Here is a 52,513-nt window from a genome sequence, read left to right as displayed (position 1 = left end):
CACGTAGATATCGTTAAACTGTTTCATGACCTGCCTCCTGAGTTATGGCACTGGGTTGATAAAGGTTTCGCACCCATCAACTTAACCCACGTTTGTCAGGTGGGCAGGTCATCCATCATGTCTACAAAAAGCAATCCCTTGCATGTCGTTCAAAACTTCAAGGGGTCGGATCAATCAGAGAAGCGCCTTCACGGATCGACACCTTCACATGGTGCTCAGACGATGGCGCGTCAAACCCCGGCCACCGCTGATCACTCAGGCCAAGCTGCCGCAACGCCATCCTGGACGCGATGGATCAAGGCCCAGCCAGAGACACGCTGACCGAGGCAGACGAAGCACTGGTGCCTGCGCTGTTGCTGGCGCTGACCATGCAGTTGTATGAAGCACCTCGGGTCAGCCCCGTGACTGTGACAGGGCTGCTGACAGACTCGCCGAACCAAAGAACAACAGGGCTGGTGGCCGACGTGCCGAAGGGCCCCTCACCGGCTTGGGTGCAGGTGGCTTTGTAGCTGGTGATGGGAGCACCACCGTCAGATGCGGGTGGCGTGAAGGCCATGCGGACACTGGCGCTTTCACGGTCTGGCGTAGCTGCGCCTATGGTCGGCGCACCAGGAACAGTCACGGCTGCAGGACCGGAACCACCACAGGCGGACAAACCAAACACCACACAACTTGCGCAAATGACTTGAGCGCCACGAAGAAAATTTTGAAAGATCATGAAAACCCTGACTTTTATCCCACACACACTATCAAAAAGTACCCATGGAATTCTAAATAGGATTTAATTTTATTGAAGTTCTAAATTGTTACGAAATCGGTCACAGCACGTCTTTGGCCCTTGACCCACACAGCCACGTGCCTACCCCCCGCGCTGGACAGGCCTTACTACAACACGGCGCACCGGCCCGTCCGGTCAAGGAACAACCCTTGCTGTGGATGAAAAATCTGCGGCTGCACAAATGAAGGTGCCAAGCGGCTAAAAGACGAGCCTTCATGGTCCGATACCTTCACGTGGTGCACACACGATGGCGCGTCAGACCCCAGCCAAATCGCGCAGCGCTTGCGGGTTGGGCAGGCCTAACACCCTGCCGCCGCCGCTGATGAGCTGGCGTTCGCGCAAATGGCGCAGCACCCGCGAAAACGTTTCTGGGGCGATGCCCAGATGTGCGGCGATAGTGCGTTTGCGCTCGGTCAGTTTCACGGCCAAGCCACCAAAAAGCTCGTCGGGTTGGGCATGTCGCAAGAGCCATTCAGCGCATCGCGCATCAGCGTCTTTGGCCACTCGACTGACCGCCAGCTCGCTTTGTTGGCGCTGCGAACGCGCCATGTCCATGAGCAGGTTCTGTGAGGCCTCAGGCAAAGAGTGAACATTGGCCACGAAATCAGGCACGCTCACGTACTGCACATGCACCTCGGTCTCGGCCACCGCATCAACCGCGTGCGGCAAGCCCAGCAGGCCCGATGCGGCCTCCAGCCAGCAGGGCCCTTGCACCACACCCAGCTGGTGCGCCATGTGGCCATCCGCCAGCACCCCCAGCACCACGCGCCCCTGCATGACGTGCACGATGCGGTCTACGGCGTCACCTCGGTGCAGCAACACAGTGCCTGCCAACACGGGGGCTGCGGGCTCGGAGAGAGGGGGCAAAGAGGTATCCAACATGGTGGAGCCGAATGTGCCAGAGCAGGCAGCACCTGGCTTTGACGCACATCAAATCAGCCGTTCAACGAACCAAATGCCGCCTGCGCCAGCCGCGACCACCAAACACAGCTGGCGAATTTTGGTGGGTTGCCAGACCTGCAAATACCGCATCACCAACCAAGCCAAGCTGCCCAAGACACCCGCCACCGCCGCTTGCGCCAATTCAATGCCGAAATTAAAACCCAGCAAACTCCAAAAACGGTGTGCGGTGTCAAGACCAATGGCTTGCAAACTCGAGGCCAAGCCCAAACCATGCACCAAGGCGCTGGCCCACACCAACACCAAACGCAAGGTCATGCCCATCACACGACCGTGTTGCAGCAACCAGATTTCTGCCGCAGCCATGCCCATGACCGTCAAAGCGATGCCAGGCTCAACCCAAGCCGTGCCAAAGGGCAACTGCCCCATCAAACCCCAAGCCAAAGTCAAAGCATGTCCAAAGGTGAAAGCACTCAAAATGGCCAAGATTTGCCGCCAATTGCCACCGCCAAGCAACACCACTGCCAAAAACAGCAAATGGTCCCACCCCATCAGGATGTGCAGGACACCCAATACGGTGTAGTCCCAAGTCACTTCCCCTGGGTTTGGAAACAAGGTCCGTTCGGGCCGCTCGGGCGTCAAGACCATCAACTGCTTATGTGCCCCTTGCGTGACAGCAATACTCAATTGCCGCTCGGCCTCGGACTGGCCAAACAAACCCGCACGAAAAGCCATGTTGTGCACAGGGGTCACATCAATGGACTCCACAGGCTGGGCCAATTTGAAGCGCACCAACACCACCAAATGGTTCACTCCGTGCGCTACCAAGTCATCGGTTGGGGTAGGCGCCAAGGTGATGCCATCGATGGGTCTGGGACCCTGGGCGTCACGCAAACGCAACTCAGCCCGCAACTGCAGATGAAGACGGGCTTCATGTGCTGTCAACTCTTGGTTAGACAAAGCCCCATCACCATCGTCGTCAATGCCACTGAAAGCCGATACTGGCAAAGAAACCACCAGATACGCGCCGTCGCCCTGCAAATTGAGTGTGCCTTTTTGCGCGACCATCAAATGGGCTTGTGCGCTGGAACAAAAAATCCCAAACGCTACAGCCAGCCAGCGTGCACTTCGCCACACCAAGCTCATGAGTGGTCCAGACGGTGGCACGCCAGCGGCCCAGTCCGCATCATGGGGACGAGTTGGCCCAAGCTGCAGGCGTGCCTTTCACGCAACGCTGGATGAAGGGGTAGCTTTTGGTGATGTAGTAATGGTAGATGCCCGCTGGAAACTCGGGCGTCACACCCGTGCGGCCGTTGCACTCGTCCAGATCACCCAAACCCGCCACATACTCCCAATCTTGCTGAAAGTGTCCCATGGCGAACAAACTGGTCGAGGGACGGCCGGTGTCTGGCGTGACCTTGGTGCGAAAGCTGCCTTTCATCTCTTTGAGTACAGAGCTGGCGCTGTTGGCTGTGCTGTAACCCACGTTGGCATAGATCGGGAAACCATCGGCCGCCCAACCGACCAATGTCATGCTGTTGGCGCTGGCGGCATTGAGTTTGGGGATCAAATGGGTGGGCATGCCGTGGTAGTGGTACTGGCCATTGGGCTGGACGTGGGCATTGTTTTCATCGGTGCCAAAGTCAAACTTCCAAGGGCTCACGGCCGGGTCGCCCATGGCCTCCATGCGCCAAGCGCCATTACCCCCGGCGTAGTTGCAGCCCGATGTGACGGAGCTGGCCGTGTTGGTGCAGGTGCCTGCGGTGGCGGGGTCCATCTTCACGCTGTTGATTGCAAAACCGGGTAATTTGACCGCGGTGCTGCTGGTCTTGGCCACGGGGGTCAAAGTCACGCTGCCCGTCACCGCCAGTGCCGACACCCGGGTGGCAAAGTTGCCACCGGTCACCACATGGTTGGGCACCCCGTTGCCGGCCAAATTGCGCATCGCGCTGTCACAAGTCCAGCTGTAATTGAACGCCAAGTTGTCGTTGACAAGCGTGGCGAGGCCACCCGGCACCGCATTGTTGTACGACAAAGTCTGCGTGCCACTGTTCAAGACACTGCACAACACGCCTGCCGTGCCGGTGGCCACGGTTCCCGCGTTGGGCGTCACGCTCACGGCAGCTGAAGACAGCCCCACACCCGCGCTGTTGGTGGCGCTGAGGCTGCAGCTGTAAGTCATGCCATTGGTCAAACCCGTCACCACCACAGGGCTGGCCGTGGCCGTGGCGCTGACGCGAAGGCTGCCCGCAACGCAAGTCGCGCTGTAGCCAGTGATGCTGGCGCCGCCATTCGAAGAAGGTGCACTGAACGATAGACTCGCACTGGCATTGCCCGGCGTGACCGTTCCCACGATGGGCATCCCCGGCAACGTCGCAGTGGTCGTGCTGTCGCTGCTGCCACCGCCCCCACCACAGGCCAGCAAACTGGAAGAAATCAACAACCAAAGGCCGTACTGGACAAAATATTGCTGACGAAATTGATCAGTCATATAGTTGCTTTAAAACTATTAATACAAATTTTTTTGCATTTAAGGACCCAAATTATGATGGGTATTCAAAAGAATTTTCCACAAAGAAATGTAAAGCTTGACCGTTCTCCAGCGGCACCGCTCACAGCACAAGGATGCCCCGAAAATCGTTCACATTGGTATGCGTGGGCCCAGTGATGACCATGTCGCCCAGCGGCTCAAAAAAACCATAAGCGTCGTTGCGCTGCAGATGATCGGCCACTTTGTGTCCCAGCGCGGCAGCACGCGCCAGCGTGTCGGGGGCCACTTGCGCCCCGGCGTTGTCTTCAATACCATCGATGCCATCGGTGTCGGCGGCCAGTGCCCACACGCCGCTCTGGCCTTGCAGGGCCTCTGCCAAGCCCATGCAAAACTCCCCCGCTCGCCCACCGCGCCCTTGGGGTGTGCCTGCAGGCTGCTGTTTGATGGTCACCGTGGTTTCACCGCCGCTCAAAATCACGCAGGGCTTGGTGAAAGGCCCCAGGCCCTTGGCCGCCGCACGCGCCAGCGCCGCATGCACCTTGGCCACCTCGCGCGACTCACCTTCGATCTCGTCGCTCAGGATGTAGGCGTTCAGCCCCATCTCACGCGCTGCAGCGGCTGCGGCCTCGAGCGACTGCTGGGGCGTGGCAATCATGTGCACGCTGTGGCCCGCAAACACGGGAGAGCCAGGTTTGGGTGTTTCCCATGCGCCCGACTGCAAGGCCTGCAGCAGCGAATCGGGCACGTTGATGGCGTGCCGTTTGAGAATGGCCAACGCATCGGCGCAGGTGCTGGCATCGGGCACGGTGGGGCCACTGGCAATGATGGACGGGTCGTCCCCCGGCACATCGCTGATGGTGAGCGTGACCACCCGCGCCGGGCTGCATGCCGCCGCCAGTCGCCCGCCCTTGATGCGCGAGAGGTGTTTGCGCAGGCAGTTCATCTCGGCAATATTCGCCCCGCTGGCGAGCAGTTGGCGGTTGATGTCTTGTTTGAGCTGCAAATCGATGCCGTCAGCAGGAAAGGTCAGCAGCGACGAACCGCCCCCCGAGATCAGGCACAGCACCAGGTCGTCGGCTGTCAGGCCTTTGGTGAGTTCCAGAATGCGCTCGGCCGCTTTCAGTCCTGCCGCATCGGGCACAGGGTGGGCTGCCTCGACCACCTCAATGCGCTCGGGCAAACCCGCCGGACGAGGCGGCGTGTGGCCATAGCGCGTGACCACCAGGCCCGACAGCGGGGCCTCTGCTGGCCACAAAGCCTCCACGGCTTGTGCCATCGCGCCACCCGCCTTGCCAGCGCCCAACACGAGGGTGCGACCCTTGGCAGGATCTGGCGGGTTGGGCAAATGGGCGGCGGTATTGTGCAGGGGCAATGCGCGCTGCACGGCCACGTCGTAGAGGTGGCGCAGCACGGTTTGTGGATCGGTCATGTTCAGACAGTCTCGGGCATAAGAACAGGCTCAAAGGATAAAGGCATTTCAGCTCACCACCCGACCAAGACAAAAGGGTGCACCAACCCCAAGGCCAATGCACCCTTTTGTGGATTGCCCGGGAACGTCAATCGGCGTAGACCCCTGCCGACTTGATGATCGGTGCCCACTTGGACACCTCAGACAAAACGAAGGCTTTGTGTCCAGCTGGATCGTTGCGCGCGTCGTTGATGACGGTGGCGCCCCCTGCATCTTGCTTGCGGATGAAGTCGGGGTCTTTGACGGCCACTTTCAGGGCGTCATTGAGCTTTTTCAGCACCGCAGCAGGTGTGCCCTTGGGGGCGTACAGGCCTTGCCAAATGGTGACGCTGAAATCCTTGAGCCCAGCTTCTTGCATTGTGGGGTTGTCCTTGAGCACGGGTGAGCTCAAACGCGTGGGCGTGGTCACGGCAAATGATTTGACTTTTTTACCTTCAATCTGCGGGATCGTGGTGGTGGTCTGGTCACACATCAAATCCACCTGGCCGCCGATCAGGTCGGTCATGGCGGGGGCCGTGCCTTTGTAGGGCACCGAGGTCATGTCCACCTTGAGGGTGGACTGGAACAACATGCCGCACAGGTGCGATGCCGAGCCTGGTCCGGCATTGGCAATGTTGATCTTTCCCTTGTTGGCATTGATCCAGCTCACCAACTCGGTCATATTGTTGGCCGGCAAACTGGGGCGGCCAATCAGGTTCATCGGGTTCTCGCTGACCAGGCCGATGTACTCAAAGTCTTTTTCCACGTTGTAGGGCAAGTTGCGGAAAAAAGTGGGCAAGGTGGCTTGCGCAATGTGCGTGAACAAGAGGGTGTAACCATCGGCACCGGCCTTGGCCACCTTGTTGGCACCAATAGACCCGGATGCGCCTGCCGAGTTGTCGATCACGATGCTGTGCCCGCCCATGGCCTTGCTCATGGCTTGCGCCAAGTCGCGCGCGGCTTTGTCGGTTGGGCCGCCAGGGGCGTAGGGCAAGACGAAGGTGATGGTCTTGTTGGCTACAGGGTAGTCCTGTGCAAAAGCGTTCACAGACGCCAGCAATGCGCAGGCGATGGCAACGGGAAGAAACTTGGAGCGCATGTTCAAACCTTTCAAGGCGAGGGGGTCAGGAAATCATTGAATTGGAAAATGGACCAACTGCATCCAATGGGCATCATCGCCTCAAGCCAAGGCCTTGCATACCGCCTGAGTGACATCGACGGTTAGGGCTTTCCCGCCCAAGTCGCCGGTGTGCAAGGCCGGGTTGGCCGTCACGCTTTCGATCACGGCCATCAAGCGCTGGGCCGCAGCAGGTTCGCCAATGTGCTCCAGCAGCATGACCACCGACCAAAAAGTGCCCACCGGGTTGGCCAAGCCCTTGCCCATGATGTCAAAGGCCGAGCCGTGGATGGGCTCGAACATGCTGGGGTAACGGCGCTCGGGGTCGATGTTGCCGGTGGGTGCAATGCCCAAGCTGCCCGCCAGCGCGGCCGCCAAATCGCTCAAGATGTCGGCATGCAAGTTGGTGGCAACGAGGGTGTCCAGGCTCGCTGGGCGGTTGACCATGCGGGCCGTGGCCGCATCGACCAATTCCTTGTCCCATTTCACATCGGGGAACTCTTTGGAAATCTGCAGCGCGATCTCGTCCCACATCACCATGGCGTGGCGCTGGGCATTGCTCTTGGTCACCACCGTGAGCAGCTTGCGCGGCCGCGACTGCGCCAGTTTGAAGGCGTAGCGCAAAATGCGCTCAACGCCTGCGCGGGTCATGATGGACACGTCGGTGGCCGCCTCGATCGGGTGACCCTGGTGCACACGGCCACCTACGCCCGAGTATTCGCCTTCGGAGTTTTCACGCACGATGACCCAGTCCAGGTCTTGGGGCGTGCAGCGCTTGAGTGGCGCATCGATGCCGGGCAGGATGCGGGTGGGGCGCACGTTGGCATACTGGTCAAAGCCCTGGCAAATTTTCAGGCGCAGGCCCCACAACGTGATGTGGTCGGGGATGTGCGGGTCACCCGCTGAGCCAAACAAAATCGCATCCTTGTTGCGCAGCGCGTCCAGGCCATCGGCCGGCATCATCACGCCGTGCTTGCGGTAGTAGTCGCCGTCCCAGCCAAAGTTTTCAAATTCAAAGGCAAAAGTGCCACAAGCCTTGGCCAGAACCTCCATCACTTGCTGGCCTGCGGGAATGACTTCTTTGCCAATGCCGTCTCCGGGGATGGTGGCGATGCGGTAGGTTTTCATGGAGGGTCGCGTTCTGAGGTGAAAAGGGATAGTGACATTGTGCGGCGCTCGCATCTCAATAAAAACCCTAAAATTTAAACCATTGTTAACCTGAGATCAACAATGGAACCACGCCTGCAAGCCGCCGATCTGGGCTTTTTTTCTGCACTGGCCATGGCGGGCAGCCTGAGCGCCGCCGCGCGTGAGCTGAGCATCACCACGGCCGCAGTGAGCAAGCGCCTGTCGCAAATGGAGTCGCGCTTGGGCGTGCCCCTGGTCAACCGCACCACGCGCCGCATGAGCCTGACGGTGGAAGGCGAAACCATGCTGCGCCACGCCCGCAGCATCCTGGCTGAAATGGCCGATCTGGAAGAACAGCTCGGCGCCAGCCGCTCCACGCCCAGCGGCTTGCTTCGAGTGAACGCCACCCTGGGCTTTGGCCGCAGCCACATCGGCCCGCTGATCAGCCGCTTTGCACAGCAGTACCCGCAGGTCGATGTGCAATTGCAACTCTCGGTCGACCCGCCCTCGCTGAGTGACGATGCCTTTGATGTGTGCATCCGCTTTGGCCCACCGCCCGACGCCCGGGTGATCGCCCGCAAGATCGCGAGCAACCAGCGCCTGCTGTGCGCATCACCCGCCTACATCGCACGCCACGGCGAACCCAAAACCACGGCCGACTTGGCGCGGCACAATTTCATCAGCATCCGCCAAGGCGGCGAGGCCTATGGCGTGATCAAGCTCACGCGTGGGCGCGCCGGCAAAACCGAAACCCTCAAGACTCGCGGTAACCTGACCACCAACGACGGCGGCATCGCCGTGCAATGGGCGCTGGACGGGCACGGCATCCTGATGCGCGCCGAATGGGACATCCGCCCCCACTTGGCCCAAGGCCAGCTGGTGCAATTGCTGCTGCAGTTCCGCACCCCCGACGCCGATATTTATGCCGTCTACCCAGCCCAGCACAAATCGACTGCGCGGGTCCGGGCCTTTGTGGAATTTGTGGCTGAGGCGTTCAAAGGAACCGAAGCCCCCGGAATCTGATGGCTCCTTCGAGGGCGCTCGCCCCTTATGGGCGCTTCATGAGCGCATCGGCCATCGCTGCAAAAGCGGGCAAGGTGAATGGATCGTTGGCATTGCCTGAGGCGATGGGATGCGAGCCAAAACGTGCAATCACCATTTCCGCTTTGGGATCGATGTAAAGCGACTGCACAGGGATACCACGTGCCATGTAAGCGCCGTGGCTGTTGTGCGAAATCCACCACATGTTGCGGTACGACCAACCCTTTAACCAAGGGTAGCCCGCTTGTGCGAACTGCTCGGGGCTGGCACCCTTGGCGATATCGGCCACCACCGCTTGTGGCACCACTTGTTGCGAACCCACTCGGCCGTTGTTGCGCATCATTTCGCCAACCTCGGACATGAGCTTCCGGCTCTACTGACTGAAGCCATCGCAAGCCAAACCCTCAATGCCGCAAGTCACTGCGGCTTTTGGCCTGATTGACTTTTTCTCAGCCGCAAACTGCAAGAATTTTTCTACTGATATATTCTGTAAATGAATTTTAAAAAAGATTGAAATGACACTCCTCAAGCTCTTTGTCACAAGCCTTCTGACCTGTTTTTTGATGGGGCTGGCCCAAGCCCAGCCCACGGTAGGTTCAAGGTTTGAAAAAGTATTGCCACTGGGGTCGGGTGCAAGCGTTCCCTTGCCCGAAGGTCAATGGCAGGCCACGGCGGTAACACAAACGGTAACTCCCAATCAAGTCAACAAATTTAACGTGACAGTTTTAAAAAATTTAGACCTGCGTTCGCCCTATGCCGCACTGGTGATCAGAGCCTCATACACACCTGCGCGATGGCCTAACACAATTTGTGATCGTCCAAAAGAAATTGAGAATTCATTTTTAGTCAACCGACATGGCACGATCAACAGTCAACTCCTTAACAAATGCTCACGCTTTACAAGCGTTGACGATGGCCTTGAACTCTGGATCGGTAGACAGAAAAATCAAAACAGTTGGTATTGGCCTTCCGATGTGATGTCGGGTTTAGGCTCTATTCAAACAATCAAAACAAGAAACTTCATACAAGCCGAATTTACTATTAACCAATTTGAAGGCTTCTCGCTGCGCTATAACGTATTCATGCTTCCACCTGCAGGTATTTCCAGTGTCAAATTCAGCAGCGATTACAAAGCAGGGCGCATTTCTTCCGAGCATCAATTGCTCGAGGGCTGGGCCAATATTTTGATGGAGTCTTTGCAACAGTCCTTCTTCAATAAAAAACCACAGCCGATTTTGGCTCTGAACTACAAAACGGATGTATCCAGCGCCACTGTAGCTTCAGTAAACCCACCAACTTTGCCACCCATAGAGAATGTCGAAAGCTTGGAAGCTGAAAAATTACGCGATGCACGAACTCAGGAAATCCTGCGTGAACTCGCAAACCCTCGAATCACTTCAGCATCCGCACCCAAGCCACCGTCTGCGCCATCCGCTGCCATTTCCCCGTCCTTGCCACCGCCCAGCAGCCCAAGCGCCCAAGAGCGAGAAACCAGAGAGCTCAAAGCCCAACTTGACCAAATGCGGGAGATGTTGAGCAAGCTGCAAGCTGCCAATGCGGCATCTGCAGCAGCGGCCACCAACAAACCGTCGGAAACACCCTTGGCTGCTGCGCCAAAACCCATGGCGAAGCCTGTTTTTGCCAACCGCAAAGCGCTCATCATTGGCAACGACTTGTACACCGATGTGCCTAAACTCCAAAACGCAGCAGCAGATGCCGAGGCCATGTCCAAAGCGCTGGAGGGCGTGGGTTTCAAAGTGTCCAAACACTTGAACCTGAATGAGAAAGCTTTTAAACAAGCCTTGCGCGACTTCCGTCTGAATATCCAAGGCGGCGATGAAGTGCTGTTCTTCTTTGCCGGACACGGCGTACAACTGGGATCGGCCAACTATTTGCTCCCCACCGACATCAAGGGTGACCATGAAGAACAAGTCAAGGACGAAGCCATTCAGTTGCAAAAAGTTCTGGACGATCTGCAAGAAAAGAAAACCAAGTTTGCCTTGGCGGTGATTGATGCCTGCCGAGACAACCCTTTCAAAGGCCAAAGCCGCGCCATTGGTGGCCGTGGCCTGGCACCCACGTCAGCCGCCACGGGTCAGATGATCATGTTCTCTGCAGGTTCAGGCCAGCAGGCTTTGGACAAACTCGGAACCAACGACAAAAACAAAAATGGTTTGTTCACGCGCATCTTCCTGAAAGAAATGATCAAGCCCGGGGTCTCTGTTGACCGTGTGCTGCGCAATGTGCGCAACGAAGTCGTGACCCTGGCCAAGGGTGTCGGGCATGAACAGACGCCGGCCCTGTACGACCAAGCCGTGGGCGAATTTTTCTTCGTTCCTTGACGTTCCACTGGCACTAAGGGCTCAAAGAGCTGAGTTAACCTTCCCTCAAAAGACCACCGTCAAGTGACTCTCTCCTTGGGTGACAACACCCACTCAGTTGAGGCTTTCAAATGAAGCTTGAACCCATGTGGATTAATGAAAAGTTCTACTTCACCAAGTGTCAATGAATCCGTTACCCAATTGCCCCTTGAGAATTGTGGTGCTATCGAGTCCGCGTACAAGCCAACTTCGGGTATCAAAGGGGTCAATCACAGCATCAATTTCTAGTGTCTGCGCCATGTTGACGGCTTTGCCCTCAGCATAACGGTCCGCCAGTAATTGATTGAACAACGCATCCCGCGCCGGTCCTTCCGGTTGAGCTTCGAGCTCTTTGCGAAAACCCAAACGCACAGAGCCTTCCAGACCCATTGGTCCGAACTCTCCCGTTGGCCATGAGATCGTAAAGACAGGCGCGTCAAATCCTCCAGCCGTCATAGCTTGTGCGCCCAGTCCGTAGCCCTTACGCAAAATTACGGCAAAGAATGGCACCGCTAATTTGGCAGCAGTGACAAACATGCGACTGGTGTGCCTAACTTGTGCTTGAGCTTCGATGTGTGGACCAACCATGAAACCAGGGGTGTCGGTGAGTGACAACAATGGGATGCCATGCGTATTGCAGAGTTGCATGAAACGACTTGCCTTATCGGCCGCGTCTACATCAATGGCACCCCCAAGGTGCATAGGGTTGTTTGCCATGACGCCGATTGATCGACCTTCAATGCGTCCGAGGGCGGTCACTATACCCACACCATATGCTTGCCGCAGTTCCAGGACAGAGTCTTCATCGCATAGCGTATGAATGACAGTTTGAATATCGTAAACGCGCAGGCGGTTCTCGGGTACTGCAAATCGCAGTTTTCGCTGATCGTCGCAGCGCCAAACAGATAGACGGCCTTGAAAATACGACAGGTATTGCTTGGCTTTGGTTACGGCTTGAACTTCGTCTTCAACCAGCAAATCAATCACGCCGTTACGCGACTGCACATCACTGGGGCCGATTTCTTCTGGCGTAAAACGACCTAAACCGCCCCCCTCTATCATGGCAGGCCCACCCATGCCAATGTTGCTGGCTCGTGTGGCAATAATCACATCGCTGCATCCGAGCAATGCTGCATTGCCGGCAAAGCACCTGCCATGTGCAATGCCCAATACCGGCACCTGACCTGAGAGGGCTGCATATTGGCTGAAGGTGTGGTTGTTCAAACCCGCGACAACAGGTTTGTCGACATCACCGGGGCGGCCGCCGCCGCCTTCGGAAAAAAGCACCACAGGGAGTTTTAGCTTCAGTGCAAGACCCAGCATGCGGTCTGTTTTTTGATGATTACGGGAACCTTGCGTCCCTGCTAATACGGTGTAGTCATAAGCCATCACCACGCATCGCGACTTTTCTGCGCCGTATGCATTGCAATTGATCGTACCGACTCCTGTAATCATGCCGTCGGCTGGTGTGTTGGAAATGAGGTCATCCAAACTGCGCCTGCGAGTTTGAGCGGCAATGGCAAGCGAACCATATTCCATGAAGCTGCCTTCATCGCACAGTTGCGCTATGTTTTCACGAGCTGTCCGCCCTCCTTGTGCATGACGTTTATCAACAGCTTGGGTACGGTTTTTGTCCCATAAAAATGCGTGTCGATCTTGAACACTCTTTAAATCATCGCGCAGGGTATTCAAATCCTGAGTATCTTCAGGTGCAGCATCTTCGATGTCAACATCTGCAGGCTCCAGCACAACAAGAATCTCTTCAGCTGCAACATAAGCCCCGGTCATTGCAACCACCTTACCAACTCGGCCAGAGGAGGTCGCAAGCACCACATGTTCCATCTTCATCGCTTCTACGATGGCTACAGGAGCACCTTTTGGGACCACGTCACCGGCATTAACAAGCACCTGTATCAATTTTGCCGCCATAGGTGAACGCACACCCCATTGATGGTCTTGAAGGGAAACAGCATCAGGCAAGTGCTCGTCAGATACGGCCTCCGGTAACGAAACGTGGCTTTGAAGTGCCAATTCATTGGCGCGGCCAACGATCTCGTTCAGGTGCTCCTCAATGAATCGCGTGTGGACATCCTGGGTTGCAAATTCCGGCATCTCGACCAGCGCTTGCAATACGTAAAGGTTGGTTTTAACGCCCACCAAACGGCATTCTTTCAGGGCCCTGGTGGCGCGTTTTGCGGCTTGAGCAAAAGTACCTGATTTATTTATGACGATTAATTTCGCAAGCAAGGTGTCAAAGTATGGCGATGGTGTCGCCCCCGTGAAACCATGGGTGTCAACCCGAAGGCCCATGCCTGAGGGCAAATCAAATCGAGAAAGCGTGCCACTGGAAGACTGCGTTTGGCCATCGGCGAGCAGCGTTTCTGCGCAGATTCGCAATTGGATCGCGTAGCCATTTTGAGTTGGTGGATGTTCAGGATCAAGTCCCATATCGGCCAACTGCATGCCAGCAGCTACCTGAATTTGCAATTGCACTAAATCCAAACCCGTCACCTCCTCGGTCACGGTGTGCTCCACTTGTAACCGTGGATTGGCTTCGATGAAAACCCAAGGTAACTCGCTCGATTGTGTGTCGACCAAAAATTCAAATGTGCCGAGGCTGCGATAGTGACAGTGGCGCGCCATTTTCAATGCTGCTTGAGTAAGTGCTTTTCGCAACTCAGCACTAATGCTGGGGCTGGGCGCAATTTCAATCACTTTTTGAAAACGCTTTTGTAAGCTGCATTCCCGATCACCCAAACTCATGACGGTTTCGCCATCAGCCAAGACTTGAATTTCAACATGTCGTGCGCGCACCATCAATCGCTCGACATAGACTCCTTCAACACCAAAGGCCGACCGGGCTTCAGAGACGCAACGGGCATAGGCTTCGGGGAGATCTTGTAATTGAAATACAGCGCGCATGCCCCGCCCTCCCCCGCCGCCAATGGCTTTGATCATCACTCCAGCGCCATTTTGCGAGTGGAAAAAGGCTTGCGCCTGCGCCAGGCTCACGGATTGATCGATACCGGGCATCAAGGGAACATCACAGGCCAAAGCCAATTGCCTCGCTGCGGCTTTGTCACCGAATAACTTTAAATGTGACGCATCCGGTCCAATGAATGTAATGCCCGCTTCCACGCAGGCTTGCGCGAAATCGGCACGTTCGCTCAAAAATCCATAGCCCGGGTGTATCGCATCACACTGCTGTTCCTTCGCAACAGCAAGGATCTTTGCTGAGTTAAGGTAAGCACCAGGACCGGTTTCTTCAAGGCTCACCGCTGCGTCAGCCAGTTGACCATGCAGTGCTTGTGCATCGTCTAGCGACAACACGGCCACACTCCGGATGTCCAGGTCATGTGCTGCACGGATCAGGCGTACAGCGATTTCACCCCGGTTAGCAATCAAGATTTTTTTGAACATCAACTTAATCTTTCAGCATTCGGCGCAAAACTTTGCCAGAACCCGTTGCAGGTAAAGCTGCAATAAATTGAACATGCCGTGGCACTTTATAAAGCGCCATGTTGTCGCGCGACCACGCGATCAAGGTGGCTGCATCTAGCTGCTCACCGGGCTTAAGCACAATGAAAGCGCTGACCACTTCACCTTTTTGATCATCTTCCGCGCCAATCACTGCGGCTTGGGCTACAGCGGGATGCTTGATCAAAATGGCTTCAACTTCTTCGGGAAAAACGCTGTAGCCAGAGACCTTGATCATTTCCTTGAAGCGGCCAATGAAGGTCAAATAACCTTGTGCATCGATTTTGCCCATGTCGCCTGTATAGACCCATCCCTCTTTGAGAGTCTTGGCGGTGGCCTCGGGTTTGTTCCAGTAACCCTTGAAAACCCCTTTGCTACGCAAAATAATTTCCCCCATTTCCCCTGCTGATTTTTTCTCACCCGTATCAGGGTCAATGATGCAAATCTCATTGCCTTCAATTGGAACTCCATGGGTTCCCCAGCGGATGGCGTCATCTGGCATGTAGGTGTCCATGGTATGGGTTTCACTTAACCCGTAGGAGGCTTCCATCGACACACAGTTGGGGGTAAAGCTCTTCCATTGCTGGGCCAAGGACTCGGTGTAAATAATTCCGAAACTCGTCACCGAGTTTTGACGCAGACTGCTCAAATCAAAAGAGCGAGCATTGGGGACAGCCATGACTGCCACGTTCATTGGCGCAATGCTGTACCACCAGCTGACTTTATGGCGCTCAATCGCTTGTAAAACAGTCAAAGGATCAAAACGGTACATAAGCACCGTGGTGGCACCGGAATAGATGGGAATGTTGACGCCCATCAGCATTCCAGCTATGTGGTACAGCGGGGCAATCGACAAAATCATGTCGCCATCATGGATATTCTTGGTGCTCACCGAAGCATGTGTTTTGAAAAGTGCATTGCGATAGGTCAGCATGGCGCCTTTGGGCAATCCCGTCGTACCTGATGTATAGGTCATCAAAGCTACGTCGTTGTCCATGTCGATCTCCACGACAGGTGCGTTGACGCTTCTGTGCATGACGTCCAAGAAATCTTCCACACCTTGTGGCAATTGCTTGTCGCTGTTCTGCAAAGCTTTGAGGTCTGCGGGCAGATCGATACTCGGTGAAGCAGGTAAGAGGTCTTGATACCGAACCCCAAACACATGCGTTATGGCTGTTTTTTGCCTGACGTTGTCAACAATTTTCAACAAGTCTTTAGCTGCCACAATGACCCGAGCCTGCAAGTCGCTCAATTGGTATTCAAGTTCATGTTCTTTGTTCAGCGGACCGCAGGGGCAGACAATCGCTCCCAGTTTTTGGATGCCGTAATGCGCTATGACGTACTGTGGGCAATTGTTCATAAACAAAGCCACTGGTTCGCCTTTTTGGACACCAATCTCCTTAAGCCGTGCCGCAAATGCATCGCTGGCCTGGTCCACTTGGGCAAATGTGACTGGGGCACCGTACCAAAGATAGGCCGCTTTATTTGGCGTGGCACGTGCGTGTGCTCTGAGGTATTCGTGCAAGGGAGCGTCGAGTTGAATGGCTTTGTGCATGGTGTCTCCTACCGGGTTTTTACTTAGAAGTTTTCTGGAAAGATGCCTTGCCAATATATACCAAGGGGTAGAAGATTACTACCACTCAGTAGTAATCATGAACAAGACCACCTTTCCAGATGCCCCTCCAGGGTTGCGCAGTCCGCCTTTCAAGGGCGATGCCCGATCGGATCTAAAGCGCGAGCGCATCTTGCGGGTGGCCGAGGCCTTGTTTTCAAAACAAGGCTATGCCAACACCACCATGTCACAGATCGTCGACAAATTAGGTGTCAGCAAGCCATTCGTCTATTACTACTTTCACAACAAGCAAGATATTTTTGAAACCCTGTCCTGGCGTCCAACTGTCGAGTGCTTTTCAGCGCTGGAGTTCGATGAGGACGCCGCTTTGCCAGCCCACTTGCGTGTCAGCAAAGGCTTGGAGCGGTTGATCCGTGCAACGATAGTTAACTACCCCAGTGCCTTTTTTCCTTACCGTGAACCACAGGTTTACCGACCCGAATACCGTGCCGCACAAAAAAAAATGGCACGGCATTTCTATGCACGTTTGTGTGCCTTGATGGAGCAAGGCCGACAAGAGGGAATGTTGGAGTTCGATGAGACCAAAATCACGGCTTTGGCTGCTGGCAGCTTGCCAGGTTTTTTGTTTTATTGGTATCGACCGCATGGAAGATTGAGTTCAGAAGCGATGGTGACTGAATTAACCAAATTGTCTTGCCGCGTCATCGGCTTACGCATCCGTAAAAAAACATCCAAAAAGGCGTAATCACAATGACTTGGCAAAGCAATGTTGACGAGCTCGCGCAAAGACAATCGCACGCAAGAGAAATGGGCGGGGCGGAAAAAATAGCACGTCACCGTGCGGCCGGCAAACAGACAGTACGCGAGCGTATTGACGGTTTACTGGATGCAGGATCTTTTCGAGAAATTGGATCCATCACTGGCAATGCACATTACGGACCCGATGGGATCTATGCGGGTACAGCAGCATCCAATTTTCTGTTTGGAAGGGGCAAAATCCAAGGCCGACCTGTGGCGGTAGCAGCAGACGATTTCACGGTCCGAGGTGGCGCATCAGACGGTGCCTCCATGGATAAAATTGTGGCCTCAGAGCAAATGGCCTATGAGTTGCGTTTACCGTTGATTAGGCTGATTGATGGTTCTGGCGGCTCAATCAGGACCCTTGAGAAACTGGGCCGCACTTATGTGCCCGCCAACCCTGCGTGGGATTGGGTAGCATTGAACCTCACCACCATTCCTGTAGTGTCGCTGGTGCTGGGTTCTGTGGCGGGATTTGCATCGGCCCGTGCGGTGGCTAGCCATTACTCGTTGATGGTTCGCGGTACGTCACACATGTTCATTGCAGGCCCTCCGGTGGTTGCCCGCACCGGTCAAACTTTCACCAAAGACGAATTGGGGTCTGCCGATTTGCATGCCAAAGCAGGCGCTATAGATGATGTCGTGGACAGCGAGCAAGAAGCCTTGGCGCGTGCTGCACGATTTTTATCTTATCTGCCTTCGTCGGTCGATGACTTGCCACCGATTTGTCCATCGAGCGATCCAACTGATCGGCGCGAGGAGCGATTGATCAGCATCGTTCCGACAGACCGGCGTAAAGTTTACAAAATGCGTGAAATCTTGTCAGATGTATTGGACAAGGAAAGCTTTTTTGAGTGGGGTAGACATTACGGGCGCTCTGCAATCACCGGCTTTGCCAGACTGGAGGGTCGGACTGTCGCTGTATTGGCAAGCGACCCTTACATCTACGGGGGTGCCTGGACAGCAGAGACCGCACAAAAAATCATACGTTTTGTCGATTTGGCCGAAACCTTCCATTTGCCGGTGGTCCATTTTGTCGACATTCCGGGTTTTCTGATTGGAATCGACGCTGAGCGCGCCGCTACGATCCGTCACGGCACCCGCGCACTGAGTGCGATTTACCAAGCTACGGTGCCTTGGTGTTCAGTCATCGTGCGCAAAGCTTTTGGTGTGGCTGGTGCAGCACACAGCAATGCCTCCCGTTTCAGATTTCGCTATGCGTGGCCATCAGGCGATTGGGGCTCGATTCCACCGGAGGGCGGAGTCGAGGCTGCGTACCGTAGTGAAATTGCTGCGGCAAAGGATCCGGATGAAATGATTCGTGAGATTACAGCGCGTCTGGAGGCGATTCGCTCTCCCTTCCGAACGGCAGAGGCTTTTGGCGTGGAAGAAATTATCGATCCTCGACAGACTCGGACCTTCTTGTGTGAATTTTCACAACTGGCTTACCGGTTGATCAAGCCTCAGCCCAGCCGAGTGCAATACAGGCCTTAATTTGCAGTCCTTCAATAACCCCATGACCCCGATTGATTCAATTACCCCTCTCACCAGCACACCTCCTTTGTTGGAAGTAAAAAAGCTGTCGATTGCGTTTCGAACACGCAATGGGGTTCTTCCTGTGACGAACGAGGTGTCGTTTTCAATAGGCAAAGCCGAGCGTTTGGGTTTGGTGGGCGAGAGTGGCTGCGGTAAAACAGTCACAGGGCTGGCGCTCATGCGCTTACTTGACCCAACCGTGGCAGTGGTCACGGGTGAAATTTGGTTGAATGGACGCAATATTTTGGCCTTGCCGGAGCACGAAATGCGCTCGTTGCGAGGCCGTGAGCTGGCCATGATTTTCCAAGAACCCATGAGCGCATTGGATCCTGTGTTCACCGTGGGGGATCAAATAAGTGACGCGTTTCGCGCACACTTTCCCCAACGATCAAAAGAAGCCAAGGAAAGAACCCTGGCATTGCTCGCACAGGTGGGCATTGCGGCTCCACAGGCACGTTACAACGATTACCCTCATCAAATGTCTGGCGGCATGAGGCAACGCATCATGATCGCCATGGCACTGATTTGTGAACCACATTTGATCATTGCGGATGAACCGACCACCGCTTTGGATGTCACTGTACAGGCCCAAATCATGGAGCTCATGCGTGAGTTAAGTGATCGGACCGGCACCTCCTTGTTGTTCATCACACACGATTTGGGCGTCGTGGCTGAAACCTGTCAGCGCATGGTAACCATGTATGCCGGGCAAGTGGTGGAGGATGCCCCAGTAGACAGTGCCTTACTCACACCATTGCATCCATACACCTCTGGATTGTTGCGCTCCTTGCCGCGCTTTGCGAAGAGACGTGAGCCGTTAGGCTCAATTCCAGGACGTGTTCCGGCACCCCAAGACATGATCGAAGGCTGTCGCTTTAAACCTCGCTGCGCATCTGCAACCTTCAACTGCGAAAATGAACAAGTCCTTGAGAATGTGGTCGGTAGTCAACGTAAAGTGCGCTGCGTTCGTGCCAGTGAATTAAGCTTACCAGGAGTGCAAGTCGCATGACCGCAACTCCTCAAAAATCGGTGCTGCAGGTTGCTGATCTGCATATTCATTTTCCAACTGGACGTCATGGACAAACGGTCAAAGCTGTTAATGGAATTTCATTTCAGGTACGCGAAGGCGAGACTTTTGGCGTGATTGGCGAGTCTGGTTCGGGTAAAACCACTTTAGGCCGTGCACTCGTGTCATTGGTTAGACCAACTTCTGGAAAAATTTTGCAAGATGGGGTTGACCCAAGCCAATTGAATCGTCGAGCTTTACAAACTCATCGGCGACAATTTCAGATCATTTTCCAGGATCCCAATTCTGCATTGAATCCACGAATGAAGGTGATCGATGCCGTCATGGAGCCGTTAGTGGCCATTGGTCGTCGCGATTACTTGGCCATGGAAAAAATAGCCCTCGATGCTTTGGCCCGTGTTGGCCTGACGGCAGAGCAGGCAAGGCGCTATCCTCACCAGTTTTCTGGTGGACAAAAGCAACGCATCGTCATTGCGCGGGCCTTGACACTGCAGCCCCGAGTCTTGGTTTGCGATGAGGTAGTTGCAGCACTGGATGTGTCTATTCGCGGTGAAGTGCTGAATTTATTTGCGCAATTGCAAAAAGAATTTGGGCTGACCTATGTATTCATCACCCATGATTTATCAGTTGTTTCGCATATCAGTGACCGCATTGCGGTGATGTACCTAGGCTGCATGATGGAGTTGGGCAGCGCCCAGTCCATGGCAGAACACCCCTTGCATCCTTACACGCAAGCGTTATTGTCTGCTGAGCCCTTGCCTTTGCCTTCACACATGCGTCAGGATCGGCGGATTATTCTCAAGGGGGAGATCCCAAGTCCGATGAATCCCCCTGCAGGCTGCCCTTTTAGCACCCGCTGTCCTCACGTACAAAGTATTTGCGAAACTGAGAAACCCGCTTGGCGCGAAATGGAACCCGATCACTGGGTGGCTTGTCATTTGACGCAATCCCCCAGCGTGGGCAACGCTTAAAAATTTCATTGACACACTTTAACCCTGAAGGAGACCTCGAATGAAAACTCAAGTTGATTCCAAATTGAATGTCCGCCAAACGCTTTTACAGCGTCGACAGACGCTTGCCATGTTTGCAGGTTCTGCAGCCATTGGCCTGGTCGGCATGCCTGCCTGGGCGCAGGAAGCGAAAAAAAAAGGAGGCATTCTCAAAGTAGCCGCCTTGACCAATCCCTCAAGCTTGGACCCGGCAACAGGTGGTGCTGGCACAGACCATGTGTTTTTATGGACTCTCTTCGACACTTTGGTGGAATGGGATTACGCCACCCTGCGAACTAAACCTGGCTTAGCGGACTGGAGTTTTCCGGATCCCAAGACGATGCTGCTTACGATCAAACCGGGCATCAATTTTCACGATGGCACACCTTGTGATGCCCAAGCAGTGAAGTTTAATTTGGACCGAAACCGTCAGGATGCGCGTTCCAACCTCAAGGCAGATCTGGCCAGCATTACTGCTGTGGATGTTGTGGGCGCCTTGCAAGTCAAACTAACACTCAAGGCACCAGATGTAGTTCTTCCCGCCGTGCTCTCAGATCGCGCAGGCATGATGGTCTCACCCAAAGCGGTCAAAGAGTTAGGCAATGATCACGACCGTAAACCAGTCGGTGCAGGCCCATGGAAATTTGTCAGATGGGAAGACAACCAACGCGTCGTTGTCACACGCAATGAAAACTATTGGAAATCGGGTGAGCCCTATGCCGACGGCATTGAAATATCTGTCATTACAGATCAGGCCACTGCATTGCGCTCTGTAACTGCTGGTCAAAATGACATGGTTTACGCCCTGTCAGCAAGGTATAAGCCCTTGATTGAAAGAGCCAGAAACATTACGTTGGTAACGGCACCTACCCTGTATTGCATTCAGATTTACTTCAATTTCGGCCGCGCCCCGCTTAACAATCTCAAGGTTCGTCAAGCCATCAACTGCGCAATTGACCGTAATGCATTCATCAATGCGGGCATGGGTGGCGTCGGCGAAATGGCCGCCATGCAACTGCCCACATCGCATTGGGCTTATGAGAAATCACTGGCAGACCTGTACAAGTTCGACCCAGAGCGTTCACGTAAATTGTTATCGGAGTCGGGTCTAAGCAATATCGAACTGTCTTTTGGCGGCTACAACGACCAAGACAATATGCGTCGCAATGAAATCATCATGGAGCAGTTGGGTAAGGTGGGCATCAAGGCCAAATTCACAACCGGAACCATTCCTGATATTTCAGGTCAATTCTTTGGCGCTGAGAAAAAATTTGACGCTTTGCTTTCTGCCTGGACTGGTCGGCCAGATCCGAGCATGTCCTATGCGCTGATGTACGGCAAGGAGGCCTACTTTAACGCTGGCCGTGCCGAGGTTTCGCCCGATCTGGCCGCTCTGCTTCAAGAGTCGCGCGAGAAATCATCTATCGAAGAGCGCAAAATTTCATTGAGCAAGATCCAACGCATTTTGGTGGAAGGGGCTTTTTCTGCACCACTTGCCTTCCAATTCGAAATTGCGGCGACTGGGGCACGGGTGAAAGGCTTCAGGCCGAATTTGTTGGGCAAGCCCAAGTTCAATGACGTGTCTTTGGGTTAAGTCTTAAGAGTATTCTGAAACGGCAAAAAATGAACAAGTTCTTCAACGCAATACCCGGCGGTGATCTGTTCTGGCGGCGACTGGCACAGGTATTACCTGTGCTGGTTTTCGCCACTTTTGTCGCCTTCAGTCTTTTAAAGCTGGTACCAGGTGATATCGCTGTTACTTTGGCTGGCGATAACGCAACAGATGTCCGTATTGAAGAAATACGAAAACTCTATGGACTTGACCGTTCGTTCTTGGAACAGTATTTCACTTGGATAAGCAACGCCGTTCAGGGTGATTTGTCAAAATCGCTTCTGACGGGTGAGTCGGTCAGCGTCTCAATTGCGCGTTGTTTGCCGCACACAGCGCTAATTGTTGTATTGGCCATGCTGTTCTCTTTCATCATTGGCGCGCCCTTGGGTGTGATGGCTGCCAGCCGTCAGGGCGGCTGGGTCGACAGTTTGGTGATGTCCTTAGCTTCCTTGGGAGTGGCCATTCCCAGCTTTTGGTTGGCCATGCTGTTGATTTCCGTTTTTGCTTTGGACATGGCCTGGTTTCCGGTCACAGGATCTCTCGTATTCAGTTCAGACCCCTTGGGTGCTATCCACCATGCCACCTTACCTGCACTTGCATTGGCCGCCGGAGGGATTGCTGAAGTTTCTCGACAGCTTCGCGGCTCACTCATGGAACTTTTACAGTCACAACAAGTAAGAACTTTGCATGCCAAAGGTTTATCGCCGATGCGAATTTTGTGGAAGCACGGCATGAAGAATGTCGGTGTGAATTTGCTCACCGTATTGACCTTGATGGCCAACCGTATGCTGGCCGCAACAGTGGTAATTGAGGCAGTTTTTGCAATCCCAGGTATGGGCAGCTTGATTGTGAAAGCAGCGCTCCAGCGGGACTTCCCTGTGGTGCAAGGTGTCGTGCTGGCGATGGTGGTGATTGTGTTGCTTCTGAACTTGTTGGCAGATCTTTTGTACGGGGTCATTGACCCCAGGGTGAAGTGATATGAAGGAAATGGACCACCTCTCCAGGCCTAGCGGTTTCCAATGGCTTATTCAATGGCTACAGCGCGATAAGCGTGCAGCGTTGAGCTTCGTTTTTCTTTTGACCTTGCTGTTTGTTTCACTCACAGCTGAATGGATCGCACCGCACTCTCCCACCGAGCAGCACCTGAGCAACACAATGGCTGCGCCGTCGAAATTGAATTGGCTTGGAACGGATGACTTGGGCCGTGATATTTTTAGCCGATTGTTGTTTGGTGCGCGAGCTGCTTTGTACGCCAGTTGCTTGGCCGTTTCGATTGCGGTGTGCTTAGGCGTACCCATTGGAATCTGGGCTGGGTACATGGGCGGCTGGCTCGATGAGTTGGTAGGACGCATGATCGACACCTTGTTGTCTTTTCCTGCCATCGTGCTGGCCATTGCTGTGACTGGGGCACTGGGCATTGGGCTGACCAACGGCATGATCGCCGTTGGCATCGTGTTTGCTCCACAGTTGGCACGTTTGGCTCGCGCTAAAACTCTAGTGGTTCGGCAAGAGTTGTATGTTGATGCGGCACGCTGTTTTGGATCGTCAACTCGACATATTTTGTGGCATCACATCCTGCCAAATGCGCTGCAACCCGTGTTGGTGCAAGTCACTATTTTGCTCGCAGGAGCTCTGCTGGCAGAGGCCAGTCTGAGTTTTCTCGGTTTGGGTATTCAGCCTCCTGATCCGAGCTGGGGCGCGATGCTTGCTCGTGCTTATCAGAGCATGGAAATTGCACCAGAGCAAATGTACGCACCCGGCATTGCAATTTTGCTGACTGCCATGGCATTCAACAGTTTGGGTGAGTCGTTACGCAAAGTGTTGGATCCAACAAATCAACGACTTTAATTTCAGGAACCGCCATGCCAAGTTTGAACATCACCTCTGAAATTGCGGGTCAAGTCTGGAAGATCCAAGCCGCTGTGGGCCAAAGCGTTACTACAGGCGAAAGCGTGATGATCATGGAGGCCATGAAGATGGAAATTCCCATAGAAGCACCTCGCGCTGGTGTGATCATGGAAATATCGGTACTTGAAGGTGAAACGATCAAAGAGGGGCAAATCGTGGCCCGCTTAGAAGTCTAGATTTTTACGCACCATTGATCAGTTGGAATGTATAACTTAGGAGCATGGGCATGACACCGCAAGCATTATTTGACGACATGGTGGCTCAGGGCGACATTGTCTTGGACAAGCTCGACGAATGTGCATTGCGCATGCCCGACAAGGTTTACATCTACTACGGCGAAGACAATATTCAACTTACTTTTTCTGAATTCAAAAGAAGAACCGATCGCATGGCGGCGGGCTTGATTGAGATGGGAGTCCAGCCAGGTCAATCTGTGAGTGTGTTGACAAGAAACTCACTGGTAAGTGCTTTGGCCATGTACGCTATTTGGCGTGCAGGGGCTGTATTTGCACCGGTGAATTTCAATTTCCGTGGTGCATTGTTGCAATATCAACTCAACGATACGGCACCTTTCGCTTTGATCACCGATCCTTCATTTGCTGAAATCTTGAATGAGATCTCTGCGGAAGTGCAATTGCAACGGCTAATTGTTCACCAACCTCAAGCTTCGGATCATGATTACGTGGCCACCGAAAATGCAACCATGGCCTCACGGTTTGAGTGTACCGATTTAAGCCGATTGCAAGCTTGCTCTGCCCCCTTGCCACAGCTGGTGCGCAGTCCCTTTGACATTGCCAATATCGTTTATACCTCTGGTACCACTGGCCCCTCCAAGGGCGTTGTGCAACCGTTTCGCTGGATGAATCATTACAGTTATCCCTTGCGCATGGCGACGACAGCTGACGATATCTTGTATTGTGATTTGCCGATGTACCATGTCGGCGGCGCTTTTGCTGTGGTGACAAAGGCCATCTGGTTAGGCAACACTGTGGGGTTATGGGACAAGTTCAGCCCCACCAAGTTTTGGGATCGCATTGCCCAATGCCAAGCCAGTTGTTGTATTCTGTTGGATGTGATGATCCCCTGGCTGATGAGTGCGAAGCCTTTGGCATCTGACAAAGCCAACTCACTCAATAAGGTGCACATGCAGCCTTTGCCTGCGACTCACAATGAGGTAGCTACACGTTTTGGTATCGATTTTGTGAGCTGTGGCTTCGGTCAAACCGAATCGGGTGTTGGCTTCACAGGGATCATCGATGAGTTGGGTGATGTCCAAGGCACACCGCTCAGTATGTGGAAGGGGCTGCACAAAAAAGACTACGTTGCTTCGTGCAAGTCCTCAGGACGTCTGGTGGTAAATGGGCGTGAGCCCCTACCTAAAGGTTTCATGGGCTTGCCAAACCCTTTATTGGAAGTCGCAATTTTGGATGAGGATGACAACGCATGTCCTCCGGGTGTGGTGGGACAACTGGCTTTCCGGCCCAGATTTCCAGGTTTGCTGCTGGACTCGTATTTTCGCAAACCTGATGCCACGATCAAGGTGCTGCGCAACTGCTGGTTTCACACCGGCGACGCTTGCAAAGAAAGCACCGATGGATCAGGTACCTATTTGTTCATTGACAGAATGGGCGGTTTTTTCCGTGTTCGAGGAGAAAATGTTTCCTCTTATGAAGTTGAGTTTTTGATCGCCAGTCATCCCTGCGTGAGAGCCTGTGCTGCGGTTCCTTTGCCGGCGCTTGTTGGCGACGAAGACGACATTGCTGTGTTCGTTGAGTTGAAAGAAGGTTTGACCTTGTCTGAGTCTCAATTACTTGAACACGCCATCAAAGTAATGCCCAAATTCATGCAGCCAAAACATATCCGGTTTGTCACTGCGCTTCCAGTAACACCGACCAACAAAATCGAGAAGTACAAGCTAAAGCAGCTCATTTTGAGCGAGCTGAAATTGAACTGATGAGCTCCATCTGAAGCGAAAAAATTTTCTAATGTTTTTTAATTTTTTATTCACCTGAATATCACAGTGGGTATTTGCGCCGAACCGCAGTCCCCCCCGATCGGCCCTAGGACCATCCGCATACCGGCGCTGTGCGTGATGAACGCAAGGTTGCGCAACACCCCCCGTAAAATCGCCCCACTGCACAGCCCGGGACGCGCGGCAACGTGGTGCTCGCCCTCCCCTGCTTAAGCGGGGGCCAGGGGATTCGGCCGCGACTTGTTTCACCCCTAACAATGGACAAGTCCATGACCACGCTGCTGATCCACCGCGCCCGCTGCATCGCCACCCAAGACGATACCCACTCCGAACTGAAAGACGCCTCGCTCCTGATCCGCGACGGCCGTATCGAACGCATCATCCCCGCGACCGAGAACATCGACGAACTGCTCACGCAGGTCGATGAAGTGATCGACGCCCGCCGCCATGTGGCGGTGCCGGGGCTGATCAACACGCACCACCACATGGTCCAATCACTTACGCGGGCGATACCGGCGGTACAAAACGCCGAGCTGTTCAGTTGGCTCAAAGGCCTCTATCCGATCTGGGTGGGCCTCACGCCCGAGATGGTGCGCATCTCTAACCAGGTGGCCATGGCCGAGCTGCTGCTGAGCGGCTGCACCACCAGCTCAGACCACCTGTACATCTACCCCAACGGTGTGCGGCTGGACGACAGCATCGAGGCCGCGCACACCATGGGCATGCGCTTTACCGCCACACGCGGCAGCATGAGCGTAGGCGAGTCACAAGGCGGCTTGCCACCCGACAGCGTGGTCGAGCAAGAACCCACCATTCTGAAAGAAACCCAACGCCTGATAGAGACCTGGCATGACGCCAGCTATGGCTCGATGACGCATGTGGCCGTGGCCCCCTGCTCGCCCTTCAGCGTGAGCCAGGACCTGATGCGCGAATCGGCAAAGCTGGCCCGCGCCCACGGCGTGCGCCTGCACACCCACCTGGCCGAAAACGACCACGACATCGCTTATACGAAAGAAAAGTTCAACTGCACCCCCGCTCAATACGCCGAAGACTTGGGGTGGGTGGGCCACGATGTGTGGCACGCCCACGGCGTCAAGCTCGACGAAGAAGGCACGTACCTGTTCGCCAAAACCCGCACCGGCATTGCCCACTGCCCGTGCAGCAACATGCGATTGGCCAGCGGCATCTTGCCCCTGCGCAAAATGCTGGATGCAGGCGTGCCCATTGGCCTGGGCGTGGACGGCAGCGCCAGCAACGACGCGGCGCATTTGCTGAACGAAGCCCGCCAAGCCATGCTGCTGGCGCGTGTGAGCCGTGCGATGGAAGCACCACGCGTCGAAGACGGTCGCACCGTTTACGGTTGTGACCGAGGCCCCTCCGAGATGACACCCCGCGACGCGCTGCGCTTGGCCACACGCGGCGGCGCCGAAGTGTTGGGGCGCGAGTATGAGCTGGGGCAAATCAAAGAAGGCTTTTGCGCTGACATCGCGATGTTTCGCACCGACACGCTCAGCATGGCGGGTGGCGCGGTGCATGACCCGGTGGGGGCGCTCTTGCTATGCGCCAGCGACAACGCTGACTACACCATCGTCAATGGCCGCGTGGTGGTGCGCCAAGGCGAGATTGCCACGGTGGACATGGGACCGTTGATCGAGCGGCACAACCAACTGGCCCTGCAGTTGGCGCTGCGGTGACAGTTAACCCAGCGCTGAAGCGTGCGCCATCCTTCGAAAGAACTGTTCAGCACTCAGCTGTCAGCCTTCACGCCGACTTCCTGAATCAAGGTCCTCCAGCGCATCAGGTCTTCGCGCAAAAAGCGGGCAAAAGCATCGGGCCCCAAGCCTGTGGGCTCCAGTCCCTGGCCCCGCAATGCCTCCATCACTTCTGGCAAGGCCAGTATTTGCGCCGAGTCTGCCGCTATCTTGTCCACAATGCTGCGCGGGGTGCCCGCGGGTGCCAACATGCCAAACCAACCACTGGTGTCCATCTTGGCCACTCCCGCTTCACCAAATGTGGGGACCTCAGGCAAAACCTTGGATCGGACCGCACCCACCAAAGCCAGTGCGCGGACACGCCCGCTCTTGATGTGGGGCATGGCGGTACCAATGGAGTTGAATGAACTCACCACCTGCCCACCCATCAGGTCAACAATCGATGCCGATTCGCCTTTGTAGGGAATGTGCGTCAAGTCGATGCCCGCGCCTCGCTTGAGCGTTTCGCCATAGATGTGAAATGAAGAAGCGTTGCCAAAAGACGCATAGTTCAGCGGCGCACCACTGGCCTTGGCGGTCTTGGCCCCTTGGATGAATTCAGTGATGGATTTGTAGGGCGAGTCACTCCGCACCAGCAAGACCACCTCTGAGCGAATGAACTGAACAATGGGTGTGAAATCTCGCTCAGGATCCCATGGCACCTTAGGCAGCAAAGCAGGCGCTTGCACCAAGGAGGTGAAAGTCGACAACAAGGTGTAGCCATCGGCGGGTGATCGCGCCACGAAATCGGTGCCAATCACCGTGGTGGCCCCCGGCTTGTATTCCACCGTCACGGGTTGGCCCCAACGAATCGCCAGCTTTTCTGCCACCATGCGCGTCACCCGGTCAGGGCTACCGGCGGGCAAACTGGGCATGATGATCTTGACGGGCTTGGTGGGCCACGCATTGGCTGTTTGGGCAAGGGCATGCGTGCCAGATCCTGCGATGGCAAGGGCCAGGAGTGCCCGAATTAAAGTGCTGCGTTGGTGATTCATGGTGAAGCCTCAGTGGGGTTGCAAAGCATCGGTGCGCTCAAGAATCCAGGGCATCACATCCGATGCGAACAAAGAAACAGACCGTTTTGAAGCAGCAAATGGCAGGTCGCCAAAGGCGAAGCGCGTGAGCACAAAATTGATGCCAGAGACCTCGATTTGATGCAGCAACTGCTCGCGCACAGTTTCCGGCGTGCCCGCCAAGGCACGGCCTGCGCCCGCCAATTCGTCCCAAGTAGACGGAAAGTACGCACCGGGCTTGGTGCCGTGTTTCTCCCACAGGTACATGAAACTTTGATACCAACGTGCGTAAGCCTGACGCGCAAGATCATTGGCTTCTTTGTCTGTGGCAGCAATCACCATGTGCCGTGTGGTGCCCATCAAAGGCAACGAGTCAGCGCTGTGACCAGCAGCGGCCCACTCTTCACGGTAACGGTCTGTGATCACCCGCATGCGGTCCAGGGGGGCATTGCCCACCACATTGCAGCGGTTGGCCACGCACCAACTGACGCCATTGGGGTCACCCACCCCGTACCACAAAGGCGGGTGGGGTGTTTGCAAAGGTGCCAAGGTCATGGGCACGTCTTTGTACTGGTAAAACTTGCCTTCGTGGGTCAATTCAGGCGAGGCCGCACGACCCGCCTTCAAAGCCTTGATCAGCACCTCATAGGACTCGAGGTAACGTTCATGGGCCTCGTCCGGGTTGACACCGTAATAACCCAGCTCATAAGGCGAGATGCCTCGGCCCACGCCCAATTGAAAACGGCCACCGCTCAAATGGTCGAGCATGCAGACTTCTTCGGCCAGACGCAAGGGGTGGTAAAGGGCCAAGGTGTAAACCAGGGGTCCAAACAGCAAACGCTTGGTTCTTTGGGCCACCGCAGAATGGAATACAGAAGGTGAAGGTGACATGCCCAAAGGCGTGGCATGGTGTTCAGCCGTCAGGTAGACGTGGATACCCACCCTGTCGTATTCCTCAATCAGTTGCAGTCGCTCTTCATAGAAATCCCTCAACAGCACACCACTGTTGTCAAGGTGGTCAAAAACGCCGAATTTCATAGAGACATCTCAGTCATGAGTCTGGGCAACATAGCGCAGCACTCTCATGCAACAGTATCCGTTATTCACGGCACACGGCGTCTCGTGGAAACCCCTAGCCATGCCTTGGTATGAACCACACCGAGTCCGCGGCGTGACAGCACATCCGAAGCTTCTTTTTATGATGAAGTCCATGAATTACGCCCCTTCCGACCTTTTCGCTTTTGCCGACCAACTATTGCAAACCGCAGGCTTGCCACCGGACAAGGCCCAGGCCGTAGCCGACGTGTTGCTGGAAGGCGATTTGCTGGGCCACACCACGCACGGCCTGGCCTTGCTCGCCCCTTATCTGGCCGAACTGGAGTCGGGCAAGATGCGCAAAGAAGGCCAGCCGCTGGTGGTGTCGGACCACCCGGCCGCAGTGACCTGGGATGGCCAGCGCCTGCCGGGTCCTTGGCTGGTGTTGCAAGCCATCGAACTGGCCACACAACGTGCCCACACCCAAGGCACCTGCACGGTGGTCATCCGGCGCAGCCACCACATCGCTTGTCTGGCGGCTTACCACCAGCGCGTGACCGATCAGGGTTTCATGATGCTGCTGCATTGCTCGGACCCGAACACCGCCAGCATCGCGCCCTTTGGCGGTCTTGACCCGGTGTTCACACCCAACCCGATGTCGGTGGGCATTCCCACGTCGGGCTTGCCGGTGCTGATCGATGTGTCCACCTCGTCGACCACCAACGGCATGACGAACCGCCTGCACAAAGAGGGGGGCTTGTTGCCTGCCGAGTGGGTGATGGATGGCCACGGTCAGCCCAGCCGCGACCCGGCGGTGCTGTTCAACGAACCCAGGGGCACGATTTTGCCGCTGGGCGGCATGGACTCGGGCCACAAGGGCTACGGTCTGAGCTGGATGGTCGAAGCCTTGACCGGCGGGTTGTCAGGCCATGGCCGTGCCGACTCGCCTGAAGGCTGGGGCGCCACGGTGTATTTGCAGATCATCGACCCCCGCGCTTTCGCAGGACAAAGCGCCTTCAACACGCAGATGGACGAAGTGTCACGCCAATGCCATGCCGCGCGGCCCGCACAGCCCGACCGCTGGGTACGCACGCCAGGCGAGCGCGGCCTGAAGCTCAAGGCCGACAGCGCCAGTCAGGGCGTGGCGCTGTATCCCAACATCATGCCCATGTTGGTGCCTTGGGCCGAGAAGTTCAAAATCGCTGTGCCCTCATCGGTCTGAGCAATAACGGACTGAGCGACCGCACTCAGCAAAAAACAACCCGGCACAAGCCGGGTTGTTGGGGTTTTCAAAAGCGCTTGTTCAAGCCATAGAATCAGGTTTGCGCAGCATGCGCAACAACATCGGTGCAAACCACACCAAAGCCGTCACTATGGCCAGACACAGCGCGATGGGTCGGGCCACAAAAGCGGTCAAGTCGCCGTTGGACTTGATCATTGAGGTGATGAAGTTCTCCTCCAACATGCCGCCCAACACCACGCCCAAAATGGCAGGCGCTGTCGGGAACTTGTTGGCTTCCAACAGATAAGCCAAGATACCGGCGACCAACATCACACCAATCTGAAACACCGAGTTGTTGATGGCAAACGTACCGACTACGCAAAACAGCAAGATCATCGGCATCAAAATTTCACGCGGCACCTTGAGGATGCGCTTGGCCACCTTGATGCACAAAATGCCCAAGGGAATCATGATCAGGTTGGCCAAGATGAAGAGCAAGAACACCGCATAAATGTTTTGCGGATTGGTGGTGAACAAGGTCGGGCCGGGGTTCATGTTCTTCATGTACAGCACGCCGATCACGATGGCCGTGATCGAGTCACCCGGAATGCCGAACACCAGCGCCGGAATCCACGCGCCCGCCAAGGCGCTGTTGTTCGCCGAGCCCGATTCCACAATGCCTTCCACATGCCCGGTGCCAAATTTTTCGGGTTCTTTGGAAAACTTCTTGCTCATCGCGTACGACATCCAGGCCGCGATGTCAGCGCCCGCGCCCGGCAAAGCGCCCACGGCGGTGCCCAACACACTGCCTCGCAAAATTTGTTTGGGGTATTTTTTGGCCAAGGCCCATTGGCCCTTGAGCACACCGCCCACCTCTTCCACCACCAATTCTGCAGGCGGGCTGGTGTCCACCACGTAGCGGATGATTTCGGAGATGGCGAACATGCCAATCATCATGGCGATCATGCCGATGCCGCCCGACATTTCGGTGCTGCCAAAGGTGAAGCGCGGAAAACCGGCCGGGTTGCCCAAGCCCACACACGCCACCAGCAAGCCCAGGAACAACATCATCAGCCCCTTGACCGGCGAACCGGTGGAGATGAAGACCGCGCAAGTCAAACCCAGCAGCACCAACCAGAAGTACTCGAAAGAGCTGAAATTCAGCGCAAAGTCGGCCAAGGCAGGCGCCGCCACGATCAGCACCGCCGTGCCAAACAAGCCCCCCACCGCCGAAAACACCAGGCCTGCGCCCAGCGCTTTTTCGGCCTGGCCTTTGCGGGTCATGGCAAAGGCTTCGTCGGTGTAAGCCGCCGATGCCGGCGTGCCCGGAATGCGCAGCAAACAACCTGGGATGTCCCCGGAAAAAATCGCCATGGCCGTGGCTGTGACCATGGCCGCCACCGCTGGGATCGGCGGCATGAAGAAGGTCACGGGCACCAACAGCGCAGTGGCCATGGTGGCGGTCAGTCCCGGCACTGCCCCAACGAAAAGGCCATAAAAGGCGGCAAGCACCATCACCATCAAGGTGTAGGGCTCAAACACCATCGAAAAAGCTTGGCCAATGGCTGTCCACATGAAACTCGACTCCTCAGACTGTCATCGTCATTTGGGTGAAAAAGAGTAGGTCACTGCCCTTACCAAGCGAAGGGCGTCAAGATGCCCCACGGCAAGGGCACGCGCAGCAATTTGTAAAAAGCAAAGTGAACTACCACAGTGGCCACCAGCGCCCAAAAGACCGAACGGCCCCAAGCCACTTGCAATGATCTGAACAAGGTCACCAGCATCAAAAATGCGGTGATGAAAAATCCCAGCTCATCAGATAGCAAGATGTAAAACACCACCGAGCCCAGCAAGGCGACCAGCGCCTTGGTGTGCCGTGGCGAACGCACCCAGTCTTCCCACTCAATCCAAGGCCCCTCTGAGCGGGCACGCCAGCCTTGCCAGACCAGCAAGGCCCCGCCCACACACAGGCCCACCGCAATCAAGCCCGGAAACAAAGCAGGCCCGACCGGTTGACCGGGAATGTTGGGGTAAGCACGCACGGCCCAAAGCACCGCAGCGCCCAAGGCCATGAGCACAAAGCCCCAAATAGCGTCGTTGATTTTCATGCGCAGGCTTACTTGACCAGACCCACAGCCTTCATGGTCACGCCCATTTCGGCATCGGACTTGGCCATGAATTTGGCCATGTCATCCGGCCCGCCATAAATCACACCCAGGCCACGACTGGTCATGAAGTCGTTGTAATCCTTGCTGGCCACGGCCTTGCGCACGGCTTCGGCCAGCCTGGTTTGAATCGGTGCGGGCAAACCTTTGGGGGCCAGCACACCGCGCCAGGCCGCCATGGTCCAGTTGCTGCCTGTGGCCGATTTGAGGGTCGGCACATTGGGGTACAGCGTAGAAGGCTTGGCGTCCATGATGGCCAGGCTCTTGACCTTGCCCGCATCGATCAGCGAACGCGCTTCGGGCAGGGACACCGGAGCCACTTCCACACCCCCAGCCACCATGTCTTGCAAGCCGGGCGCTGCGCCGTTGCTGGGCACCCAAGGCAATGCAGCCGGGTCGATTTTCTGGTCGAGCAACAAACCGGCAATGGCCAAATGCCAGATGCCGCCCTGGCCTGTGCCCGAGGCTTTGAACTTGCCGGGGTTGGCCTTGATGGCAGCCAGCAAGTCATTCACGTTTTTGTAAGGCGAATCGGCGCGCACCTGAATGCCCGCCGGATCGGCATTGACCAAACCGATGGGTGTGTAAGAAGCGCCAGTCAACTGGGTCAAGCCCTGCCAGTGCATCATGCCGATTTCGACCGTGGCGAGACCAATGGTATAACCGTCAGCGGGTGCCGAAGCAATGGCCGCATGCCCCACGACACCGCTACCGCCTGTGCGGTTGACCACTGTGACGGGTTGGCCGAGGTCTTTTTCGAGCAAGCTGGCCACGATGCGGGCCACCGCATCGGTGCCGCCACCTGCGCCCCAAGGCACGATCATGGTGATGGGGCGGACGGGATAATTTTGAGCGGCAGCAGGCAGGGCAGCTGCCAAAAAAGTCAGACCAGCAACAGCGCTGGCAACCAAAGTACGGCGTGAGCGATTGAACATGGGTTTCTCCTTGTGATTTGAACAGCCGGACCCACGGGGACCTGCTGAATCCAAGATATACCCATTCGATCGTCATACCAATAGGGTCAACCATAGCCCCAGTAACTCTGGCGACTGTCTCTTGAAGGCCTCGAAAGTGCCCCGTCCTCAGTCCAGTTTGGCCCCCGCCACAAACCAGCGCCCGATCAAGGCCCGGTCTTCATCGGTCAGGCCAGTGGCATTGCCCATGGGCATTTGCTTGGTCACCGCCACTTGCTGGTAGACGTTTTGTGAGTGCTGCTTGATCAACTCGGGGCTGTCCAGTCGCACGTTTTTCATTTGCAATTGCGCACCATGGCAGCTGATGCAATGCTGACCCACGAGGCTTTGCACCTGGGCAAAGCTCACCGGCTGGACAGGCACTGCAGAGACCTTGGGCGGCGCAGGCCGCAAGGCCACGATAACCCCCAATATCATCACCACGCCCACCGCTGCAAAGGGCCAGGGATTTGCAGCACGGCCCAGATGAAAGGCGTGGCGCTGCACAAAGAACTGGCGGATCAAAGCGCCAGCCAACATCATCACGAACAGCAGCACCCAGCGGTGTTCGTGTGTGTACAAAAAGCTGTAGTGGTTGCTGAGCATCGCAAAGATGACGGGCAATGTGAAATAAGTGTTGTGCACACTGCGCTGCTTGCCACGCTTACCGTGGATGGCCAGGGAATTGGCGTCATAGGCTTCACCGGACGTCATGGCAGCTACCACCTTGCGCTGGCCGGGGATGATCCAGAAAAACACATTGGCGCTCATCACGGTAGCGATCATGGCCCCCACCAACAAGAAGGCAGCACGGCCTGCAAACAGCTCGTTGGCCAGCCAGGCACAAAACGCCACGACCACGAGCATCAAGCCCGCCACGATCAGCTCGCCATTTTTTCGGAAGCCGAACACGCGGCAAATGGTGTCGTAGACCAACCAAAACGCCACCAACAGACCCACAGCGGCCGAACCGGCCACCACAGGCGTCCAGTCCATCAGCGACTTGTCGATCAGGAAAGTGCCCGCGTTGTAGAGGTAGAGCACCGTGAACAGCGCAAAACCGCTCAGCCAAGTGGAATAAGCTTCCCAATAAAACCAATGGAGCTTGGTGTGAATGATTTTGGGGGCGACCATGTACTTTTGCGGGTTGTAAAAACCGCCACCGTGCACCGCCCACATGGCGCCGCCCACGCCTTTTTCGAGCAAGTCGGGCGAGTTGGGTTTTTGCAGGTTGTTGTCCAGAAAGACAAAGTAAAACGAGGAGCCAATCCAGGCGATGGCGGTGATGACGTGCACCCATCGCAGCAACAAATTGGCCCATTCCAGAAAATACGATTCCATGAAGGATTCTCCAACCTGCTCACCACCGCGGGCCCTGTGAGCGGGTATTCGGTCGCGAACATGTTTCCAGAGAAACCTGCGCCGCTGCGACCAGTGCACCGGAGTGTATACAGTTTATGTTTGGGATTCCAGTCTCCCTCTGGCTTGTCGGCCTAGGGGAAACCAGCATCACACCTTCAAAGCGTCTGCAAGAGTTGTGCCGCCACCGCCACCGCAATGACTTCAGGCTCTTTGCCCGTGATGCCCGGCACCCCAATCGGGCAGGTGATGCGGGCGATTTCTTCGGCTGTGAAACCCCGGTCCTCCAGGCGGTGCCGGAAGGTGGCCCACTTGGTCTTGCTGCCGATCAAGCCGACAAAAGGCAAATCATTTTGCGCGCGCAGGCGCTTGAGACAAGCCACCACGATGTCGAGGTCTTCGGCATGGCTAAAACTCATGATCAGCACACGGCTGCCCGGGGACAGATCGGCCACAGCAGCTTGCACCGGGTTGGAGTGCTCGCATTCCACCCCGTCGGGCACATCGGCCGGAAAAATCTCGTCGCGGCTGTCGATCCAGCGCACCGCAAAAGGCAAAGGCGCCAGGGCGTTCACAATTGCTCGGCCCACATGGCCACCGCCAAACAGCGCCAACGGGGTGCATGACGGCATCAACACCGTGCGCAAGCGCGCCACGTCGCCTGCGTCCACACGCTCCAAAAGCAACTCCACCACCCCGCCGCAGCACTGCCCCAAACTGGGGCCCAGCACCTGACGAAAGTGAGTAGGCACCAACTCCCCAACCAGTAGCCGTCGAGCCTGCGACAAAGCCTGAAATTCCAGATGTCCGCCACCAATCGTGCCCTCTTCGCCTCGGGCAAACACCAGCATGTGGGTGCCCGGCCCACGCGGCACCGAGCCCTGGGTGGCTTGCACACTCACCCGCACCGCTGCCTCTCCGGCCAAACGATCCAACGCCACCATCATCCATTTCACACGCACACCCCTTTGTCAAATGGCCACTCGCCAAGGCCCGTGTCCAATGCCACAATCACGCCCGAACACCGAGTATGCCAAGGAGAGGACCCGATTTATGCCAGAGGCACCCCAGCACCATCACCCGCAACATAACCCGCACCGCACCGTTTTGTCGCGCACCTTGCTGGCCCTGAGCGCCGTGGGCCTGGGCTGGCTGAGCGGCTGCAGCGCGCCCCCGACCGCCAAACCGACCCCACGGCCTTCCACCAGCCAGGTGCCAAGCACACCCGCCATACCTGCCATACCTGCCATACCTTCCATACCCGCCACACCTTCCATACCCGCCGCGACACAGCCGGCCACCGTGGCCCAACCCGCTGCGACTGCCGCAGCCCCCAGTCCGGTCAAATCGGCCGCACGCAACGCCAAGGATTACCGCAAGGACGCAGCCAACCACCTTTATGCTCGGCACAGCCAAAGCATTTACAAAGGCCGCCTGCCCCCCATGTTAGAGGCGGTGGGTGTGCTCAACGTCGACATCGACCGGCACGGTTCGGTCAAATCGGTGCAATGGATGCGTGCACCCCGGCATGTGCCGCAAGTGATGCAACAAATCGAACGCATGGTCAAAGCCGCAGCCCCATACCCCGTGCCCCAGCACATGAGCCAGGTCACCTACACCGATGTGTGGCTTTGGCACAAAAGCGGCAAGTTTCAGCTCGACACCCTGACTGAGGGTCAGGACTGATCAGAACTATTGGGACGACTGAGGCCAGACAAGCTCAGGCCCAAGACAAGCCTCAGGCCGGTGTCGTCTGCTCGTGCGCCGCCCCGGGCAGCAAAGTCAAAATGAGCGTGGTGGCCACCGAAAAACCCGCCAGCAGCAAGAGCGAGCTGCCAAAGCCCATGGCCTTGACCACCGGCCCCAAGGCCCAGACCGACAAGGAGCTCACCGCGAACGACACGCCCAAACGCATGCCCGAGACGCGTGAACGCAGGCGGTCGTCTACATAGCGGGCGATCATGAAATCGGTGAAGGGAATCGCCCCGAAGATGAATACCATCACGCCAATCAGCGCCGCAAACAGCCACCACCCCTGTGCCTGAGAGGCCAGCACCAGCATGGGGATCTGCGCCATCACCATGAACATGAAAAAGTGTTTGAGCGGGAAACGGTTGATCAGGTGCCCCACCACCACCTGGGCCACCGAAGCCACGGCGTAAACCAAGGCCAGCAACAGGCCCAAGCTGGCAGGGTCTTCCATCACGCCCTTGAAGCGCTCGGTGATCAAAGGCCCATTGCCGTTGGTGGTGAAGTTGAACAACACGCTGCTGGTGACGGCCGCTGCCGTCATCACCACCAGTGCACGCGCCAACATCGGCGCGGGCAGGCTGACCTTGGCGCCGCCTTTGCGTTTGGCGGGCGATGACAACTCTTGCGGACAAGCGCGGGCAAACACCCAGCCGCAGACCAAGGCCAACACACCCGGCACCACAAAGGCCGCACGCCAGCCCTGCCACTGAATCAGAAAACCCGTGAGCAAGGCCGCCACCGCCACGCCCAAGTTGCCCGCCAGGCCATTGAAACCAATCGTCGCCCCAGGATTGGACGAGCGTTCCAGCAACATCGGAATGCCCACAGGGTGGTAAATGGATGCAAACACGCCGATCAGCGTCAGGCTTATGGCCAGTTGCCAAGGCGTTTGGGTGAACGCCGTGAGGATGGACGCCGTACCAATGCCAAAAAAGAAGATCAGCATCATGCTGCGGCGGCCCCACAAATCGCCCAATCGCCCGGCTGGCAAAGAACCCAGACCGAACATGAAGAACGCTCCCGCGCCATAGGGCATGAGGTCTTGCCACTGGGCCAGTCCCATGTCGGTCGCGATGGTGCTGACTGCCGCCGCAAAAATCAGCAAGAACAAATGGTCCAAGGCGTGCGCGATGTTGAGCAAGCCCCGCACCACGCGGGGGTGGTCAGCGTTTGGTTCGGGCACAGTGTCGGCAGAAGAGGTCAAGGTGGTCATGGTTGCTATTCGCTTTCGACTTGATGCTTTCAGATTTGGCATCTCGGCCTTTTTATTTTGTCATCCCGGCCTTTTTATCTCGTCGTCCCGGCCTTGAGCCGGGATCCAGAGCGCAAAGCCAAGGTTTGCAAAGGGCAGCGCGGTGCAATGGATCCCGGGTCTTCGCCCAGGATGACACGCATTTCCAGGATGACACGCATTTAGATGACTCTGATGTGTCTTTTTCATCGTGTCGAATCCATAATGTGCGCCCAAGGCCGATGGAACGGTGTCGCTTTGGTCACAGCGGGGGCGCATCAGGCTGCGCGTCACAAAGGTGCATTGGCCGGGGCTTTGCGGTCCCAAATGTGCGAACGCCAGTACACCGCCATGGCACCAGTCAACAGTAACCCCAGGGCCGAATACATGCCGGCAGTGGCGGCATAACCCCAGCGGTCAATCAGCGGGCCCGACAGCAGCAGGCCCAATGGCAAACCCCAGATGGCCAGCATGCGCATGCCCATCACACGGCCGCGGTAAGCGGGCTCTGTGGCGCGCAGCATCACGGCCGCCAGCGGCGTCATGCTCAAGCTTTGCGCCAGGCCGGCCAAGCACAGCAAGGCCATGCCCACACCCAGATGCGTGCTGAAGGCGAACAGCACATCCACCGCAAACCAAACCGCCCCGGCCAGCACCATGGTTTGCGCGGCGCGAAACGCAAATCGGTGCGAACTGAGCACCACCGAGCCCACCAGGCCACCAAAAGCAAAGCTGGCGCCCAGCCAGCCGAGACCCGTCTGGTCGGTCAGGTAAATGTTTTTGGCCACATAAGGCAGCAAGCCCAATGAGAAGGGAAAGGCCAACAGGTTGGCCAAAAACGCCAAGGCCATGGCGGCCATCAGCACCGGACGGGTCCACACATAGCCAAAGGCCAGCTGCAAGTCGCGCACAGGCGATAGGCGTGGGGCATCTATGACGGCAGTTTGTGCAGGCCCATCAGACACGCCACGAGACAGCACAAAGCTGAGCGAGTAAAGCGCGGTGATCAGCGCATATGCCCAAGTCATGCCCAACCAGGCCACCACGCCCGCGCCCGCCAAGGCACCCGCAATGCGGGCAGAATCCGAGGTGATGCGGGAGATGCCCAGCGCCCCGAGCAAATGCCGGGGCGGCAAGGTCTGAGCGATCAAGGCGTTGCGCATCATCATGTCCGAGGGGCGCACCAGGCCTGCCAGAGCAGCTATGACCAGCACGATCACGGGCGTGAGGGCTTGCACCCAGGCCAGCAGCATGAAGGTGGCGGCCAGCGCCGCATACAGAGCACGCGACAAATACAGCATGCGGCGGTAACCCAGCCGATCACCCACCACGCCAAACATGGGGGAAACCAAAGAGCCCAAGTATTGCAAGGAGCCAAACACCACCAGCATCATTACCGAGCCCGACTCGACCAGGATGAACCAGCCCAGCACGATGGTCTCCATCTCGAAAGCCCAGGACGTGGTCAGATCAGCAGGCCACTGGAAACGAAAACTCCGCACCAGGAACGGGTCGCGCCAGTGCATGGCGGGAGGGGATGGAGTGGCTGAAGAGGTCACTGTGGTGACCTTGTGCCCTGCTGCAAACTCTGCAAAATCTCAAACGGTTGTGGGCTGCGGGTCATGCTTGGGCAGAGCTCAGTCTTGCCCAGCGCGAGAAGGCTGATGGGAGGGTTCGGCGTTTTGAGATTGGGATTTCGCTGGCGCAGGTTCTGCCGTGAAACACATCTTCTCGCCATCCCAGCGCTGGCCACACCAGCACTGGCCTTCGGCGTTGATGATGCAAGTGCCAGTGCCGCAGCACCGTGGATCGTCTGACATGGGCCTGCTCCTGTGGGCTATGGGGATCAAAATGACAGGATGCCTGAAACCATTTCAGGCATCCGGCTCAACGCATCACAACCCTGCAGTGGCCTTGGCTTTTTCGCAAGCCATCAAGATGCGCTCAGGCGTGGCTGGGGCGTCCAAATACACCACCGCCTTGTGATCGGCGCTGGCGGCCACCGCATCACGCAGGGCGAAGAAAGTTGACAAGCCCAGCATCAACGGCGGCTCGCCCGTGGCCTTGCTGTTGAAAGGCGTGGGCTTCAAGTTGGCGTTGTCGAACAGCGTCACTTTAAAGTGCTCTGGAATGTCCCCCGCCACCGGAATTTTGTAAGTGCTGGGGCCATGCGTGAGCAGCTTGCCTTTTTTGTCCCAAATGCACTCTTCCATGGTGAGCCAGCCCATGCCTTGCACAAAAGCGCCTTCGATCTGGCCTTTGTCCAGAGCGGGGTTGATGCTGCGGCCCACGTCGTGCACGATGTCCACGGCTTTGAGCCACCACTCGCCGGTGCGGGTGTCGATCTCCACTTCGCTCACGGCCGCGCCGTAGCAGTAGTAATAGAAAGCACGGCCATTCAGGGTTGCGAAGTCGTATTTGATTTCGGGCGTCATGTAAAAGCCCGTGACCGACAAGCCGACACGCTCCATATACGCTTGCTTGGTCACATCGGTCCACTTGACCGACTTGCCCTCTGGATTCGAGCCATCGTGCAGCTCGTTGTTAGCAAAAGCCACGTCGTCAGCCTGGCAGCCCAGCATGCGGGCGGCCACAGGCTTTAAGCGCTCGCGCATTTGCATCGTCGCGTTCATGATGGCCGCGCCATTGATGTCGGCACCGCTCGATGCGGAGGTGGCTGACGCGTTGGGCACTTTTTGCGAGTCAGTCGCGGTGATCCGCACATGGTCCACGCTGATGCCCAAACCATCAGCACAGACTTGTGCCATCTTGGTGTTGAGGCCCTGGCCCATTTCGGTGCCGCCGTGGTTGCAGCTGACTGAGCCATCCATGTAAATCACCAACAGCGCGCCGCCTTGATTGAGGTGCGTGGCGGTGAAGCTGATGCCGAACTTCAGTGGCACCAATGACAAACCACGCTTGCGGGTTTTGCTCTTGGCGTTGAAGGCTTGAATCTGCGCGCGGCGCTCGGTGTATTTCGATTCCTGCTCCACCTGGTCGATCACCTGGTCGCCCACCCAGTCTTCGATGAGCTGGTTGTATTGGGTGGTCATGGTGTCGGGTGTGCCACTGATGGCGGGGTCTTTGTAGAGGTTGAGCTTGCGCACTTGCAGTGGGTCTTTGCCCAAAGTCATGGCGATCTCGTCCATCACCGTCTCGATGCCGAACATGCCTTGTGGGCCGCCAAAGCCACGGAAAGCGGTGGCGCTTTGGGTGTTGGTTTTGCAGCGGTGGCTGACCAGCTTGAGCGCGGGCAGGTGGTAAGTGTTGTCGATGTGCAAGCAAGCACGATCATTCACAGGGCCCGAGTAATCGGTGCTGTAGCCGCAGCGCGACATGAGCGTGATGTTGGCGCCCAGTACGCGACCGTTGTCGTCAAAGCCCACTTCATAGTCGATGCGGAAATCGTGGCGCTTGCCAGTGATGGTCATGTCGTCGTCGCGGTTGACGCGCAGCTTGACGGGCTTTTGCAGCTTGTGCGCAGCCAGCGCGGCGCTTTGGCTGAAGATGCTGGCATTACCCTCTTTGCCACCAAAGCCGCCACCCATTCGGCGGCAGATCACCTCCACATCGTTGGTGTGCAGGTTCAGGGCGTGCGCGGCTTCGCGCTGGTTGCCGTCAGGGTGCTGGGTTGACACGTACAGCGTGAGCTGGCCGTCTTCTTTGGGCACCGCGTAAGTGATTTGGCCTTCAAGGTAAAACTGCTCTTGCTGGCCGGTGCGGGTCGTGCCCTTGATCTTGTGGGGCGCGTTGGCGATGGCTGCTGCTGCATCACCTCGGGTGATGCCCTTGGCCGGCATGATGAAGCTGCCCGCTTCCATGGCCTCTTCCACCGTCAAGATGGGCTTGAGTTCGTTCACCAGCACCTTGGCTTTGTGAGCGGCTTCGCGGGCATACAGCATGTCGCGCGCCACGACCACGGCCACGGCTTGGCCAATGAACTCGACCTTGCCAGCGGCGAGGAACGGATCGTCGTGCACGATGGGGCCGCAGTTGTTTTCGCCGGGAATGTCTTTGGCGGTGTAAACCGCCACCACGCCGTGCTCACGCAAGATGGCTGCGCGGTCAATGCCGTCGCCGATCAGCTCACCATGCGCCACAGGAGACAAGATGAGCGCGGCATACAAAGTGCCTGCGTGCTCGGGGATGTCGTCAATGTAGGTGGCCGAGCCTGTGACGTGCAGATGCGCGGACTCGTGCACCAGCTCTTTGCCCTGTTGGACACCTGAGACAGGCAGCAGGTTTTTGAGTGCGGTAGGAGCGTTCATTTTTGCCTCTAGAGTGAGTTGGCAGAGCAAATTTGCTGCGCAAATATTGGTCTATCCCCAGGTTTTAAGATTGTTCTTCGATGAATTCCAAAGCCAAGTTGCGGGCCACCAAGGCACGGTAGGCCCATGTGGCACGCAAGCCGTCGCGGGCCGTAAAGCTGGCGGCAATCGCCGCATCCAGATCGGCCGCTGTCACCTCGGATGGCACGCGACCTTCCAGCACGGCCTCCAGCTTGAGCGCACGGCAGGGCGAAGGCGCCAAGCCGTTGTAGGCCAACTTCACACCCGACAACTTGCCGCCTTTCAGCGCATAGCTGATGGCAGCGCAGGTGGCCGAAATGTCTTGCTCAAAACGCTTACTGACCTTGTGCGCGCGGAACACCTGGCCGGCCACGGGCTTGGGCAATTCGACGGCTTCGATGAACTCTCCGGGCTCCATCACGTTTTTCTTCATGCCCGTGTAGAAGTTGTCCAGCAGCACCTTGCGGGTCTTTTCGCCCCGGCGCAGCACCAAGCTGGCACCCAACGCCATCAGGCAAGGCATGGTGTCGCCAATCGGCGAGCCGTTGGCGATGTTGCCCGCCAGCGTGGCGGTGGACCGGATGGGGGGCGAACCAAAGCGCCGCAGCACCTCGGTGAAGTCGGGGTAGGCCTTGGCGACCAGCGCCTCGACTTGCGTCAGCGACACGGCTGCGCCAATGCGCCAGACCTGGTCGGTTTCTTTGACCTGACGCAGCTCGGCCACATTGCCCAGATACATGATGTGGTCAGGTCGGCTGAACTGCTTGTTCACCTGCAGGCCAATTTCGGTGCTGCCCGCCAGCAAAGTGGTGGTGGGGTTCTTCAACAAATAGTCGGCGACTTCGGTCAAGGTGGCGGGCGAGACAAACTCGTTGCCCTTCTTGGTGCGAACCACCGGCTGCACGATGATGTCGCCGTCCAGGCTCAAGGTGGGCACGCTGGATCGCTTGATTTCTTTTAGCAACGGCAGGTCGGCGCTGTCGTCCAACTTCAAAGCTGCTTTTTTCTCGCAGGCCTTGGCAGCGGCATCGATGATGGGCGCGTAGCCGGTACAACGGCACAAGTTGCCGCTCAGGGCGTCGGTGATGTCTTGACGCGCGGGCGAGGTATTGGTTTGCACCATGTTCACCAAGCTCATCACGATGCCGGGCGTGCAAAAACCGCACTGCGAGCCGTGGCACTTGACCATTTCTTCTTGCACCGGGTGCATCGAACCATCGGCTTTTTTCAAGCTCTCCACCGTCTTGATGGATTTGCCATCGAGCGATGGCAGCAACTGAATACACGCATTGGTGGCCACATAGTCCACCCCTGTGCCAGCGGCGTTGAGTTCACCCACCATGACCACACAAGCGCCGCAATCGCCTTCGGCGCAGCCCTCTTTGGTCCCGGTGCGGTGCAGTTGCTCGCGCAGGTAATCCAGAACAGTGGTGGTGCGGCGCTTGCCTTGGGCTTCGACGATGCGGCCGTCGAGTACAAAGCGCACAGAGTTGGTGACTTGGGTCATGGTGCGGGGAGGGGTAAATAAACGGTAGGACCCCATTCTAAGTAAGCGGGGCCTGGGCTGGCGGGATTTTTTAAAACGCTCAGGGCTGGCGCCGCGCATCCATTTCCCGAATCAGCGCACGGGCTTCGTCCCCCTCTGGAATCGGCTGACCGCTGTCGCGCCACTGAACGGCCGACTTGAAGCCCTGGTCCTGCGCATGGCGGCGGAACCACATGCCTTCGGGGTTGTGGCGCGTGATGCCGTCGAAGACCGTTGCCATTTGCTGGCTCTGCTCCAGGCCCATGGCCAGCATCACCTGGTTGACCACCATCTTGTGCATGGCCAGGTGACTCGACGGCACACTGGCGATGCGGCTGGCCAATGCCATCGTGGCTGTTTCCAGCTCGCTCTGAGGCACCGCTTCGTTGGCCAAGCCCCACGCCGCGGCGGTGCGCCCATCGATCACATTGCCGGTAAACATCATCTGCTTGGCCCGCGTGGGCCCCAGGCGGTAGGTCCACATGGCCGTGGTGGGGCAACCCCAGACGCGGGTGGGCATGTAGCCGATGCGGGCGTCCTCGGCCATGACCAGCAGGTCGCAGCACAGCGCGATGTCGCTGCCGCCAGCCACCGCCGCGCCATGCACCTTGGCAATGGTCGGTTTGGCGCTTCGCCACAGGCTCATGAAGTCCTCTGTATTGCGCTTCATGTAGGCATAGTCGACCATCGGGTCCCATGGCGTGCGCTCCTGCTGACAAGGGTGGTCGATGGCACCTTCTCCGAAAATGCTCAGGTCATAGCCGCCGCAAAAACCTTTGCCCGCGCCTTCGACCACAATGACGTGAATCGAGGGATCGGCGTTCGCCCACTCCACTGCAGCGCGGATTTCCCGAGGCGTCTCTTCGTTGATGGCGTTCAGGCGCTCCGGCCGGTTGAGCAGCAGGCGCGCAACGCGGGGGTTGGCCGGGTCGGGCTGGATACTCAGAGTAGAAAAATCGGGCATGCGGTCTCCTGGTTGGCAGGGTGATGCTAGATCGGTCGCGTCAAGGTGACAGCCGCCAGCGTGACAATAAATCGGGGCCATCAAACGGGGTCAGATCCCGATTTATTCGAAGCCCCATCCCCATTGGGGCAAGAAGCGGGCACTTTGGCCTCCACCCCGTTGCGGTGCACCCAAGGGGCCACCGCAGCGTTGACCCACAAACCCATTTTGGCGGTGCGTGCTGCTGCGTGTGCTGCTGAATAGGCTTGGCGTTGCCGAATGTCAATTTCGCATTGATAGGCCTCGTAATACCAAGCCGCACCCGACGTCACTTGATTCAGGTTGGCCTGGCTGCAATCGGACTTGAAGACAGTGCCCACCACCCTGCCGTAGGCGTCTTTTTGGGCATAAGTGACGGTGACGCTCTGGCCCAAGACCATGGCGGCCAAATGCGCCCGTGACGATGGGCCATAGGCCTGATCCAACTCAGGGGCGTCGATGCTGGCCAGTCGAATCGACTCGCCGCCCACTGTGATCGTGTCGCCGTCGTGCACCGATGTCACCACACCTGATATGCGCAGGGTGCCAACGCTCACACCGCAATGCGTGTTGCCCGATGCAGGCGCAAAACTCGCGCCGTCCCCGCCGCCGCATGCCGACAAAGCCATCGTAAAAATGAACATCAAAGACCTCAACATGGCAGCAGCTTAGCCGAGTGAGTCCCGTGTGCAAAGCCAAAAATGGGAAAGAGACCCCAATTGAATGCCTCAAAAATGAACCGCTGCGCCAACCACTGGGGTGGGACTGACAAAGTGCCTACACTTTCGCCATGCAACACAATGACTTCACCCCTTGGTTTGTCTCACCCCAGAGCCAATGCAAACTTTCGGGCTTTGACACCGAGCCCCCCTCCAAAGGGCTGCCCTCGGGCAGCGCATTAGAGGAGCAGTTGGTCGAATTGGGGGAACAGCTCAACAAACTGCAAAGCACCCTGCACGCGGCCAAAACCCGGGGCTTGCTCGTCGTGTTTCAGGGCATGGACACTGCGGGCAAGGACGGCGTGATCCGCAGCGTTTTCAGCCACGTCAGCCCCTTGGGCGTGCGAGCCGAAGCCTTTGGCGTGCCCACTGAGCTGGAAAGCCGCCATGACTTTTTGTGGCGCATCCACGCCAAAGCCCCAGCGCGCGGCGAAATGGTAATTTTCAACCGCAGCCACTATGAAGATGTGCTGGTTACCCGCGTTCGGGGCATGATTGACGAGGCAGCTTGCCAACAACGGTACGACAACATCCTGCACTTCGAGTCTTTGCTGCAAGACTCGGGCATCAGCGTATTGAAGTGCTACTTGCACATTTCCAAATCCGAGCAAAAGAAACGCCTGCAAGCCCGGCTGGACGACCCGCGCAAACATTGGAAACTGCAGCCTTCGGATTTTGCCGACCGTGAACTGTGGCCCCAATTCACCCAGGCCTACGAAGCGGCCCTGAGCGCCACCAGCACGCCAGAATCCCCGTGGTACGTGGTGCCCGCCGACAGCAAACCTTACCGGGACAGTTTCGTGGCCGGGCTGATCGTGCAAACCCTGGAAAACATGAAACTGAAGACCCCGAAACCCAGTTTTGACCTGTCCAAAGTCAAACTGACTTGAGTTCGCGTCTGCTCAACAGATCCGATGGGATCGCAAGACCGGGACATGCCCCGCTAGCATTCAGGACCCGCGATACGTCGAATAACTCCATGGGCTGGCCAGCAGCGGCACATGGTAGTGCTGGTCTTCGTGGGCCACGCCGAAATCCAGGCTCACTTGGTTCAAAAAGTTAGGCTCTGGCAATTCCACGCCTCTGGCCTTGAAGTAGTCGCTCACATTGAACACCAAGCGGTAAGTGCCTTTGCGCAGGCTGGCGTGGTCGTAGAGCATGCCGTCGGGGTTGCGCCCGTCGTGGTTGAGGGTGAAGCTTTTGACCCAAGTGGCCTGATCGCCTTGCGTGGTGTACAGGGCCACCTGCATGCCCGCTGCAGGGCAGCCGTGCATCGTGTCCAGAACGTGTGTACTCAATCCCATGGTGTTGCTCGCTTGTCTTGAAGAGGGGTCAAAAGAGTGGTTTTGGCCAGGCTTTGAAAAGCCCTACAAACCGGTCGACTGAAGTGTATACAATTTTGCTTTTGGTGACTATGATTTGCGCCACCGACACAAAAACACCTGGGTACATCCCCAAAGGGACCGCGAGACATGGAAACTTCCACCACGCACCACATCGTCGAATCGCTGACCCGCGCCATCGTGGAGCATCGGCTTTTGCCCGGTTCCAAGCTGGCCGAGCAAAAGCTGGCCGACCACTTTGGTGTGTCGCGCACGCTGGTGCGACAGGCGCTGTTCCAGTTGTCGCAAAACCGGTTGATCAAACTTGAGCCCGCACGCGGCGCTTTTGTGGCCGCCCCTTCGGTCGAAGAAGCGCAACAGGTGTTTGCGGTACGCCGCATGCTGGAGGCCGAGATGACCCGCGCCTTTGTGCAACAGGTCACGCCCGAACAAATCGTGGCGCTGAGAGAACACATCAAACAAGAGCGTGAAGCCGTGAAACAAGGCGACATCACCGGTCGCACCGAACTGCTGGGCGACTTTCATGTGCGCATGGCCGAGTTGATGCACAACGATGTGCTGGCCCAGGTGCTGGGCGAATTGATCTCGCGCTGCGCCCTGATCACGCTGATGTACCAGTCGCGCAACGAGGCCGAGCACTCGACCGACGAGCATGTGACCATCGTGGCCGCGCTGGAGGCGCAGGACTCGGAGTTGGCCGTGCGCCTGATGCACGAGCACCTTCTGCACGTCGAAGCCAGTTTGACCTTTGACCGCAAAGTCCCCACCCACGACATTTCCCTGGCCTTGGCCTGAACCTTTGAGCACCCGCAAGAGCACAGCATGAGCACCTACGACTCCACCCTCCCCTACCCCCGCGACCTGATGGGCTACGGCCGCCATGTGCCGCACGCCCAATGGCCCGGTGGCGCCCGCGTGGCCGTGCAGTTTGTGCTGAACTACGAAGAAGGCGGCGAAAACTCGGTACTGCACGGCGATGCGGGTTCCGAGCAATTTCTGTCTGAAATGTTCAACCCTCCGTCCTTCCCCGAGCGGCACATCAGCATGGAAGGCATCTACGAATACGGCTCGCGTGCAGGCGTGTGGCGCATCCTGCGCGAGTTTGAAAAGCGTGGCCTGCCACTCACGGTGTTTGGCGTGGCCACCTCGCTTCAAAGGCACCCCGAGTTGACTGCAGCATTCAAGGAGCTCGGTTACGACATCGCTTGCCACGGCCTCAAGTGGATTCACTACCAGCACATCGACGAGGCCACCGAACGCGCCCACATGGCCGAGGCCATGGAGATCATTCAAAAGCTGACCGGTGAGCGCCCCTTGGGCTGGTACACGGGGCGCGACAGCCCCAATACGCGCCGCTTGGTGGCCGATTTTGGCGGCTTTGAGTACGACAGCGACTACTACGGCGACGACCTGCCGTTATGGATGAAGGTGCGCAAATCAGACGGCACCGACGTGCCGCAGCTCATCGTGCCCTACACCCTGGACTGCAACGACATGCGCTTTGCGCTGCCCCAAGGCTATTCGCACGCCGACCCATTTTTCCAGTACATGAAGGACACATTTGACGCGCTTTACGCAGAAGGTGACCCCAATGGTGACAACGCCCCCAAGATGATGAGCATTGGCATGCACTGCCGCCTGCTCGGCCGCCCGGGGCGCATCACCGCGCTGCAGCGCTTTTTGGACCACATCCAGTCGCACGACAAGGTGTGGGTGGCCAGGCGCCTCGACATTGCGCGACATTGGAAGGCAACACACCCGTATACCGAGTGAACGAATTGTGGGAGCGCACCCCGTGCGCGATAGTTAGTGGACCACCACCGAACACATCGCCCACAGGGTGGGCTCCTATAAAAAGACAACTGCCTATTCAACCCTGCACGGAAACACCCATGTCCTTGACACTTGAACAACTCAACAGCGCGTCTCCAGCTGACGCCGCGCAAATGCTCGACGGCCTGTACGAGCACTCGCCATGGATCGCCGAGCAAGCGCTCAATGAACGCCCTTTCACATCGCTGGCACACCTCAAGCACGCCATGTGCGAAGTGCTGGCACACGCCGGACGCGACGCGCAGCTGGGCCTGATCCGGGCTCACCCCGAGCTAGCGGGCAAGGCCATGGTCAGCAAGACTCTGACGGCCGAGTCGACCAACGAACAATCCAAGGCGGGCCTGACCGATTGCACGCCCGAAGAGTTCGCCAAAATCCAAAAACTCAACGCCGACTACAACGCCAAATTTGGGTGGCCCTTCATCTTGGCCGTGCGCGGCCCGCGTGGCTTGGGCTTGAGTAAAAAACAGATCATCGATGCCTTCGAGCGCCGCCTTTTCGGCCACCCCGATATGGAGTTGCAAGAGTGTTTGCGCAACATCCACCGCATCGCCGAAATCCGCCTGAATGACAAATTTGGTGTGGCACCCGCGCTGGGCCACCAGGTCTGGGACTGGCAAGAACAACTGGCACAGCACAGCGACCCTGGCTTTGCTGAAGTGGGCCAACTTACCGTCACGTACCTGACCGACGCGCACCGCGCCTGCGCCCAGCGCATCATGAAAAACATGCGCGACTGCGGTTTTGACGAGGTTTATACCGACGCGGTGGGCAACGTGGTGGGCCGCTACCACCCGGCCACAACAGGCGGCAAATACCTCATGACAGGCAGCCACTACGACACCGTGCGCAACGGCGGCAAGTACGACGGGCGCTTGGGCATCTTTGTGCCCATGGCCTGCGTGCAGCAGCTGCACCAGCAAGCCAAGCGTCTGCCTTTCGGCATCGAAGTCGTGGCCTTTGCCGAAGAAGAAGGCCAACGCTACAAAGCCACCTTCTTGGGCTCTGGCGCGCTCATTGGCCAATTCAACCCTGCTTGGCTGGACCAGCAAGACGCCGATGGCATCACCATGCGCGCAGCCATGCAAAACGCGGGCCTTTGCATCGACGACATCCCCAAAATCCAGCGCGACCCGGCGCAGTACCTCGGCTTTGTCGAAGTGCACATCGAACAAGGCCCAGTACTCAACGAAGTGAACATCCCGCTGGGCGTGGTCACGTCCATCAACGGCAGCGTGCGTTACCTGTGCGAAGTGATTGGCACCGCCAGCCACGCAGGCACCACCCCCATGGACCGCCGCCGCGACGCGGCCTGCGCCGTGGCCGAATTGGCGCTGTACATGGAGCAACGCGCCGCCCAAGACGGCGACAGTGTGGGCACCATTGGCCAACTGCAAGTGCCCAACGGCTCCATCAACGTGGTGCCCGGCCGCTGCACTTTCAGCCTGGACATGCGCGCCCCCACCGACGCACAGCGCGACGCGCTGGTGGCGGATGTGATGAGCCAACTCAACCAGATTGCCGAACGCCGTGGCGTGCGCGTCAAAGCCGAGCTGACCATGAGCGCCGACGCGGCCCCCAGCGCCCCCGAGTGGCAAGCCCTTTGGGAACGCGCCGTGGGCGCATTGGGCGTACCGCTGTTCAAACTGCCCAGCGGCGCAGGCCACGACGCGATGAAGCTGCACGAAGTCATGCCGCAAGCCATGTTGTTTGTGCGGGGCGAAAACGGGGGCATCAGCCACAACCCACGCGAATCGACCACCAGCGACGACATGCAGCTGTGCGTCGACGCCTTCACCCATGTTTTGAACCAACTTACAACGGAATTGTCATGAGCGCCCCCAACGTCAACCACGAACAACAATACCAACAACTCGACACCTGGATCGACGCGCATTTTGACGAACAGGTCAAGTTTTTGCAGGCCCTGGTGCAAGTGCCCACCGACACCCCACCCGGCAACAACGCGCCCCACGCCGAGCGCACCGCCGAGCTGCTGGCACCCATGGGCTTTGACGCAGAAAAGCACCCTGTGCCTGCCTCCGAAGTCAAAGCCTACGGCCTGGAGTCCGTCACGAACCTGATCGTGCGCAGAAAGTACGGCGAAGGCAAAACCATTGCCCTGAACGCGCACGGTGACGTGGTGCCGCCCGGCGAAGGCTGGACGCACCCGCCCTACGGCGGCGAAATCCACAACGGCGCCATGTATGGCCGCGCCACCGCCGTGAGCAAGTGCGACTTCTCCACCTTCACCTTTGCCACGCGGGCGCTTGAATCGCTCAATGCCAAGCTGAAGGGTGGCGTGGAACTGCACTTCACCTACGACGAAGAGTTTGGCGGCGAAATAGGCCCCGGCTGGCTGCTGGCCAAAGGCCTGACCAAGCCCGATTTGATGATCGCCGCAGGCTTCAGCTACCAAGTGGTCACCGCGCACAACGGCTGCCTACAAATGGAAGTCACCGTCCAAGGCGAGATGTCGCACGCGGCCATTCCTGACAGCGGCACCGACGCGCTGCAAGGTGCGGTGCACATCTTGAATGCCCTGCTCGCCCTCAACACGCAATACCTGAAAGTCACCTCCAAGGTCGAGGGCATCAGCCACCCCTATCTGAACGTGGGCCTGATCGAAGGCGGCACCAACACCAACGTGGTACCCGGCAAAGTCGGCTTCAAGCTCGACCGCCGCATGATCCCCGAAGAGAACCCGGCCGAAGTCGAGGCCAGCATCCGCAAAACCATTGCCGACGCCGCCGCCAGCTTCAAGCCGCCACGCGGTGGCCATGTGCTGAAAGTGGATGTGCGCCGCATGCTGCTGGCCAATGCCATGAAACCCCTGCCCGGCAATAAGCCACTGGTGGACGCGATCCAGAAACACGGCGGCCAAGTCTTTGGTGAACCCATCCCCGCCATCGGCACACCGCTTTACACCGACGTGCGCCTGTATGTGGAGCGCGGCATCCCCGGCGTGATCTACGGCGCAGGCCCGCGCACCGTGCTCGAATCCAACGCCAAACGTGCCGATGAGCATGTCGAGCTGGAAGACCTGCGCCGGGCGACCAAGGTGATCGCACGAACGTTGCTGGATTTGTTGGCCTGAACATGAGCGCGCCGCGGCTTGAAACCCTGCGCCAGCGTGTGCAGGCCTGCACCACCGACCAGGACGTGGCCAACTACCAGCGCGATGGCG

At 57.2% G+C, this 52,513-nt stretch carries 45 protein-coding genes and 1 pseudogene (1 of these 46 running past the window's edge); 21 read left to right on the top strand and 25 right to left on the bottom strand.

The window, feature by feature from the left end:
- Positions 1-321: hypothetical protein (locus B9Z49_RS22275; RefSeq protein WP_233254674.1), on the top strand; the 321-nt coding region annotated here is incomplete at its 5' end.
- Here B9Z49_RS22275 and B9Z49_RS16715 read toward each other — a convergent pair.
- The 7 genes from B9Z49_RS16715 to B9Z49_RS16685 form a co-directional block, all read right to left on the bottom strand.
- On the bottom strand, positions 296-718 hold the full coding sequence (locus tag B9Z49_RS16715; RefSeq protein ID WP_108354564.1) for a fibronectin type III domain-containing protein: 423 nt from the start codon (positions 716-718) through the stop codon (positions 296-298). The genes B9Z49_RS22275 and B9Z49_RS16715 overlap by 26 nt on opposite strands.
- Before the next feature lie 315 nt (positions 719-1,033).
- Positions 1,034-1,660 (bottom strand): Crp/Fnr family transcriptional regulator, encoded by a 627-nt coding sequence (locus B9Z49_RS16710; RefSeq protein WP_108354563.1) that lies wholly within the window; start codon positions 1,658-1,660, stop codon positions 1,034-1,036.
- 48 nt (positions 1,661-1,708) lie between these two features.
- A complete protein-coding gene (locus B9Z49_RS16705) occupies positions 1,709-2,824 on the bottom strand; it encodes a HupE/UreJ family protein (RefSeq protein ID WP_108354562.1) in 1,116 nt (371 codons plus the stop codon).
- Positions 2,825-2,864: 40 nt separating this feature from the next.
- Entirely contained in the window at positions 2,865-4,169 is a 1,305-nt protein-coding gene (locus B9Z49_RS16700) for a YHYH protein (protein ID WP_108354561.1), read from the bottom strand.
- Positions 4,170-4,290: 121 nt separating this feature from the next.
- Positions 4,291-5,598 carry a glycerate kinase gene (locus tag B9Z49_RS16695; RefSeq protein WP_108354560.1) on the bottom strand — a complete coding sequence of 436 codons (1,308 nt, stop codon included), beginning with the start codon at positions 5,596-5,598 and terminating at the stop codon, positions 4,291-4,293.
- 127 nt (positions 5,599-5,725) lie between these two features.
- Positions 5,726-6,715 (bottom strand): tripartite tricarboxylate transporter substrate binding protein, encoded by a 990-nt coding sequence (locus B9Z49_RS16690; protein WP_108354579.1) that lies wholly within the window; start codon positions 6,713-6,715, stop codon positions 5,726-5,728.
- Positions 6,716-6,796: 81 nt separating this feature from the next.
- The gene (locus B9Z49_RS16685; protein WP_108354559.1) at positions 6,797-7,861 is read right to left on the bottom strand and encodes a tartrate dehydrogenase; all 1,065 of its coding nucleotides are present in this window, start codon (positions 7,859-7,861) and stop codon (positions 6,797-6,799) included.
- Between the two features lie 102 nt (positions 7,862-7,963).
- Between B9Z49_RS16685 and B9Z49_RS16680 the strand changes: the two genes are divergently transcribed.
- Positions 7,964-8,884 carry a LysR substrate-binding domain-containing protein gene (locus B9Z49_RS16680; protein ID WP_108354558.1) on the top strand — a complete coding sequence of 307 codons (921 nt, stop codon included), beginning with the start codon at positions 7,964-7,966 and terminating at the stop codon, positions 8,882-8,884.
- Between the two features lie 25 nt (positions 8,885-8,909).
- Here the strand turns inward: B9Z49_RS16680 and B9Z49_RS16675 are convergent.
- Positions 8,910-9,263 (bottom strand): annotated as a pseudogene (locus B9Z49_RS16675) (6-aminohexanoate hydrolase); the annotation flags it as partial.
- Between the two features lie 154 nt (positions 9,264-9,417).
- On the opposite strand from B9Z49_RS16675, the gene B9Z49_RS16670 reads away from it, so the two are divergent.
- On the top strand, positions 9,418-11,244 hold the full coding sequence (locus tag B9Z49_RS16670; protein ID WP_108354556.1) for a caspase family protein: 1,827 nt from the start codon (positions 9,418-9,420) through the stop codon (positions 11,242-11,244).
- A 150-nt stretch (positions 11,245-11,394) separates the two neighbouring features.
- Here B9Z49_RS16670 and B9Z49_RS16665 read toward each other — a convergent pair whose 3' ends face one another.
- Positions 11,395-14,682, bottom strand: a complete 3,288-nt coding sequence (locus B9Z49_RS16665) for a carboxyl transferase domain-containing protein (protein ID WP_108354555.1) — start codon at positions 14,680-14,682, stop codon at positions 11,395-11,397.
- 4 nt (positions 14,683-14,686) lie between these two features.
- Positions 14,687-16,294, bottom strand: a complete 1,608-nt coding sequence (locus tag B9Z49_RS16660) for an AMP-binding protein (protein ID WP_108354554.1) — start codon at positions 16,292-16,294, stop codon at positions 14,687-14,689.
- Here B9Z49_RS16660 and B9Z49_RS16655 point away from each other — a divergent pair.
- The 10 genes from B9Z49_RS16655 (at position 16,293) to B9Z49_RS16610 (ending at position 27,848) form a co-directional block, all read left to right on the top strand.
- A complete protein-coding gene (locus tag B9Z49_RS16655; RefSeq protein ID WP_233254673.1) occupies positions 16,293-17,057 on the top strand; it encodes a TetR/AcrR family transcriptional regulator in 765 nt (254 codons plus the stop codon). The genes B9Z49_RS16660 and B9Z49_RS16655 overlap by 2 nt on opposite strands.
- Positions 17,058-17,062: 5 nt before the next feature.
- A complete protein-coding gene (locus B9Z49_RS16650; protein WP_108354552.1) occupies positions 17,063-18,604 on the top strand; it encodes an acyl-CoA carboxylase subunit beta in 1,542 nt (513 codons plus the stop codon).
- 22 nt (positions 18,605-18,626) lie between these two features.
- Positions 18,627-19,655 carry an ABC transporter ATP-binding protein gene (locus B9Z49_RS16645; RefSeq protein WP_108354551.1) on the top strand — a complete coding sequence of 343 codons (1,029 nt, stop codon included), beginning with the start codon at positions 18,627-18,629 and terminating at the stop codon, positions 19,653-19,655.
- Positions 19,652-20,644 carry an ABC transporter ATP-binding protein gene (locus B9Z49_RS16640; protein ID WP_108354550.1) on the top strand — a complete coding sequence of 331 codons (993 nt, stop codon included), beginning with the start codon at positions 19,652-19,654 and terminating at the stop codon, positions 20,642-20,644. Before B9Z49_RS16645 ends, B9Z49_RS16640 begins: the two co-directional genes overlap by 4 nt.
- Positions 20,645-20,684: 40 nt before the next feature.
- Entirely contained in the window at positions 20,685-22,256 is a 1,572-nt protein-coding gene (locus tag B9Z49_RS16635; protein ID WP_108354549.1) for an ABC transporter substrate-binding protein, read from the top strand.
- A gap of 29 nt (positions 22,257-22,285) precedes the next feature.
- On the top strand, positions 22,286-23,251 hold the full coding sequence (locus B9Z49_RS16630) for an ABC transporter permease (RefSeq protein WP_108354548.1): 966 nt from the start codon (positions 22,286-22,288) through the stop codon (positions 23,249-23,251).
- 1 nt (position 23,252) lies between these two features.
- Complete coding sequence (locus B9Z49_RS16625; RefSeq protein WP_108354547.1) at positions 23,253-24,122, top strand: ABC transporter permease; 870 nt, start codon at positions 23,253-23,255, stop codon at positions 24,120-24,122.
- Between the two features lie 14 nt (positions 24,123-24,136).
- Positions 24,137-24,358, top strand: coding sequence for an acetyl-CoA carboxylase biotin carboxyl carrier protein subunit (locus B9Z49_RS16620; RefSeq protein WP_108354546.1), 222 nt, complete (start codon positions 24,137-24,139; stop codon positions 24,356-24,358).
- Positions 24,359-24,408: 50 nt separating this feature from the next.
- Positions 24,409-26,136, top strand: coding sequence for an AMP-binding protein (locus B9Z49_RS16615; RefSeq protein ID WP_108354578.1), 1,728 nt, complete (start codon positions 24,409-24,411; stop codon positions 26,134-26,136).
- A 287-nt stretch (positions 26,137-26,423) separates the two neighbouring features.
- Positions 26,424-27,848, top strand: a complete 1,425-nt coding sequence (locus B9Z49_RS16610) for an 8-oxoguanine deaminase (protein ID WP_108354577.1) — start codon at positions 26,424-26,426, stop codon at positions 27,846-27,848.
- A 53-nt stretch (positions 27,849-27,901) separates the two neighbouring features.
- On the opposite strand, the gene B9Z49_RS16605 is transcribed toward B9Z49_RS16610, so the two are convergent.
- Positions 27,902-28,900, bottom strand: coding sequence for a tripartite tricarboxylate transporter substrate binding protein (locus B9Z49_RS16605; RefSeq protein WP_108354545.1), 999 nt, complete (start codon positions 28,898-28,900; stop codon positions 27,902-27,904).
- Between the two features lie 9 nt (positions 28,901-28,909).
- A complete protein-coding gene (locus B9Z49_RS16600; RefSeq protein WP_108354544.1) occupies positions 28,910-29,956 on the bottom strand; it encodes an LLM class flavin-dependent oxidoreductase in 1,047 nt (348 codons plus the stop codon).
- A gap of 172 nt (positions 29,957-30,128) precedes the next feature.
- Between B9Z49_RS16600 and B9Z49_RS16595 the strand changes: the two genes are divergently transcribed.
- Positions 30,129-31,175 (top strand): Ldh family oxidoreductase, encoded by a 1,047-nt coding sequence (locus B9Z49_RS16595; protein WP_108354576.1) that lies wholly within the window; start codon positions 30,129-30,131, stop codon positions 31,173-31,175.
- Positions 31,176-31,256: 81 nt separating this feature from the next.
- Here the strand turns inward: B9Z49_RS16595 and B9Z49_RS16590 are convergent, their stop codons facing one another.
- From B9Z49_RS16590 to xdhC, 5 genes are all read right to left on the bottom strand, one after another.
- Positions 31,257-32,750, bottom strand: a complete 1,494-nt coding sequence (locus B9Z49_RS16590) for a tripartite tricarboxylate transporter permease (protein WP_108354543.1) — start codon at positions 32,748-32,750, stop codon at positions 31,257-31,259.
- Positions 32,751-32,809: 59 nt separating this feature from the next.
- Positions 32,810-33,283 (bottom strand): tripartite tricarboxylate transporter TctB family protein, encoded by a 474-nt coding sequence (locus tag B9Z49_RS16585; protein ID WP_108354542.1) that lies wholly within the window; start codon positions 33,281-33,283, stop codon positions 32,810-32,812.
- A gap of 8 nt (positions 33,284-33,291) precedes the next feature.
- On the bottom strand, positions 33,292-34,275 hold the full coding sequence (locus tag B9Z49_RS16580; RefSeq protein WP_108354541.1) for a tripartite tricarboxylate transporter substrate binding protein: 984 nt from the start codon (positions 34,273-34,275) through the stop codon (positions 33,292-33,294).
- Between the two features lie 147 nt (positions 34,276-34,422).
- Positions 34,423-35,634: a urate hydroxylase PuuD gene (locus tag B9Z49_RS16575; protein ID WP_108354540.1), complete on the bottom strand. Its 1,212-nt coding sequence runs from the start codon at positions 35,632-35,634 to the stop codon at positions 34,423-34,425.
- A gap of 176 nt (positions 35,635-35,810) precedes the next feature.
- Entirely contained in the window at positions 35,811-36,599 is a 789-nt protein-coding gene (gene xdhC, locus B9Z49_RS16570) for a xanthine dehydrogenase accessory protein XdhC (protein ID WP_108354539.1), read from the bottom strand.
- A gap of 106 nt (positions 36,600-36,705) precedes the next feature.
- Between xdhC and B9Z49_RS16565 the strand changes: the two genes are divergently transcribed.
- On the top strand, positions 36,706-37,338 hold the full coding sequence (locus B9Z49_RS16565) for a hypothetical protein (RefSeq protein ID WP_233254672.1): 633 nt from the start codon (positions 36,706-36,708) through the stop codon (positions 37,336-37,338).
- Between the two features lie 52 nt (positions 37,339-37,390).
- Here the strand turns inward: B9Z49_RS16565 and B9Z49_RS16560 are convergent, their stop codons facing one another.
- From B9Z49_RS16560 to B9Z49_RS16530, 7 genes are all read right to left on the bottom strand, one after another.
- Entirely contained in the window at positions 37,391-38,617 is a 1,227-nt protein-coding gene (locus tag B9Z49_RS16560; protein WP_233254671.1) for an MFS transporter, read from the bottom strand.
- 308 nt (positions 38,618-38,925) lie between these two features.
- Positions 38,926-40,161 carry an MFS transporter gene (locus tag B9Z49_RS16555; protein WP_108354538.1) on the bottom strand — a complete coding sequence of 412 codons (1,236 nt, stop codon included), beginning with the start codon at positions 40,159-40,161 and terminating at the stop codon, positions 38,926-38,928.
- Between the two features lie 111 nt (positions 40,162-40,272).
- The gene (locus B9Z49_RS16550) at positions 40,273-40,455 is read right to left on the bottom strand and encodes a hypothetical protein (RefSeq protein WP_108354537.1); all 183 of its coding nucleotides are present in this window, start codon (positions 40,453-40,455) and stop codon (positions 40,273-40,275) included.
- Positions 40,456-40,530: 75 nt separating this feature from the next.
- The gene (xdhB, locus tag B9Z49_RS16545; protein WP_108354536.1) at positions 40,531-42,903 is read right to left on the bottom strand and encodes a xanthine dehydrogenase molybdopterin binding subunit; all 2,373 of its coding nucleotides are present in this window, start codon (positions 42,901-42,903) and stop codon (positions 40,531-40,533) included.
- Between the two features lie 64 nt (positions 42,904-42,967).
- The gene (xdhA, locus tag B9Z49_RS16540) at positions 42,968-44,431 is read right to left on the bottom strand and encodes a xanthine dehydrogenase small subunit (RefSeq protein WP_108354535.1); all 1,464 of its coding nucleotides are present in this window, start codon (positions 44,429-44,431) and stop codon (positions 42,968-42,970) included.
- 79 nt (positions 44,432-44,510) lie between these two features.
- Positions 44,511-45,413, bottom strand: coding sequence for a crotonase/enoyl-CoA hydratase family protein (locus tag B9Z49_RS16535; protein WP_108354534.1), 903 nt, complete (start codon positions 45,411-45,413; stop codon positions 44,511-44,513).
- Between the two features lie 80 nt (positions 45,414-45,493).
- Complete coding sequence (locus B9Z49_RS16530) at positions 45,494-46,075, bottom strand: thermonuclease family protein (protein ID WP_158273526.1); 582 nt, start codon at positions 46,073-46,075, stop codon at positions 45,494-45,496.
- 146 nt (positions 46,076-46,221) lie between these two features.
- Between B9Z49_RS16530 and B9Z49_RS16525 the strand changes: the two genes are divergently transcribed.
- Complete coding sequence (locus B9Z49_RS16525; protein WP_108354532.1) at positions 46,222-47,040, top strand: PPK2 family polyphosphate kinase; 819 nt, start codon at positions 46,222-46,224, stop codon at positions 47,038-47,040.
- A 60-nt stretch (positions 47,041-47,100) separates the two neighbouring features.
- Here B9Z49_RS16525 and uraH read toward each other — a convergent pair whose 3' ends face one another.
- The gene (uraH, locus tag B9Z49_RS16520) at positions 47,101-47,454 is read right to left on the bottom strand and encodes a hydroxyisourate hydrolase (RefSeq protein ID WP_108354531.1); all 354 of its coding nucleotides are present in this window, start codon (positions 47,452-47,454) and stop codon (positions 47,101-47,103) included.
- Between the two features lie 168 nt (positions 47,455-47,622).
- On the opposite strand from uraH, the gene B9Z49_RS16515 reads away from it, so the two are divergent.
- The 5 genes from B9Z49_RS16515 to B9Z49_RS16495 form a co-directional block, all read left to right on the top strand.
- The gene (locus B9Z49_RS16515) at positions 47,623-48,288 is read left to right on the top strand and encodes a GntR family transcriptional regulator (protein ID WP_108354530.1); all 666 of its coding nucleotides are present in this window, start codon (positions 47,623-47,625) and stop codon (positions 48,286-48,288) included.
- Between the two features lie 27 nt (positions 48,289-48,315).
- Positions 48,316-49,266, top strand: a complete 951-nt coding sequence (gene puuE, locus B9Z49_RS16510) for an allantoinase PuuE (RefSeq protein ID WP_108354529.1) — start codon at positions 48,316-48,318, stop codon at positions 49,264-49,266.
- A gap of 119 nt (positions 49,267-49,385) precedes the next feature.
- Positions 49,386-51,161 (top strand): 2-oxo-4-hydroxy-4-carboxy-5-ureidoimidazoline decarboxylase, encoded by a 1,776-nt coding sequence (uraD, locus tag B9Z49_RS16505; RefSeq protein WP_108354528.1) that lies wholly within the window; start codon positions 49,386-49,388, stop codon positions 51,159-51,161.
- Positions 51,158-52,423, top strand: a complete 1,266-nt coding sequence (locus B9Z49_RS16500) for a M20/M25/M40 family metallo-hydrolase (RefSeq protein ID WP_108354527.1) — start codon at positions 51,158-51,160, stop codon at positions 52,421-52,423. The genes uraD and B9Z49_RS16500 overlap by 4 nt, the downstream gene beginning before the upstream one ends.
- 2 nt (positions 52,424-52,425) lie before the next feature.
- Positions 52,426-52,513 carry the beginning of a phytanoyl-CoA dioxygenase family protein gene (locus B9Z49_RS16495; RefSeq protein ID WP_108354526.1) on the top strand. The gene runs 755 nt beyond the window's last position, so the window shows 88 of its 843 coding nt (coding positions 1-88); the start codon lies at positions 52,426-52,428; its stop codon lies off the right edge, out of view.

This window comes from Limnohabitans sp. 2KL-51 (assembly GCF_003063645.1).
Classification (GTDB): Bacteria; Pseudomonadota; Gammaproteobacteria; order Burkholderiales; family Burkholderiaceae_C; genus Limnohabitans_A.
Note: the sequence above shows the minus strand (reverse complement) of the source record. Positions and strands in the feature narration are given on the sequence as shown.

Excerpts from the sequence above, each read along its gene's own strand:
- B9Z49_RS16715 (WP_108354564.1), bottom strand. The coding sequence starts at position 718 with ATGATCTTTCAAAATTTTCTTCGTGGCGCTCAAGTCATTTGCGCAAGT.
- B9Z49_RS16710 (WP_108354563.1), bottom strand. The coding sequence starts at position 1,660 with ATGTTGGATACCTCTTTGCCCCCTCTCTCCGAGCCCGCAGCCCCCGTG.
- B9Z49_RS16705 (WP_108354562.1), bottom strand. The coding sequence starts at position 2,824 with ATGAGCTTGGTGTGGCGAAGTGCACGCTGGCTGGCTGTAGCGTTTGGG.
- B9Z49_RS16700 (WP_108354561.1), bottom strand. The coding sequence starts at position 4,169 with ATGACTGATCAATTTCGTCAGCAATATTTTGTCCAGTACGGCCTTTGG.
- B9Z49_RS16695 (WP_108354560.1), bottom strand. The coding sequence starts at position 5,598 with ATGACCGATCCACAAACCGTGCTGCGCCACCTCTACGACGTGGCCGTG.
- B9Z49_RS16690 (WP_108354579.1), bottom strand. The coding sequence starts at position 6,715 with ATGCGCTCCAAGTTTCTTCCCGTTGCCATCGCCTGCGCATTGCTGGCG.
- B9Z49_RS16685 (WP_108354559.1), bottom strand. The coding sequence starts at position 7,861 with ATGAAAACCTACCGCATCGCCACCATCCCCGGAGACGGCATTGGCAAA.
- B9Z49_RS16680 (WP_108354558.1), top strand. The coding sequence starts at position 7,964 with ATGGAACCACGCCTGCAAGCCGCCGATCTGGGCTTTTTTTCTGCACTG.
- B9Z49_RS16670 (WP_108354556.1), top strand. The coding sequence starts at position 9,418 with ATGACACTCCTCAAGCTCTTTGTCACAAGCCTTCTGACCTGTTTTTTG.
- B9Z49_RS16665 (WP_108354555.1), bottom strand. The coding sequence starts at position 14,682 with ATGTTCAAAAAAATCTTGATTGCTAACCGGGGTGAAATCGCTGTACGC.
- B9Z49_RS16655 (WP_233254673.1), top strand. The coding sequence starts at position 16,293 with ATGGTGTCTCCTACCGGGTTTTTACTTAGAAGTTTTCTGGAAAGATGC.
- B9Z49_RS16660 (WP_108354554.1), bottom strand. The coding sequence starts at position 16,294 with ATGCACAAAGCCATTCAACTCGACGCTCCCTTGCACGAATACCTCAGA.
- B9Z49_RS16650 (WP_108354552.1), top strand. The coding sequence starts at position 17,063 with ATGACTTGGCAAAGCAATGTTGACGAGCTCGCGCAAAGACAATCGCAC.
- B9Z49_RS16645 (WP_108354551.1), top strand. The coding sequence starts at position 18,627 with ATGACCCCGATTGATTCAATTACCCCTCTCACCAGCACACCTCCTTTG.
- B9Z49_RS16640 (WP_108354550.1), top strand. The coding sequence starts at position 19,652 with ATGACCGCAACTCCTCAAAAATCGGTGCTGCAGGTTGCTGATCTGCAT.
- B9Z49_RS16635 (WP_108354549.1), top strand. The coding sequence starts at position 20,685 with ATGAAAACTCAAGTTGATTCCAAATTGAATGTCCGCCAAACGCTTTTA.
- B9Z49_RS16630 (WP_108354548.1), top strand. The coding sequence starts at position 22,286 with ATGAACAAGTTCTTCAACGCAATACCCGGCGGTGATCTGTTCTGGCGG.
- B9Z49_RS16625 (WP_108354547.1), top strand. The coding sequence starts at position 23,253 with ATGAAGGAAATGGACCACCTCTCCAGGCCTAGCGGTTTCCAATGGCTT.
- B9Z49_RS16620 (WP_108354546.1), top strand. The coding sequence starts at position 24,137 with ATGCCAAGTTTGAACATCACCTCTGAAATTGCGGGTCAAGTCTGGAAG.
- B9Z49_RS16615 (WP_108354578.1), top strand. The coding sequence starts at position 24,409 with ATGACACCGCAAGCATTATTTGACGACATGGTGGCTCAGGGCGACATT.
- B9Z49_RS16610 (WP_108354577.1), top strand. The coding sequence starts at position 26,424 with ATGACCACGCTGCTGATCCACCGCGCCCGCTGCATCGCCACCCAAGAC.
- B9Z49_RS16605 (WP_108354545.1), bottom strand. The coding sequence starts at position 28,900 with ATGAATCACCAACGCAGCACTTTAATTCGGGCACTCCTGGCCCTTGCC.
- B9Z49_RS16600 (WP_108354544.1), bottom strand. The coding sequence starts at position 29,956 with ATGAAATTCGGCGTTTTTGACCACCTTGACAACAGTGGTGTGCTGTTG.
- B9Z49_RS16595 (WP_108354576.1), top strand. The coding sequence starts at position 30,129 with ATGAATTACGCCCCTTCCGACCTTTTCGCTTTTGCCGACCAACTATTG.
- B9Z49_RS16590 (WP_108354543.1), bottom strand. The coding sequence starts at position 32,750 with ATGTGGACAGCCATTGGCCAAGCTTTTTCGATGGTGTTTGAGCCCTAC.
- B9Z49_RS16585 (WP_108354542.1), bottom strand. The coding sequence starts at position 33,283 with ATGAAAATCAACGACGCTATTTGGGGCTTTGTGCTCATGGCCTTGGGC.
- B9Z49_RS16580 (WP_108354541.1), bottom strand. The coding sequence starts at position 34,275 with ATGTTCAATCGCTCACGCCGTACTTTGGTTGCCAGCGCTGTTGCTGGT.
- B9Z49_RS16575 (WP_108354540.1), bottom strand. The coding sequence starts at position 35,634 with ATGGAATCGTATTTTCTGGAATGGGCCAATTTGTTGCTGCGATGGGTG.
- xdhC (WP_108354539.1), bottom strand. The coding sequence starts at position 36,599 with ATGATGGTGGCGTTGGATCGTTTGGCCGGAGAGGCAGCGGTGCGGGTG.
- B9Z49_RS16565 (WP_233254672.1), top strand. The coding sequence starts at position 36,706 with ATGCCAGAGGCACCCCAGCACCATCACCCGCAACATAACCCGCACCGC.
- B9Z49_RS16560 (WP_233254671.1), bottom strand. The coding sequence starts at position 38,617 with ATGACCACCTTGACCTCTTCTGCCGACACTGTGCCCGAACCAAACGCT.
- B9Z49_RS16555 (WP_108354538.1), bottom strand. The coding sequence starts at position 40,161 with ATGCACTGGCGCGACCCGTTCCTGGTGCGGAGTTTTCGTTTCCAGTGG.
- B9Z49_RS16550 (WP_108354537.1), bottom strand. The coding sequence starts at position 40,455 with ATGTCAGACGATCCACGGTGCTGCGGCACTGGCACTTGCATCATCAAC.
- xdhB (WP_108354536.1), bottom strand. The coding sequence starts at position 42,903 with ATGAACGCTCCTACCGCACTCAAAAACCTGCTGCCTGTCTCAGGTGTC.
- xdhA (WP_108354535.1), bottom strand. The coding sequence starts at position 44,431 with ATGACCCAAGTCACCAACTCTGTGCGCTTTGTACTCGACGGCCGCATC.
- B9Z49_RS16535 (WP_108354534.1), bottom strand. The coding sequence starts at position 45,413 with ATGCCCGATTTTTCTACTCTGAGTATCCAGCCCGACCCGGCCAACCCC.
- B9Z49_RS16530 (WP_158273526.1), bottom strand. The coding sequence starts at position 46,075 with ATGTTCATTTTTACGATGGCTTTGTCGGCATGCGGCGGCGGGGACGGC.
- B9Z49_RS16525 (WP_108354532.1), top strand. The coding sequence starts at position 46,222 with ATGCAACACAATGACTTCACCCCTTGGTTTGTCTCACCCCAGAGCCAA.
- uraH (WP_108354531.1), bottom strand. The coding sequence starts at position 47,454 with ATGGGATTGAGTACACACGTTCTGGACACGATGCACGGCTGCCCTGCA.
- B9Z49_RS16515 (WP_108354530.1), top strand. The coding sequence starts at position 47,623 with ATGGAAACTTCCACCACGCACCACATCGTCGAATCGCTGACCCGCGCC.
- puuE (WP_108354529.1), top strand. The coding sequence starts at position 48,316 with ATGAGCACCTACGACTCCACCCTCCCCTACCCCCGCGACCTGATGGGC.
- uraD (WP_108354528.1), top strand. The coding sequence starts at position 49,386 with ATGTCCTTGACACTTGAACAACTCAACAGCGCGTCTCCAGCTGACGCC.
- B9Z49_RS16500 (WP_108354527.1), top strand. The coding sequence starts at position 51,158 with ATGAGCGCCCCCAACGTCAACCACGAACAACAATACCAACAACTCGAC.